Origin of the sequence: Sphingomonas oryzagri (assembly GCF_029906645.1) — a bacterium.
In the GTDB taxonomy this organism is placed as follows: Bacteria; Pseudomonadota; Alphaproteobacteria; order Sphingomonadales; family Sphingomonadaceae; genus Solisphingomonas; species Solisphingomonas oryzagri.
Genome location: NZ_JARYGZ010000002.1, coordinates 1 through 57,083 on the forward strand (window position 1 = coordinate 1; position 57,083 = coordinate 57,083).

The 57,083-nt window shown below is 68.4% G+C and carries 48 protein-coding genes (1 of these 48 running past the window's edge); 30 read left to right on the plus strand and 18 right to left on the minus strand.

Features of this window, described 5'->3' with window-relative positions; all coding sequences use genetic code 11:
- Nucleotides 1-99 precede the first annotated feature (99 nt).
- A complete protein-coding gene (locus QGN17_RS14130) occupies nt 100-753 on the plus strand; it encodes a GNAT family N-acetyltransferase (protein WP_281045232.1) in 654 nt (217 codons plus the stop codon).
- 20 nt (nt 754-773) lie between these two features.
- Here QGN17_RS14130 and QGN17_RS14135 read toward each other — a convergent pair whose 3' ends face one another.
- Both QGN17_RS14135 and QGN17_RS14140 read right to left on the minus strand, forming a co-directional pair.
- Nucleotides 774-1,628, minus strand: a complete 855-nt coding sequence (locus tag QGN17_RS14135; RefSeq protein WP_281045233.1) for a diacylglycerol/lipid kinase family protein — start codon at nt 1,626-1,628, stop codon at nt 774-776.
- Nucleotides 1,629-1,671: 43 nt separating this feature from the next.
- Nucleotides 1,672-3,780: a malate synthase G gene (locus QGN17_RS14140; protein WP_281045234.1), complete on the minus strand. Its 2,109-nt coding sequence runs from the start codon at nt 3,778-3,780 to the stop codon at nt 1,672-1,674.
- Nucleotides 3,781-3,872: 92 nt separating this feature from the next.
- On the opposite strand from QGN17_RS14140, the gene QGN17_RS14145 reads away from it, so the two are divergent.
- The 3 genes from QGN17_RS14145 to QGN17_RS14155 all read left to right on the plus strand — a co-directional run bounded on the left by QGN17_RS14145 (nt 3,873) and on the right by QGN17_RS14155 (nt 8,296).
- Nucleotides 3,873-4,772 carry a LysR family transcriptional regulator gene (locus QGN17_RS14145; protein WP_281045235.1) on the plus strand — a complete coding sequence of 300 codons (900 nt, stop codon included), beginning with the start codon at nt 3,873-3,875 and terminating at the stop codon, nt 4,770-4,772.
- A 114-nt stretch (nt 4,773-4,886) separates the two neighbouring features.
- Nucleotides 4,887-6,236 carry an FAD/NAD(P)-binding protein gene (locus QGN17_RS14150; protein ID WP_281045236.1) on the plus strand — a complete coding sequence of 450 codons (1,350 nt, stop codon included), beginning with the start codon at nt 4,887-4,889 and terminating at the stop codon, nt 6,234-6,236.
- Nucleotides 6,237-6,283: 47 nt separating this feature from the next.
- A complete protein-coding gene (locus QGN17_RS14155) occupies nt 6,284-8,296 on the plus strand; it encodes a transglycosylase domain-containing protein (RefSeq protein WP_390902698.1) in 2,013 nt (670 codons plus the stop codon).
- 166 nt (nt 8,297-8,462) lie between these two features.
- Here the strand turns inward: QGN17_RS14155 and QGN17_RS14160 are convergent, their stop codons facing one another.
- Nucleotides 8,463-8,861: a VOC family protein gene (locus tag QGN17_RS14160; protein WP_056422467.1), complete on the minus strand. Its 399-nt coding sequence runs from the start codon at nt 8,859-8,861 to the stop codon at nt 8,463-8,465.
- A 733-nt stretch (nt 8,862-9,594) separates the two neighbouring features.
- Between QGN17_RS14160 and QGN17_RS14165 the strand changes: the two genes are divergently transcribed.
- The 3 genes from QGN17_RS14165 (at nt 9,595) to QGN17_RS14175 (ending at nt 14,341) form a co-directional block, all read left to right on the plus strand.
- Entirely contained in the window at nt 9,595-12,999 is a 3,405-nt protein-coding gene (locus QGN17_RS14165) for an acyl-[ACP]--phospholipid O-acyltransferase (RefSeq protein ID WP_281045237.1), read from the plus strand.
- Between the two features lie 140 nt (nt 13,000-13,139).
- Nucleotides 13,140-13,805, plus strand: coding sequence for an energy transducer TonB (locus QGN17_RS14170; RefSeq protein WP_281045238.1), 666 nt, complete (start codon nt 13,140-13,142; stop codon nt 13,803-13,805).
- 143 nt (nt 13,806-13,948) lie between these two features.
- Complete coding sequence (locus QGN17_RS14175; RefSeq protein ID WP_281045239.1) at nt 13,949-14,341, plus strand: hypothetical protein; 393 nt, start codon at nt 13,949-13,951, stop codon at nt 14,339-14,341.
- A gap of 101 nt (nt 14,342-14,442) precedes the next feature.
- Here QGN17_RS14175 and QGN17_RS14180 read toward each other — a convergent pair whose 3' ends face one another.
- Entirely contained in the window at nt 14,443-15,675 is a 1,233-nt protein-coding gene (locus QGN17_RS14180; RefSeq protein WP_281045240.1) for an ABC transporter permease, read from the minus strand.
- Nucleotides 15,672-16,601, minus strand: coding sequence for an ABC transporter ATP-binding protein (locus tag QGN17_RS14185; protein WP_281045241.1), 930 nt, complete (start codon nt 16,599-16,601; stop codon nt 15,672-15,674). Before QGN17_RS14185 ends, QGN17_RS14180 begins: the two co-directional genes overlap by 4 nt.
- 137 nt (nt 16,602-16,738) lie before the next feature.
- On the opposite strand from QGN17_RS14185, the gene QGN17_RS14190 reads away from it, so the two are divergent.
- The 5 genes from QGN17_RS14190 to QGN17_RS14210 all read left to right on the plus strand — a co-directional run bounded on the left by QGN17_RS14190 (nt 16,739) and on the right by QGN17_RS14210 (nt 23,986).
- Nucleotides 16,739-17,971, plus strand: a complete 1,233-nt coding sequence (locus QGN17_RS14190) for an NAD(P)/FAD-dependent oxidoreductase (RefSeq protein WP_281045242.1) — start codon at nt 16,739-16,741, stop codon at nt 17,969-17,971.
- Nucleotides 17,972-18,124: 153 nt separating this feature from the next.
- Nucleotides 18,125-19,369, plus strand: coding sequence for an N-acetylmuramoyl-L-alanine amidase (locus QGN17_RS14195; RefSeq protein ID WP_281045243.1), 1,245 nt, complete (start codon nt 18,125-18,127; stop codon nt 19,367-19,369).
- Between the two features lie 81 nt (nt 19,370-19,450).
- Nucleotides 19,451-21,937, plus strand: coding sequence for a penicillin-binding protein 1A (locus QGN17_RS14200; RefSeq protein WP_281045244.1), 2,487 nt, complete (start codon nt 19,451-19,453; stop codon nt 21,935-21,937).
- Between the two features lie 187 nt (nt 21,938-22,124).
- Nucleotides 22,125-23,252, plus strand: a complete 1,128-nt coding sequence (gene prfB, locus QGN17_RS14205; protein ID WP_281045245.1) for a peptide chain release factor 2 — start codon at nt 22,125-22,127, stop codon at nt 23,250-23,252.
- A gap of 23 nt (nt 23,253-23,275) precedes the next feature.
- Nucleotides 23,276-23,986: a class I SAM-dependent methyltransferase gene (locus QGN17_RS14210; RefSeq protein ID WP_281045246.1), complete on the plus strand. Its 711-nt coding sequence runs from the start codon at nt 23,276-23,278 to the stop codon at nt 23,984-23,986.
- On the opposite strand, the gene QGN17_RS14215 is transcribed toward QGN17_RS14210, so the two are convergent.
- Nucleotides 23,983-24,363, minus strand: a complete 381-nt coding sequence (locus QGN17_RS14215; RefSeq protein ID WP_281045247.1) for a JAB domain-containing protein — start codon at nt 24,361-24,363, stop codon at nt 23,983-23,985. The two genes, QGN17_RS14210 and QGN17_RS14215, sit on opposite strands and share 4 nt — an antisense overlap.
- A 120-nt stretch (nt 24,364-24,483) precedes the next feature.
- On the opposite strand from QGN17_RS14215, the gene QGN17_RS14220 reads away from it, so the two are divergent.
- The 6 genes from QGN17_RS14220 to QGN17_RS14245 all read left to right on the plus strand — a co-directional run bounded on the left by QGN17_RS14220 (nt 24,484) and on the right by QGN17_RS14245 (nt 30,714).
- On the plus strand, nt 24,484-25,278 hold the full coding sequence (locus QGN17_RS14220; protein ID WP_281045248.1) for a thymidylate synthase: 795 nt from the start codon (nt 24,484-24,486) through the stop codon (nt 25,276-25,278).
- Complete coding sequence (locus tag QGN17_RS14225) at nt 25,275-25,748, plus strand: dihydrofolate reductase (protein ID WP_281045249.1); 474 nt, start codon at nt 25,275-25,277, stop codon at nt 25,746-25,748. The genes QGN17_RS14220 and QGN17_RS14225 overlap by 4 nt, the downstream gene beginning before the upstream one ends.
- 58 nt (nt 25,749-25,806) lie before the next feature.
- Entirely contained in the window at nt 25,807-26,736 is a 930-nt protein-coding gene (locus QGN17_RS14230) for a bifunctional riboflavin kinase/FAD synthetase (RefSeq protein WP_281045250.1), read from the plus strand.
- A 147-nt stretch (nt 26,737-26,883) separates the two neighbouring features.
- Complete coding sequence (gene ileS / locus QGN17_RS14235; RefSeq protein WP_281045251.1) at nt 26,884-29,793, plus strand: isoleucine--tRNA ligase; 2,910 nt, start codon at nt 26,884-26,886, stop codon at nt 29,791-29,793.
- A complete protein-coding gene (gene lspA, locus QGN17_RS14240) occupies nt 29,786-30,289 on the plus strand; it encodes a signal peptidase II (protein WP_281045252.1) in 504 nt (167 codons plus the stop codon). Before ileS ends, lspA begins: the two co-directional genes overlap by 8 nt.
- Nucleotides 30,289-30,714 carry a DUF3035 domain-containing protein gene (locus QGN17_RS14245; protein WP_281045253.1) on the plus strand — a complete coding sequence of 142 codons (426 nt, stop codon included), beginning with the start codon at nt 30,289-30,291 and terminating at the stop codon, nt 30,712-30,714. Before lspA ends, QGN17_RS14245 begins: the two co-directional genes overlap by 1 nt.
- Before the next feature lie 113 nt (nt 30,715-30,827).
- Here the strand turns inward: QGN17_RS14245 and QGN17_RS14250 are convergent, their stop codons facing one another.
- From QGN17_RS14250 to QGN17_RS14260, 3 genes are all read right to left on the minus strand, one after another.
- Nucleotides 30,828-31,592, minus strand: coding sequence for a TorF family putative porin (locus tag QGN17_RS14250; protein WP_281045254.1), 765 nt, complete (start codon nt 31,590-31,592; stop codon nt 30,828-30,830).
- 235 nt (nt 31,593-31,827) lie between these two features.
- The gene (gene metC / locus QGN17_RS14255) at nt 31,828-33,000 is read right to left on the minus strand and encodes a cystathionine beta-lyase (RefSeq protein WP_281045255.1); all 1,173 of its coding nucleotides are present in this window, start codon (nt 32,998-33,000) and stop codon (nt 31,828-31,830) included.
- Nucleotides 32,997-33,845 carry a sulfurtransferase gene (locus QGN17_RS14260; protein WP_281045256.1) on the minus strand — a complete coding sequence of 283 codons (849 nt, stop codon included), beginning with the start codon at nt 33,843-33,845 and terminating at the stop codon, nt 32,997-32,999. The genes metC and QGN17_RS14260 overlap by 4 nt, the downstream gene beginning before the upstream one ends.
- A gap of 77 nt (nt 33,846-33,922) precedes the next feature.
- On the opposite strand from QGN17_RS14260, the gene queF reads away from it, so the two are divergent.
- Nucleotides 33,923-34,369 carry a preQ(1) synthase gene (gene queF / locus QGN17_RS14265; RefSeq protein ID WP_281045257.1) on the plus strand — a complete coding sequence of 149 codons (447 nt, stop codon included), beginning with the start codon at nt 33,923-33,925 and terminating at the stop codon, nt 34,367-34,369.
- A gap of 26 nt (nt 34,370-34,395) precedes the next feature.
- Here queF and QGN17_RS14270 read toward each other — a convergent pair whose 3' ends face one another.
- From QGN17_RS14270 to hflK, 7 genes are all read right to left on the minus strand, one after another.
- Nucleotides 34,396-35,286 (minus strand): alpha/beta hydrolase family protein, encoded by an 891-nt coding sequence (locus tag QGN17_RS14270; protein WP_281045258.1) that lies wholly within the window; start codon nt 35,284-35,286, stop codon nt 34,396-34,398.
- Nucleotides 35,283-36,245, minus strand: a complete 963-nt coding sequence (locus QGN17_RS14275) for an isopenicillin N synthase family dioxygenase (RefSeq protein ID WP_281045259.1) — start codon at nt 36,243-36,245, stop codon at nt 35,283-35,285. Before QGN17_RS14275 ends, QGN17_RS14270 begins: the two co-directional genes overlap by 4 nt.
- A 39-nt stretch (nt 36,246-36,284) precedes the next feature.
- Complete coding sequence (locus QGN17_RS14280; RefSeq protein ID WP_281045260.1) at nt 36,285-37,484, minus strand: diguanylate cyclase domain-containing protein; 1,200 nt, start codon at nt 37,482-37,484, stop codon at nt 36,285-36,287.
- A gap of 77 nt (nt 37,485-37,561) precedes the next feature.
- On the minus strand, nt 37,562-39,109 hold the full coding sequence (locus QGN17_RS14285; RefSeq protein WP_281045261.1) for a helicase HerA-like domain-containing protein: 1,548 nt from the start codon (nt 39,107-39,109) through the stop codon (nt 37,562-37,564).
- A 95-nt stretch (nt 39,110-39,204) separates the two neighbouring features.
- Complete coding sequence (locus QGN17_RS14290) at nt 39,205-40,797, minus strand: Do family serine endopeptidase (RefSeq protein ID WP_281045262.1); 1,593 nt, start codon at nt 40,795-40,797, stop codon at nt 39,205-39,207.
- Nucleotides 40,798-40,913: 116 nt separating this feature from the next.
- Nucleotides 40,914-41,768 carry an SPFH domain-containing protein gene (locus QGN17_RS14295; protein ID WP_281045263.1) on the minus strand — a complete coding sequence of 285 codons (855 nt, stop codon included), beginning with the start codon at nt 41,766-41,768 and terminating at the stop codon, nt 40,914-40,916.
- Entirely contained in the window at nt 41,765-42,847 is a 1,083-nt protein-coding gene (hflK, locus tag QGN17_RS14300; RefSeq protein WP_281045264.1) for a protease modulator HflK, read from the minus strand. Before hflK ends, QGN17_RS14295 begins: the two co-directional genes overlap by 4 nt.
- A gap of 129 nt (nt 42,848-42,976) precedes the next feature.
- Here hflK and QGN17_RS14305 point away from each other — a divergent pair, with 129 nt between their 5' ends.
- The 8 genes from QGN17_RS14305 (at nt 42,977) to QGN17_RS14340 (ending at nt 52,736) form a co-directional block, all read left to right on the plus strand.
- The gene (locus tag QGN17_RS14305; RefSeq protein WP_281045265.1) at nt 42,977-43,942 is read left to right on the plus strand and encodes an Mrp/NBP35 family ATP-binding protein; all 966 of its coding nucleotides are present in this window, start codon (nt 42,977-42,979) and stop codon (nt 43,940-43,942) included.
- Between the two features lie 144 nt (nt 43,943-44,086).
- On the plus strand, nt 44,087-44,527 hold the full coding sequence (locus QGN17_RS14310) for a CoA-binding protein (protein WP_281045266.1): 441 nt from the start codon (nt 44,087-44,089) through the stop codon (nt 44,525-44,527).
- Nucleotides 44,528-44,576: 49 nt separating this feature from the next.
- Nucleotides 44,577-46,871 (plus strand): phosphoenolpyruvate--protein phosphotransferase, encoded by a 2,295-nt coding sequence (gene ptsP / locus QGN17_RS14315; RefSeq protein WP_281045267.1) that lies wholly within the window; start codon nt 44,577-44,579, stop codon nt 46,869-46,871.
- Nucleotides 46,872-47,018: 147 nt separating this feature from the next.
- Entirely contained in the window at nt 47,019-47,990 is a 972-nt protein-coding gene (locus QGN17_RS14320) for a helix-turn-helix domain-containing protein (RefSeq protein ID WP_281045268.1), read from the plus strand.
- 81 nt (nt 47,991-48,071) lie between these two features.
- Nucleotides 48,072-49,064, plus strand: coding sequence for a tetratricopeptide repeat protein (locus QGN17_RS14325; protein ID WP_281045269.1), 993 nt, complete (start codon nt 48,072-48,074; stop codon nt 49,062-49,064).
- A gap of 76 nt (nt 49,065-49,140) precedes the next feature.
- Complete coding sequence (tilS, locus tag QGN17_RS14330; RefSeq protein WP_281045270.1) at nt 49,141-50,028, plus strand: tRNA lysidine(34) synthetase TilS; 888 nt, start codon at nt 49,141-49,143, stop codon at nt 50,026-50,028.
- Between the two features lie 80 nt (nt 50,029-50,108).
- Nucleotides 50,109-52,085, plus strand: coding sequence for an ATP-dependent zinc metalloprotease FtsH (gene ftsH / locus QGN17_RS14335; protein WP_281045271.1), 1,977 nt, complete (start codon nt 50,109-50,111; stop codon nt 52,083-52,085).
- A gap of 81 nt (nt 52,086-52,166) precedes the next feature.
- Entirely contained in the window at nt 52,167-52,736 is a 570-nt protein-coding gene (locus QGN17_RS14340; protein WP_281045272.1) for a hypothetical protein, read from the plus strand.
- 3 nt (nt 52,737-52,739) lie between these two features.
- On the opposite strand, the gene QGN17_RS14345 is transcribed toward QGN17_RS14340, so the two are convergent.
- On the minus strand, nt 52,740-53,441 hold the full coding sequence (locus QGN17_RS14345; RefSeq protein WP_281045273.1) for an adenine nucleotide alpha hydrolase: 702 nt from the start codon (nt 53,439-53,441) through the stop codon (nt 52,740-52,742).
- Nucleotides 53,442-53,469: 28 nt separating this feature from the next.
- Here QGN17_RS14345 and QGN17_RS14350 point away from each other — a divergent pair, with 28 nt between their 5' ends.
- Nucleotides 53,470-54,039 (plus strand): methyltransferase family protein, encoded by a 570-nt coding sequence (locus QGN17_RS14350; protein WP_281045275.1) that lies wholly within the window; start codon nt 53,470-53,472, stop codon nt 54,037-54,039.
- 1 nt (nt 54,040) lies between these two features.
- On the opposite strand, the gene QGN17_RS14355 is transcribed toward QGN17_RS14350, so the two are convergent.
- Nucleotides 54,041-55,153: a DUF3667 domain-containing protein gene (locus QGN17_RS14355; RefSeq protein WP_281045276.1), complete on the minus strand. Its 1,113-nt coding sequence runs from the start codon at nt 55,151-55,153 to the stop codon at nt 54,041-54,043.
- 99 nt (nt 55,154-55,252) lie between these two features.
- Between QGN17_RS14355 and QGN17_RS14360 the strand changes: the two genes are divergently transcribed.
- Both QGN17_RS14360 and QGN17_RS14365 read left to right on the plus strand, forming a co-directional pair.
- Nucleotides 55,253-56,530 (plus strand): glutamate-5-semialdehyde dehydrogenase, encoded by a 1,278-nt coding sequence (locus QGN17_RS14360; RefSeq protein ID WP_390902700.1) that lies wholly within the window; start codon nt 55,253-55,255, stop codon nt 56,528-56,530.
- On the plus strand, nt 56,527-57,083 hold the 5' portion of the coding sequence (locus tag QGN17_RS14365) for a nicotinate-nucleotide adenylyltransferase (RefSeq protein WP_281045278.1). It continues 115 nt past the right edge of the window; the window shows 557 of its 672 coding nt (coding positions 1-557); the start codon lies at nt 56,527-56,529; the stop codon falls past the right edge of the window. Before QGN17_RS14360 ends, QGN17_RS14365 begins: the two co-directional genes overlap by 4 nt.

Genomic DNA, 57,083 nt, shown 5'->3' on the forward strand with positions numbered 1-57,083 from the left:
CTCCCAACGGCAGTATTCTATGGGAGGCCGGGTGGGGGAGCGGGCTGGTGCGGCAATCCGCCGAACGGCGGATTCCAAACAAACTCCAAGGCTGACGACATGACCGGCGACGATTTCTCCGAAGAGGGCGTGGACACGCGGCTGCTGCACGCCTGGCTGGCGGGCCGGTCGATCGCGCGCGGCCTGCCCGCGCCGGTGCCCGAACATGGCGGCTATCGCGTCGAGACCGGCAGCGAGGCGGAAATCCGGCGCTGGGTGTTCCCGCGCATGGGCGACGGGCTGGTCGCGCTGGGCCGTACGATCCGCGCGCCACGCCAGCCGATCAAGCTGTGCGGGGCGGCGCATCGCCTGCAGGCGGCGCTCCCCGACGGATGGCGGATGCAGACTTCCGCGCACGTCATGCGTTGCGATCCCGCGCCGATCGGGCGGCCCTTGCCCGCCGGCTATGCGATCGAGACGCAGCGGCGCGGCACCGTGGTGGAGGCGCGCATCCTCGCCTCTTCCGGCCAGGTCGCCGCGAGCGGTTATGCGGGCGAGACCGCCGAGGCTTTCGTCTACGATCGCATCGAGACGGCCGAGGCGCATCGCCGCAGGGGGCTGGGCGGCGCGCTGATGACCGCGCTCGGCGCCGAGATGCAGGAGCCGGGCAAGCTCCGCCTGCTCGTCGCCACCGACGCCGGCCGCGCGCTCTACGAGCGGCTGGGATGGCGCACGATCGCGCCTTATTCCACCGCATTCTTCATCGGAGATTGAGCCGCGACCGGCGCGCCGGATCAGGCGAAGCGGAACGGTTCCGGAATCAGCGCGAAACGCGCCGGCAGCGTGGCGGCGATGTCCCCGTCCGCCTGCACCGGCAGCGGCCGGTCGGCCTCCGCCGTGAAGGCGGTGCAGGCGATCTCCTCGACGAAGGGCAGATCGGCGACCGGCCGGTGCAGCGCGAGCCGCATCCAGAAGCGCGCCATGTCCCGCCGCCGCGCCGTCTTCAGGATCACCAGGCGCATCTCCGGCCTGTCCAGCGCGGCATCGGGCGAGACGATCCAGCGGCCGGCGAAATATCGCCCCCTGGCGACGTAGAAGGCCTCGCACGCCACCCGCCGCCCGGCGACATCGATCCGGATCGGGGTGCGCGGCCAGCGACCGAGATGGGGGAGCAATGCGGCGGCATAGGCGAAGCGTCCGATACGGCGCTTGAGCGCGGCCGACACGCCCGCCACCGCCAGCGCCTCCGGCCCGACGCTCGCGCAGGCGAGGAACAGCGTGTCGTTCAGCGTCACGGCGAAGGCCGGCCGCCGATCCTCGCCGAGCAGCCGCGCCGCCAGCGCCTCGGGCGCATGGCCCTTGCCGATCTCGCGGCTGAGCAGGTTGACCGTGCCGCTCGGGAAAATGGCGATCGGCAACGTGCGGCCGGCGCGGTGCAACGCCAGCGCGGCGTGGCGCACGGTGCCGTCGCCGCCCGCGACGCACAGCAGGTCGGCCGCCGGATCGATCACGATCGGTTCGTGGCCGGTCGGGCTGAGCCGGACCCGCGCGCCGCGCGCCTCGAACGCCGCACGCAGCGCCGCGATGTCGGACGGCCGATAGCCGCCCGATGCGGGATTGTAGACGATCTCGACCAGCCGCTCCGCCATCGGCCCCTGCTATCGGCCAGGCGGGGTGATCGCCAGCCGCAACTTACCCCGCCTTCACCTTCTGCCGGAACGCGTGCAACAGCGGCTCGGTATAGCCGCTCGGCTGCTCGACACCCTCGAACACCAGAGCGCGCGCCGCCTGGAAGGCGAGGCTGTCGGCCTCGTTGCCCGCCATCGGACGATAGGCCGGATCGCCCTCGTTCTGGCCGTCCACCTTCGCGGCCATGCGGATTAGCGCCGCCTCCACCTCGTCGGCCTGCGCGACGCCGTGGAGCATCCAGTTGGCCATGTGCTGCGAGGAGATGCGCAGCGTCGCGCGATCCTCCATCAGCCCGATGTCGTGGATGTCGGGCACCTTCGAGCAGCCGACGCCCTGATCGACCCAGCGCACGACATAGCCCAGAATGCCCTGCGCATTGTTGTCCAGCTCGGCGGCGATCTCGTCCGGCGCCCAATTGTGGCCGAGCGCCAGCGGGATGGTCAGCAGCTTGTCGAGGCCAGGGATGGGATCGTTCGCGATCGCCGCCTGCCGCTCCGCGACGTTCACCGCGTGATAGTGCATCGCGTGCAGCGTCGCCGCCGTCGGCGAGGGCACCCACGCCGTGGTGGCGCCGGACTTCGGATGGCCGATCTTCTGTTCCAGCATGTCGGCCATGCGATCGGGCGCGGCCCACATGCCTTTGCCGATCTGCGCCTTGCCGGCGAGCCCGCAGGCGAGGCCGATGGCGACGTTGCGCTTCTCGTAGGCGGTGATCCACTCGGCGCCCTTCATCTCCGCCTTGCGGATCATCGGGCCGGCGCGCATCGAGGTGTGCATCTCGTCGCCGGTGCGATCGAGGAAGCCGGTGTTGATGAACACGATGCGGCCCTTCACCGCTTCGATGCAGGCGGCGAGGTTGGTCGAGGTGCGGCGCTCTTCGTCCATCACGCCGACCTTGATCGTGTGGCGGGGAACGCCCAGCAGATCCTCGATCGCGTCGAACAGGCGATCGGTGAAGGCGCATTCCTCCGGCCCGTGCATCTTCGGCTTGACGATGTAGACCGATCCGGCGCGGCTGTTGCCGATGCCCGATCCGTTCAGGTCGTGCAGCGCGATCAGGCTGGTGACGATGCCGTCGAGGATGCCTTCGGGTGCCTCGCTGCCATCGGGCAGCAGGACGGCCGGGTTGGTCATCAGGTGGCCGACGTTGCGGACGAAGAGGACCGATCGGCCCGGCAGCGTGATCTCGGAGCCGTCGGACGCAGTGTAGGTCCGGTCCGCCTCCAGCGTGCGGGTCAGCGTCTCGCCGCCCTTCTTGAAGCTCGCTTCCAGATCGCCCTTCATCAGCCCGAGCCAGTTGGCATAGGCCGCGACCTTGTCCTCGGCATCAACCGCCGCGACCGAATCCTCGAGATCGCAGATCGTGGTGAGCGCGGATTCGAGGAGGACGTCGGCGATGCCGGCGGGATCGTCCTTGCCGATCGGGTGGTCGCGATCGACGACGACCTCGATATGCAGGCCATTGTGGCGGAACAGCATATTGTCGCCGCTCCGGCCGACCAGTTGCGAGGGATCGGCCAGCGCCGGCTCGCCGCCGGTGAAGTCCGCCCATGAGCCGGAGGCCAGCGGGATCGCCTCATCGAGCAGCTGCTTGGCGCGCGCGATCACCTTGGCGCCGCGTGCGTTGTCGTAGCCGCCGCCCTTGGGCGCCTCTCCCAGCGCGTCGGTGCCGTAGAGCGCGTCGTAGAGGCTGCCCCAGCGTGCATTCGCCGCGTTGAGCAGGAAGCGGGCGTTGAGGATCGGCACGACCAACTGCGGCCCGGCCAAAATCGCGACTTCGGCATCGACCCGATCGGTGTCGATCGCGAACGGCGCCGGTTCCTCGACCAGATAGCCGATCTCCCGCAGGAAGGCCTGATATGCGCGCCCGTCGATCGGCTGGCCTGCACGCTCGACGTGCCAAGCGTCGATCTTCGCCTGCAGATCGTCGCGCTTCGCCAGCAGCGCGGCGTTCTCCGGCGCGAAGCGCGCGAAGATGCCCGCCGCGCCCGCCCAGAAGGCGTCCGCCTCGATGCCGGTGCCGGGCAGCACCCGCTCGTCGATAAACGTCGCCAGTTCGGGCGCGACGGCGAGGCCGGATTTCTGGATGCGCTGATCGGTCTTGGCGGTCATGGCGATTCTCCTTGGCCGGCAATGTAGGGCAAGCGGGATTGCTGCATTAGACGGAAAATGCTCAAATCATTCGATCGTTCAGGGAAAGAATGATGGATCGCGATTACCGCCTTCTCGAACTCGTCGTGGAGATGGGCAGCATCTCCGCCGCCGGCCAGAGGCTCGGCCTGTCGCCCGCCGCCGCCTCCAAACGGCTCGCGGCGCTGGAGGAGCGGCTCGGCGCGCGGCTGGTCAACCGCACGACGCGACGCCTTTCCACCACGCAGGCGGGCCAAGCCTTCTACGAGGAGGTGCGCGCCATCCTCGCCGCCGCCGAGGCGGCCGAGGCGCGGGTGTCCGGGCGGGCGGAGCGCCCCTCCGGACTGCTGCGCGTCTCGGCGCCGACCAGCTTCGGGCGGCTGCACGTCGCGCCGCATCTGCCCGTTTTCCTCGCCCGCTACCCGGATGTCTCCGCCGAACTGCTGCTCGACGACGGCTATACCGACCTGATCGCCGACCGCATCGACGTCGCCATCCGCATCGCGCCCGAGCCGGAAAGCACGGTCCTCGCCGCCCGCCTGCTCGCGCCGAACCGCCGCGTGCTGTGCGCCGCGCCGGCCTATCTGGAGGCGCATGGCGAACCAGCGTCGCTGGACGATCTGGCCGACCACCAGCTGCTCGCCGCGCGGCACCAGTCCCCGTGGCGACTGGAAAGCGGACACATGGTTGACGTGGACAGCATCGTCGCCACCAACAGCAGCGAGGTGGTGCGCGAACTGTGCCTCGCCGGCATGGGGATCGCGCTGCGCTCCACCTGGGATGTCGGCGCCGAACTCGCCTCCGGCGCGCTCCGCCGCGTGCTGCCGGCGTGGCAGGGCGCCACCGACGTCGCGATCTGGGCGGTCCACGCCAGGGCCGAGCCACTGCCCGCCGCCGTCACCGCCTATGTCGATCACATGGCCGCCGCGATCGGCGCGGCGCCGTGGGAAGCCCCTTCGTCATTGCGAGCGTAGCGAAGCAATCCAGTCCCACGGCTGCCGGACTGGATTGCCGCGGCGCTGCGCGCCTCGCAATGACGAGGAACAGCGGGGCTTGATCGCGCCATCACCCGCCCGCAGACAGGCGCCATGAAGAGAGACCATGTGGCGATCGTCGGCGGCGGGTTTTCGGGCACGCTGCTGGCGGTCAACCTGCTACGCCACGACGGCCCGCGCGCGACCCTGATCGAGCGGCGCCAGCATACGGCGCGCGGCGTCGCCTACTCCGCCGCGCATCCCGATCACCTGCTCAACGTCCGCGCCGAGAACATGTCGGCGCTGCCCGACGATCCGGAGCATTTCGTGCGCTGGCTGGAGGAGCATCGCCCCGGCGTCGGCGGCTTCGTGCCGCGCCTCGTCTATGGCGACTATCTCGACGACCTGCTGGCCGAGACCATGCGGGAGTCGCCCGGCCGGCTGGAGGTGCTGTGCGCCGAGGTGGAGGATGTCGTGCCCGGCACGCGCGGGGTGACGCTCTCGCTGGCGAACGGGGAGACGCTCGCCGCCGACAGCGCTGTGCTGGCGCCGGGCAATCTGCCGCCGCACACGCCCGCCGGGCTCGCCCCTGCAGCACTGCCGTCGGGCAGCTACGTTACCGATCCGTGGCATGGCGACATCCTCTCCGGGCTGGGGGCGGACGACACGCTGCTGGTGCTCGGCACCGGCCTTACCATGGTGGACATCGCGCTGCTCGCCGATGCACGGGGGTTTGCGGGCAAGGTGGTGGCGCTCTCCCGCCACGGCCTCGTGCCGCGTGCGCATGTCCGGGGCGTACCCGCGACCAGGCGGAGCGAACGCCCCGCCCCCACCGCCAGCGCGATGATCGCCGCGCTGCGCGAGCGCGCCACCAAGGTCGACTGGCGCGCGGCGGTGGACGAGCTGCGCCCCTACACGCAGGGCCTTTGGCGCGCGATGGACGTCGCCGAGCGCCAACGCTTCCTGCGCCACCTGAGGCCCTGGTGGGACGTGCATCGCCACCGCCTCGCCCCCTCCGTCGCGAAGAAGATCGAGGCGATGCGCGCCGACGGCCGCCTCACAATCCTCGCCGGCAAGGTGACAGGTGCGGAGCCTGACGGCGACGGCATCCGCCTCTCGTACCGCCCCCGCCATGCCGATGCGGAAGAAACGCTCCACGTCCGCCGCATCGTCAACGGCACCGGCCCGCAGGGTGACCTCACCGCCACGCACGAGCCGCTGCTCGCCAATCTTCGCGACCGTGGTCTGCTGCGCGCCGATCCCCTGCGCATCGGCATCGACGTCGATCAGGACGCGCGCGCCATCGCGGCGGACGGCGCCTCGTCCGACCGGCTCACCGTGATCGGCCCGATGACGCGCGGCGCCTTCTGGGAGATCGTCGCGGTGCCGGACATCAGGCGGCAGGCCTGGTCGGTCGCGCGCCGCCTGTCCAACGCGCAATGGGTGGAGGGCGAGGGACTGTGATAGAAGCTCTATCCAGTCCATCCGTATTGCGATACTAACACACCTCCATGCACGACCCCCAGTTCGAGTCCGGTAACACGCCTTCGGTCGAGCCGTTCGCCCCGGTGGCGCCGTCTATGGGCGGCGATCCGTTCGGCCAGCCGACCGCGCCGATGAAGCCGCGCCGCCGCCGCTTCTGGTGGCTGCGCTGGGCGATCTCCGGCGTGCTGCTGCTGTTCATGGCGGCGGTGGCGTGGCTGGCGGTGACCGCCCCGCTCTCCAAGTCGCTCCAGCCGATCGCGCCGCCGAGCATCGCGCTGACCGATTCGAACGGGCGGATGTTCGCGCGGCGGGGCGCGGTCACAGATCGGCCGGTGGACGTGACGAAGCTGCCCCCGCACGTCTGGCAGGCGTTCGTCGCGATCGAGGACCGGCGCTTTTACCATCATTGGGCGATCGATCCCCACGGCATCGCGCGCGCGGCGTGGCATAACCTGCGCGCCGGCCATGTCCGCGAGGGCGGATCGACGATCACCCAGCAGCTTTCGAAGCTGGTCTTCCTCAATTCGGATCGCACGGCGGGGCGCAAGATCCGCGAGGTGATGGTCGCCTTCTGGCTGGAGGCGTGGCTGAGCAAGGACCAGATCCTCTCCCGCTACCTCTCCAACGTCTATTTCGGCGACAACGTGTACGGGCTGCGCGCGGCGGCGCATCATTATTTCGGCAAGCAGCCGGAGGATCTTTCCGTCTCCGAATCGGCGATGCTCGCCGGGCTGATGAAGGCGCCGTCGAAGCTCGCGCCCTCGACCAACCTCGCCGGCGCGCAGGCGCGCGAGATGCTGGTGGTCGCCGCGATGAAGGATGCGGGCTTCATCGATGCCGCGACGGCGGCGAAGGCGCATCCCGCCCGCCTCCACCTCCGCCCGGTCCCGGCGGAGATCGGCGGCTCCTATTTCGCCGACTGGGTGCTGCCCGCCGCGCGCGACCAGGCGGGCGGCGGATACGAGCAGCAGAGCGTGCAGACCACGCTCGACAGCCGCCTCCAGCGCGCCGCCGAGGCCGCCGCCGCGCAGGTCGGCTCACGGGGCCAAGTCGCCATTGTCGCGATGAAGCCAGACGGGCGCGTCGTCGCGATGGTCGGCGGATCGAAGTACGAGGATTCAGGCTTCAACCGAGCGACGCAGGCGCGGCGCCAGCCCGGCTCCACCTTCAAGCTGTTCGTCTATCTGGCGGCGCTGCGGGCGGGGATGACGCCGGACAGCAAGGTGGAGGACAAGCCGATCACCATCAACGGCTGGTCCCCGTCCAACGCCGATCATCGCTATCAGGGGATGATCACGCTCAGGCAGGCGTTCGCGCGATCGAGCAACGTCGCGGCCGTGCGCCTCGCCCAGAAGGTCGGGCCGGACGCGGTGGTGAAGGCGGCGCGCGACCTCGGCATCACCTCCCCGCTCAACGCCGATCCCAGCCTCGCGCTCGGCACGTCGGGGATCACCCTGCTGGAGCTGACCCGCGCCTACGCGGCGGTGGCCGGCAATGCGTACCCTGTGACGCCCCACGGCCTGCCCGATCCGCCGCCCGGCTGGATCGACCGTTTCTGGGACCATAAGAGCCACTTCCCGTCCGACCAGCATGACGAACTGCTCGACCTGCTCTCGGCGACCGTGAAGCAGGGCACCGCCAAGGCGGCGGCGCTCAACACGCAGGTGTTCGGCAAGACCGGCACCACGCAGGACAATCGCGACGCCATCTTCGTGGGCTTCGCCGACGGGCTGGTGACGGCGGTGTGGGTGGGCCGCGACGACAACAAGCCGATCCCCGGCCTCGCGGGCGGCGGCCTGCCGGCGCGCATCTGGCGCAGCTTCATGGCGCAGGCGACCGGCGCGCGGCCGCTCGGACAGAAGCTGCCGGTGGTGGTCGACCCCGACGCGGTGAGCGCCAGCGGCAACTTCACGCTGGGCAACATGGATTTCGGGCTGGACCTCGACGAAGGCGGCCTCCACCTGCGCGCGAAACCGCACGAGGGCGAGGCACCGCCAGCCGAGCCGGAGGATGGCGGCGATGCGGAGGGGAACGAGTAGCGCGCTGGAGAGACGTCATCGCGGGGCGCATGGCGCCGTGGCGATCCACTGCACGGGTAGATTGCTTCGCTACGCTCGCAATGACGGGAAGTGGTGGAAAGCGGACATTCGCGGAACAGCATGATCGAGGTCCGCTAGGGTCAGAAGCGGACTGGTGCCGAACGGATCAGGCAGGAAAATGAATTCCGCACAGTTTGTTACCGTCGGGATCACGAAAATAGGCCAGTTCGATGGTGCCCATGGAGGCAGTTTCGCGCGGTCCGGGCGGAGCTTCGATCGAGGTCCCGCCAGCGGCAACCGCGGTGTCATGAAGCTGCTTCACCTGCTCGGGCGAGTCGCAGGAAAAGGCTACGGTGCTGCCGTTGGCGACGCTTGCTGGTTCGTCGTTGATCGGCTGGCTGACGATGAAGTTGGTCCCGTTGCCGTTATTGTAGATCAGACGTGTATGGCCGCTGTCGGCAATGTTCCTCGTCCCTTCCCCTGCACCCAAGGTGCCGAGCACCGTGTCGTAGAAGCGCTTGGACCGTTCAATGTCGTTTGATCCGACCATGGTGTGAAAAAGCACGCATACTCTCCTGAAGGCTGATCGACTTCCGATCGCCATTAGCGGTCTCACCTAACATGCACATCATCCGCGGTCACTCCCGAGCCCTCCGAATGTCCGCTACTGGGGCGATAGCAGCCGTCGCAAAATCGTAGGCGCACCTGTGGCGTAGAATCAGGACAGGGGGAAGGTCACGGCCGGCGCGTCCTTTGCCAATGGCACCCGGTTGCTGGACGGCTTGGGGTAAGCAAGTGCGGATCGTAACCGGAGCCGCGTCCAGACTTTGAGTTCGGGACCAGAAGCCCCTGCCCACGGTTGGCCTGGCAGGGTGTCACGACAGTCCCGGGGTTACAGTTTTTTCAGCGAAGCTTCGGCTTTTAACCGGATGACTCCGCGCCGGCCGTCCGAGCCTCGGCGCTGACGCGTCGCGGCCCGGTTCCGTCCTTCGCTCCCGTGCGCTTAGGGTTTGAAGAACGCGGCGATGTATAACCTAAATGGTTCAATGTGTCAAGGCCACCCTCTCCATATCGTCACCCCGGACTTGATCCGGCGTCCCGCTGCCTTTCGCAGCGCGGGAGGAAGAAAGCGGAACCCTAGGTCAAGCCAGTGACGACGGCGAGCGAACGAGGTAGAAATATACACCGTTCAGAATTATATTGATCGACGTTCAATTTCTCGCTATCGAGTTGCTCCGTCAGGGGTGTTCGGCATCGGCGTGGTGCCCTAACCTTTGGGCGAGAGGGGTCCCGCGTCCATGTCAGCACCGCAACTGAGCCTGCTCGCCAAGCGTCGCTTCTGGCCATTGTTCGTCACCCAGTTCCTGGGGGCCTTCAACGACAATCTCTATCGATCGGCGATGCTGTTCCTCGTCTCGTTCAGCCTCTATCGGGGCGATGCGGACAAGGCGGCTCTGGTCGCGGTGATCGCGGGCGGGGTGTTCATCCTGCCTTACTTCCTCTTCTCGTCGGTTGCGGGGCAGCTGGCCGACCGCCTCGACAAGGCGCGCGTCGCGCAGGGCGTGAAGATCGCCGAGATCGCGATCATGGGCGTCGGCCTGATCGCCATCGACAGCGGATCGATGCCGCTGCTGATGGGCGTGCTGTTCGCGATGGGCGTACATTCCACCGTGTTCGGGCCGGTCAAATATTCGATGCTGCCCCAGCATCTCAGCGAACATGAACTGATGGGCGGCACCGGGCTGATCGAGGCCGGCACCTTCCTCGCCATCCTCGCGGGCCAGCTGGCGGGCGGGCTGCTGCCGACGGCGGACGCGACCCATGCGATGATCGGCGTGGCGGTGATCGGCCTCCTCACCAGCCTGCTGATCCCGACCGCCCCACCCGCCGCCGATCGGCCGAAGGTGGAGGTCAACCTGATCGCCTCGACCGCGCGGATCGTTGCGCACTCGCGGAGGAACAAGAACCTGTTCCTCGCCATCCTGGGGATCACCTGGTTCTTCTCGCTCGGCGCGGTGCTGACCCAGCAGTTCGTGCCGCTGGTCGGCCACCTCAACGCCACCCAGACGGTCGGCGCGCTGTTCCTCGGGCTGTTCTCGGTGGGCGTTGCGATCGGATCCTTGGTGGTCAGCAAGCTGCTCGGCGGCGAGATTTCGGCACGCTATGTGCCGGTCTCGGCGCTGGTGCTGGCGCTCGCCGTGATCCATCTCGGCATCACCGTATCGGGGCTGGAGCCTTACGCCACCACCGTCGGCGTGAAGGGCTTCCTGCAGGCGCCGGAAAGCTGGTGGCTGGTGATCGACCTGCTGGCGATCGCGATCGCGGGCGGCGTCTATATCGTGCCGCTCTACGCGCTGCTGCAGACGCTGGGCGATCCCGCCAACCGGTCGCGCGACGTCGCCGCCAACAATATCGTCAACGCGGCGGGCATGGTGCTGATCTCCGCTGTCGTCGCCTTCATCCTGTGGACCGGCGCGGGCAGCCCGACTTTGTTCATCGTGCTGGGCATCTTCGGCCTGTTCGTGGCGCTCTACTGCTGCGCGCTGCTGCCCGAGACGGTGTTCAAGGCGACGGTGCGCGCGGCGCTGCGCCTCTTCTACCGCGTCGACCTGATCGGGGCGGAGAACATGCCGCTGCCGGGCGAGCGCGCGGTGGTGGTGGTCAACCACGTCTCCTTCCTCGACGGGCTGCTGCTCGCCGCCTTCCTGCCCGGCAAGCCGACCTTCGCGGTGCATACCCGCGTCGCGCAGGCGTGGTGGATCAAGCCGTTCCTGCGCATGTTCGACGCCTTCCCGGTCGATCCGACCAACCCGATGGCCGCCAAGGCGATGGTGAAGGCAGTGAAGGAAGGCCGCACCCTGGTCATCTTCCCCGAAGGCCGGATCACTGTGACGGGCGCGCTGATGAAGATTTTCGACGGTCCCGGCATGGTCGCCGACAAGTCCGACGCGCCGATCGTGCCGGTCAGGATCGACGGGGCGCAATACAGCCCCTTTTCGCGCCTGAAGGGCAAGGTCAGGACCCGCGCCTTCCCCAAGATCACGCTGACCGTGCTGCCGCCGCGCCGCTTCCGGGTGGAGGGCGAGATGTCGGCGCGCGAGCGGCGCGCCATCGCCGGGCGGCGGCTCTATGACGAGATGTCGGCGATGATCTTCGCGACGTCCAACGCCAGCCGCACACTGTTCGAGGCGCTGCTGGATGCCGCCGCGCTCCACGGCATGAAGGCGCCGGTCGCCGAGGACATCAAGCGCGAGCCTTTGACCTACAGCCGCCTCATCACCGGCACGCAGGCGCTCGGTCGCGCGCTGTCGGACGGCACAAGCCAAGGCGAGGCGGTCGGCGTGCTGCTGCCCAACGTCAACACGGTGGTCGCGACCTTCTTCGCGCTGCAGGCGACCGGCCGCGTACCGGCGATGCTCAACTATACGGCGGGCCTCAACAACCTGCAGGCGGCGTGCACGGCGGCCGATGTGAAGACCATCGTCACCGCCCGCGCCTTCGTCGAGCAGGCGAAGCTCGGCGCGATCGTCGAGGCGCTGGGCGCAACGAAACGGATCGTCTGGCTGGAGGATGTCGCCGCGACGATCGGCACCGGCGCCAAGCTGCGCGCGCTGGTGGCGGGCAAGTTCGCCCGCTCGATCCACAAGCGGCTCAAGATCGATCCGAACACGCCTGCCGTGATCCTCTTCACCTCGGGATCGGAGGGGCTGCCCAAAGGCGTGGCGCTCTCCCACCGCAACCTGTTGTCGAACTGTTCGCAATTGGCTGCGCGCGTTGATTTCAACCCGACCGACATCGTGCTGAACGCTCTGCCCATCTTCCACAGCTTCGGGCTGACCGGGGGCACGCTGCTGCCGATCCTCAACGGCATCAAGACGGTGCTCTATCCCAGCCCGCTCCACTACCGCATCGTGCCGGCGCTGGCCTACGACGCGAACGCGACGATCCTGTTCGGCACCGACACCTTCCTCGCCGGCTATGCGCGGATGGCTAACGCCTACGATTTCTACTCGCTGCGCTACATCTTCGCGGGCGCCGAGAAGGTGCGCGATACCACCCGCGCCACCTATGCCGAGCGTTTCGGTCTGCGCATCATGGAAGGCTATGGCGCCACCGAGGCCGGGCCGGTGATCGCGGTCAACACGCCGATGCACTTCCGCGCCGGCACCGTCGGCCGCCTGCTCCCTGCGATCGAGGCGAACCTGGAAGCCATTCCCGGCATCGACGACGAGAGCGGCTCGGTCGGTCGCCTCGCGATCCGGGGGCCGAACATCATGGCGGGCTATTACAAGGCCGACGCGCCCGGCCTGCTCCAGCCCCCGCATGACGGCTGGCACGACAGCGGCGACATCGTGAAGATCGACGCCGAGGGCTTCGTTTCGATCCGGGGCCGCGCCAAGCGCTTCGCCAAGATCGGCGGCGAGATGATCTCGCTGCCGGCGGTGGAGGGCTATGCCGGGCAGCTCTGGCCGGGCCTCGACCATGCCGTCGTGACTCGCCCCGATCCGCGCAAAGGCGAGCAACTGGTGCTGTTCACGACCAAGCCCGGCGCCACCGCATCCGAGCTGCTCGGCTGGGCGAAGGCCAACGGCGTTGCGGAAATTTCCGTGCCCAAGGATGTCCGCGTGGTGGACGCGCTGCCCGTGCTCGGCACTGGCAAGCTCGATTATCCGCGACTTTCGGAGATGGCGGCGGGCGGCTGATGAATTGCACGGATGCACAACAATATTTGTGCGTCCGCAGTATAGAGCGCCATCCTCAAGTCCAACGCGATCCTTGATTTGATCTATTGCCAATTTTTACGGTGGTGGCATGATACAACATCCCATGGAAGGGAGTTGTCATGGCCTATATCGATCAGGACAGAAGTCGCGAGAAGACGATCTCGGGGGCGGTTTCGCTCGTGGTGATCGGCGTGGTGGGCTACGGGCTGGCCTCCGGGCTGGCGATGAAGATCGTGCGCGCACCGACGTGGATCATCCCCGACAGGGAGTGGAAGCTCCCGCCGCCACCGCCCGAACCGAAACCGCAGCCCAAGACGACGACGCAGCCGAAGTCGACCGCCGATCCGCTGCCCATTCCGATTCCGCTGCCGCCGATCCCCATGCCGAAGGCGGATCCGCTGCCCCTCCCGCCGATCCCGCTGCCCACGGGCGGCGGCGGCGGAATGGGCGATCCTTTGCCCCAACCCCAGCCGCAACCGGTCGATCACACCACGAGAGCGATGCCGCGCGGCGATTCCAGCCGCTGGGTGACGACCGACGACTATCCGCCCTCGGCGGTCCGCGCGGGGATCGAAGGGCGGACCAGCTTCCGCCTCGATATCGGCGTGGACGGCAAGCCCACCGGCTGCTCGGTGCTGGCGAGCAGCGGATCGGACGATCTCGATCGCACCGCGTGCAGCCGGCTGATGAGCCGCGCCCGCTTCAAGCCCGCGCAGGATGGAGCGGGCAACCCGGTCGCCTCCACCTATTCGGGCGGCGTGACCTGGAAGCTGCCGGCGGAATGACGATGCGACCCCGCCGGAGCACATCCGGCGGGGACTCGCCCCACCGCACCACGGACTCGCCTTGTCCCCACGCGGCTTGACGCGAATTCCCGGCGCCTGACAGCGCGTATCCCGCAGGGGTGCGCGTTAGTAAGGATCAAGGGATGACGAGACTCCGCACCGCAATACTGGCCGCCTCACTCAGCATCGGCGCGGCCTCGGCGGCCCAAGCCGGTATCGGCGCGGAGGGCATGGGCGCCCGCGCGGACGGCCATTGGGGCGGCGAGCTCGGCGCCGGCTACAGCTGGGGCCTCGCGGGCTTCTCGATCACGCCGGGCGTGGGCGTGCTGGTCGCCGACGACCACACCCGCCCCTATGGCCGTGTCGAGGCGGCGTACAAGATTCCCGCCTTCGCCAAGATCGGCGCGGGCGTGCGCATCTCGGGCGATCACACCCGCCCCTACGGCACGGTGGCGATGCCGCTGCTGCCGATGGTCAACCTGAAGGGCAATGCCGGACCCAAATATTACGCGATCGGCCTGACGGTGGGCTATTGAGCCAGCCACCAACACTCCGTTCGTCCTGAGCCTGTCGAAGGACGTGCAGCAAGCGCTACGCTTCCGGCACGCACTTCGACGGGCTCAGTGCGAACGGTGGATCAGGGGACACCCAGGTTCGAAACCGCCTCGGCCGTCTTGCTTCGAGACCACCACCGCCACCCGCCGCCGGACTTGAGCACCGCGCGGCGGAACATGGCGGCGGCGACGCGCAGCGCCAGCACCAGCCAGAGGATCTGCCACGCCAGCGCCAGCAGATGCGGCCAGAGCGCCGGCAGCTCGGCGGCGCGCGCGATCATCGCCAGTGGCGAGCTCCACGGGAAGATCGCCGCAGCGATCGACACCCAGCGATCGGGATGCGCCACGCCCGCCGAGGCGAAGCCGTAGAGGACGAGCTGGAGCATCGTCACCGGCAGCGCCATCACCTGCACCTCGCGCGGGCTTCCCGCCTGGCTGCCGATGCCGAGGAACACCGCGCCGAGCAGCAGGTAATTGCCGACGAAATAGGCGATCAGCAGCGCCACAAAGGCCGGCCAGCCGACCGCCGGCACCGGCAGGCCCATCACTATAGCGGGCTTGAAGGCGAGGACGCCGCCCGCGATCACCACGCTCCACGCGCCCACGAAGGTCAACGCGATCGCCAGCATCGAGCAGAGCTTGCCGAGGAAGATCGCGTCCACCGGCACGGCGGCGGCCAGCACCTCGATCACCTTGTTCGATTTCTCCTCGATGAAGGTGGAAAGCGACATGCCCGCCAGCATCACAAGGATGATGAACAGGCCGGTCTGCGCCGCCTTGGCGATGCCGGTGCCATCCTGCTTCCGGTCGCCCGGCGGTGAGGGCGCGCGGGCCGTACCGAGATCGACCGGCGGCGGCGCCCGTTCGCCGAGCGCGGCGTCCGCGCGGGCGGTATCGACGATCAGGCCGACATCGTCCGACAGCGACGCCGGCGCGTGCGCCGCCAGCGTGAAATGCGGATCGCCCGTCACGCCAACCAGCAGCGCGTCATACCGCCGTTCGCCTTCGAGCAGCCATGTCGCCGGCTTTTGGCCCGGCGGCAGGAAGGAGAGCCTGGGCAGCGCATCGGGGCCGAGGCGCCTGACCAACCGGTCGCGCGCGGCCGTCAGATGTTGCGCGTCCCCTGCGTTCGCGACCACCGCGACGACCGGAGCGGACGGACCGGGGCCACTGTCGGTCCCCAGCGATGCGAACACGCCGCCGAAGATCACCGGGAAGACCGGGGTGAGCAGGAAGAGCAAAAAGATTCGCGAGAAAACGGTCGACACATAGTCGCGCCGCGCGATCACCCAGGCGGAGGCGAAGAGCTGCCTCATGGCGCGACCTCCTCCGTTTCCGGCTGGGGCACCGGTTCGCCGACCAGTTCGACGAAGGCTTCATGCAGACTGGGCCGCTCGATCGACAGCGCCTCGATCCCCGCGCCGCTCGCGATCAGCGCCTCGAGCACAGGTTCGATCCCATCTGCGGGCAGCGCGAAGGTGAAGCGGCGATCGTCGGCCAGCGTGTCGGCGGGCAGCGCCGCGCGCCACGGCCCGTCCGGATGTCGGGTGACGAGCGACACGCGCGACGGCAAGCGGCCGCGCGCCTCGGCCACCGTGCCGTCGAAGCGGATGCGCCCCTTGGCGATCACGCTGATCCGCTCGCACAGCCGCTCGGCATGGGCGATGACGTGGGTGGAGAAAAGCACCGTCGCCCCTTCCGCCACCTGCGCGCGGATCAGCCCCTCCAGCCTTTGCTGGTTGATCGCGTCGAGGCCGGAGAACGGCTCGTCCAGCACCAGCAGCTTGGGCCGGTGGACGATCGTGCCGAGCAGCTGGACGGTCTGCGCCATGCCCTTGGAGAGCTGTCGGATCGTCTTGGTCGCCGCCTCGCCGAGACCCGCCTCCTCCAGCAGCTGCATCGCGCGGCGGCGGCCATCGGCCAGCGACATCCCGCGCAGCGCGCCCAGGAAGGCGATCGCCTCCTTCGCCTGCATCGAAGGGTAGAGGCCGCGCTCCTCGGGCAGATAGCCGATCCTCGGCGCGGCGCGCATCGGCTTGTCCTCGCCCAACACCCGGCGCCAGCCCTCGTCCGGCTCGATGATGCCGAGCAGGGTGCGCAAGGTCGTCGTCTTGCCCGCGCCATTGGGGCCGAGCACACCGTAGATCGCGCCCTCCGGCACCGCGAGGTCGATCCCGTCGACCGCGCGCTGCCCCTCGAACCGCTTGACGAGCTTGCTCGCCTCGACCGCCAGTTTCGTCATGCGTCCCCGGAAATGACAACGATGGCGCAATTTTCTGTCCGCTTGGAACCGCCAGACGAACAGGTTATGCGCCGAACCATCGAGAGCATGATGGTAGGCAAACCCGGATTAAGGAAGCCCTGCCGGACGGACGGAGGATGCGGGTGGCGGCGACATACGACGTGGTGATCGTGGGTGCGGGGCATGGCGGGGCGCAGGCCGCGATCGCGCTTCGGCAGCGCAAGTTCGAAGGCACGATCGCGATGATCGGCGAGGAGCCGGAAATCCCCTACGAGCGCCCGCCGCTCTCCAAGGACTATTTCTCGGGCGAGAAGAGCTTCGACCGCATCCTGATCCGCCCCGCCGCCTTCTGGGAGGAGCGGGGCGTCGCGATGCTCACCGGCAAGCGCGTGGTGAAGGTCGATCCGGACGCCCACACCGTCACCACCGAGGATGGCGAGACGATCGGCTATGGCGAGCTCATCTGGGCGACCGGCGGCCATCCGCGCCGCCTCACCTGCTCGGGCCATGACCTGATCGGCGTCCACGGGGTGCGCACCCGCGCGGACGTCGACAGGATGATGAGCGAGCTAGCCACCACCGAAAAGGTCGCGGTGATCGGCGGCGGCTATATCGGGCTGGAGGCGGCCGCCGTGCTCGCCAAGATGGGTAAGCAGGTGACGGTGCTGGAGGCGCTCGACCGCGTCCTCGCCCGCGTCGCCGGCGAGCCGCTGTCGCGCTTCTACGAGGCCGAGCATCGCGCCCACGGCGTCGACGTGCGGCTGGGCGCGATAGTCGAGTGCATCGAGGAGCGGGACGGCCGCGTCGCCGGCGTGCGGCTCTCCGGCGGAGAGATCATCGAGGCGCAGATGGTGATCGTCGGCATCGGCATCATCCCCGCGGTCGAGCCGCTGATGGCGGCCGGCGCGCGCGGCGGCAACGGCGTCGCGGTGGACGAGCATGGCCGCACTTCGCTGCCCCACATCTTCGCGATCGGCGACTGCGCGATGCACGCCAATGCCTATGCCGAAGGGCTGCCGATCCGCCTCGAATCGGTGCAGAACGCCAACGACCTCGCCACCACGGTCGCCCGCGCGATCACCGGTGACGAGGAGCCGTACAATAGCGTGCCATGGTTCTGGTCCAACCAGTACGACCTGCGCCTGCAGACCGTCGGCCTGTCGTCAGGCCACGATTCGACGGTCACGCGCGGCGACATCGCCAGCCGCTCCTTCTCGATCGTCTACCTGAAGCAGGGCCATGTCGTCGCGCTCGACTGCGTCAACGCGGTGAAGGATTACGTGCAGGGCAAGGCGCTCGTGACGGGCCGAGTCGCGGCCGATCCGACGAAGCTCGCGGACCCTGAAATCCCCCTCAAGAGCCTCGCCTGATCCCCCGAAGGAGGGAGACGTCGGGATATTCAGCCCTAGTCGCGCACGTCTGGTCGCTTGGTTACTGACGGATCAACCGTAGGGGTTCACCCTACCGACAGGCGCTCACTCTAATCGGGAGGTGGGGGAGCGCTGTTGGGGACCGACAGGCTCATGCGTTTTGCTTTGTCGGCGTACCGTGGATGTGCGGGCGCCGTTATCAGTCTGGGCCTGCTGGGCGCGCCGCTGGGCGCCGCCCAAGCAAGCACGATCAGCGCGATGTCGGTGAGCGGCAACGCGATCACGATGGCGTTCGATTCGGCGATCGACGGCGCGTCCGGGCTGATACTCGATACGCCGCGCCGGCTCGCCGTGGACATCCAGGGGCTGACGCCGGGCGCGATGACCGCTTCGGGCGGTCCCGTCCTGCAGACCCGCGTGGGCCAGGTGAGGCCGGGTGTCGGCCGCGTCGTGTTCGATCTCGCCGGCCGCAGCGTCGTGCGCCAGGCGAGCCTGTCCGACGATCACCGCACCCTCACTCTCCAGCTCGCCGATGCCTCGCCCCGCGAATTCGCCAATGCGGCGCGCGTCGGCCGCGTGAGCTACGCCTCCTTCTCGCCGTCTCAGGGCAATGGCAGCGTCACCGTGCCGCTCGACGCGCCGACGCCCTATCGCCTGCCGATCCCGGCGGTGGAAGGCCGCGCCAACAAGCCGCTGGTGGTGATCGATGCCGGCCATGGCGGCCACGATCCGGGTTCGCTGTCGATCGACGGCCGCTATCGCGAGAAGGACGCGACGCTGCAGATCGCCAAGGCGATCCGCGACGAACTGCTGAAATCGGGCCGGGTGCGTGTGGCGCTGACCCGTTCGGACGACCGCTTCCTGATCCTGCAGGAACGCCGCGAGATCGCACGACGGCTCCATGCCGACCTGTTCATCTCGGTCCATTGCGACAGCGCACCGGGATCGAACGCGAGCGGCGCCACCGTCTACACGCTGTCCGAAGTCTCGTCGGATCAGGTCGCCGCGCGTCTGGCGGCGAAGGAAAATCGCTCGGACATCATCAACGGCGTCGATCTCGGCGACACCTCGAACGAGGTCGGCAACATCCTGATCGACCTGACGCAACGCGAGACGATGAACGCCTCGTCGCGTTTCGCCGACGTGCTCCAGCGCGAGCTGACCAGCGAGGGCGTCCAGTTCAAGACGACCTATCACCGCTTCGCCGGCCTCGCCGTGCTCAAGGCGCCGGACGTGCCCGCCGTGCTGCTCGAATCGGGCTACATCACTGATCCGGGCGATCTGAAGAAGCTGTTCTCCAAAAGCTACCAGCACGATCTGGCGGTCGGCGTGACGCAGGCGGTGGAGGCCCACTTCGCCCGCCGGCTGGGCCGGACGGATGTGGCGCTGAACGATTGAGCATCACGCGGGGCACAGGGAAGACGGATCGCCGCACCGCCGCTTCCCTTCCCCCGCGTTCCCCTCTAGACCGCGCAGCGCATGGAAGATCAGGCGGATAACGGCGGCGGACGGGCGACGATCAGGCGGGAGGACGATCCCCGCTGGCGGCGTATCCTGCGTTCGCGGTGGAGCAAGGCGTTCGGCGGACTGATCGGCATCGGCCTGGTCGGCATCCTCGCCATCTGGCTGATCTTCGCGCGCGACCTGCCGTCGACCGACAAATTGCTCGCCTACGAACCGCCGCTGCCGACCAACCTGCGCGGGATCGACGGCGCGCCGATCTACACCTTCGCGCGCGAGCGGCGCGTCCAGCTCTCCTATGGCGAGCTGCCGCCGCTGCTGGTCGATGCCTTCGTGTCGGCGGAGGACAAGAATTTCTTCAGCCACCACGGGATCGACGTGACCGGGCTGGCCGGCGCGGTGGTCGATTATGTGCGCAAGGCCGGCACCGGGGATCGCGCGCGCGGTGGCTCCACCATCACCCAGCAGGTCGCCAAGAACCTGCTGACCGGCAACGAATATTCGATCAAGCGCAAGGTTCGCGAGGCGATCCTGGCGGTGAAGATCGAGCAGACGCTGTCCAAGCAGCAGATCATCGAAATCTACCTCAACCAGATCTTTCTCGGCCGGAACGCCTATGGCGTCGAGGCGGCGGCGCAGAGCTATTTCGGCAAGGACGTAAAGGATCTGACGCTGCCGGAGATGGCCTATCTCGCCATCCTGCCCAAGGCGCCCAGCAACTACACGCCCGAACATGACATGGATCGCGCGCTGGCGCGGCGCTCCTACGTGCTGCGCGAAATGGCGAAGAACGGCTACATTACCGAGGCGCAGCGGCAGGAGGCGGACAACGCCCCGCTCGGCGCGATCGAGCGCCAGCCCATCCGGCAGGAGATGCCGCCCGGCTATTTCGCCGAGGAAGTGCGCCGCGAGCTGATCCAGAAGTTCGGCGAGAATGACGAGGACGGCCCCTATTCCGTTTATGGCGGCGGCCTGTGGGTGCGCACCTCGTTCGACGCGACCAAGCAGGCGGCGGCCGAGAAAGCGCTGCGCGACGGCCTCGCCCGTTATGCCAACGGCCATGGCTGGAGCGGGCCGTCCGGCCATATCGAGGTGGGCGAAGGCTGGCAGGGCCGGCTGATCGCCGCCAATGTCGGGCCGGGTTATGCCGACTGGAAGAAGGCGGTCGTGCTGTCCAAATCGGGCGGCGTCGCCGAAATCGGCTTCGAGGACGGCACCAAGGACGAATTGCCCTCTTCCGCGGCCTCCACGCCGAAAACCGGCACCGCGACCGCCGCCTATAACTTCCTCCAGCCCGGCGACCTGATCGTCGTGAAGAAGGACGTCTCCACCTGGACGCTGCGCTCCATCCCGGCGATCTCCGGCGGCATGGTGATCGAGAACCCGCATACCGGGCAGATCCTCGCCATGCAGGGCGGCTGGGATTTCCGCGGGGGCAGCTTCAACCGCGCGACGCAGGCGCTGCGCCAGCCCGGCTCCACCTTCAAGCCGATCGTCTACTCGGCCGCGCTCGACAACGGGATGACCCCGGCCTCGATCGTGGTCGACGGGCCGTTCTGCGTGTTCCAGACGGCGCGGCTCGGCACCAAATGCTTCCGCAACTTCGGCGGCGGCTATGCCGGCCCCAAGACGATGCGCTGGGGCCTCGAACAGTCGCGCAACCTGATGACGGTGCGCATCGCCAGCCAGATCGGCATGGACAAGGTGACGCAGAACGCCCGCAACCTGGGCGTCGGCGATTACCCGAACCAGCTCGCCTACGCGCTGGGCGCGGGCGACACGACCGTGCTCAAGATGGTCAACGCCTATTCGGCGCTCGACAATCTCGGCCGCCAGATGCCGCCGACGCTCATCGACTATGTGCAGGATCGCCACGGCAAGGTGATCTATCGCGCCGACACGCGGCCGTGCGACGGCTGCAACGCGCCCGACTGGAACGGCAAGCCGATGCCGCGGCCGCCGGTCCGCGGCAAGCAGGTGATCGACGCCACCACCGCCACCCAGATCGTCCACATGATGGAAGGCGTCGTCCAGCGCGGCACCGCCACGATCCTGCGCGATCTCGGCCGTCCGATGTTCGGCAAGACCGGCACCACCACGGGGCCGACCAACGTGTGGTTCGTCGGCGGATCGGCCGATCTCGTCGGCGGCCTCTATCTCGGTTACGACCGGCCGCGTCCGCTGGGCGGCTATGCGCAGGGCGGCACGATCGCGGCGCCGGTGTTCAAGCAGTTCGCGCTGGCGACGATGAAGGACGATCCTGTGAAGCCCTTCCCGCTGGCGCCGGGCATCCGCATGGTCCGCGTCGATCGCGCCACCGGCCGGCGCGTCTATGGCGGCTGGCCGAGCAACGACCCGCTCTCCCCGATCATCTGGGAGGCGTTCAAGCCCGAGACCGAGCCGCGCCGCACGATCAAGCGCGAGACCGCGATCAAGGATGCGCCGAAGAGCCAGCCGAAGGCAAGCGACGCGGACTTCTTGCAACAACAGGGCGGGATTTACTAAAGCCGGATCGTCGCCCCGGCGCTCGTCATTGCGAGGAGCGAAGCGACGAAGCAATCCATCAGCGCAGCGCCTGCGGCGTGGATTGCTTCGCTGCGCTCGCAATGACGGCGCGATGTGTGCGATAGGCAGCGCCCCTGTCTTGGAGCCGGTACTCGCCGGCATGACGAATTAGGTTCTGGAGTTTCCGATGCGCGCCGAAGCGCAAGCCCATGTCGAGAAGATCAACGCCGCGATGGCGCTCGTCCGCCGGTTCATCGATTGGGACCGCGCGCTGCGCCGTCTCGACGAACTGAACGCACGCGTCGAGGATCCGTCGCTGTGGAACGATCCCAAGCAGGCGCAGGCGATCATGTCCGAACGCCGCCGGCTCGACGAATCGATCAACGCGGTGAAGACGATCGAAAAGGATCGCGACGGCACGATCGAGCTGATCGAGCTGGCCGAGATGGAGGGCGACACCGCCATCGAGGACGAGGCGGTCGCCAGCCTCGGCGCGCTAGCCGAACGGTCCGAGATCGACAAGATCAAGGCGCTGCTGGCGGGCGAGGCCGACGGCAACAACGCCTTCATCGAGATCAACGCGGGTGCCGGCGGCACCGAGAGCCAAGACTGGGCCGGGATGCTCCAGCGCATGTACACGCGCTGGGCCGAGCGGCGCGGCCTCAAGGTCGAGCTGATCGACTTCCACGACGGCGAACAGGCCGGCATCAAGTCCGCCACCCTGCTGGTGAAGGGCGAAAACGCCTTCGGCTGGGCCAAGACCGAGAGCGGCGTCCACCGCCTCGTCCGCATCTCGCCCTATGATAGCGCCGCGCGCCGCCACACCAGCTTCTCGAGCGTGTGGGTCTATCCGGAGGTCGACGATGACATCGACATCCAGATCGAGGACAAGGATCTGCGCATCGACACCTATCGCGCATCCGGCGCCGGCGGCCAGCACGTCAACCGCACCGATTCGGCCGTCCGCATCGTCCACCTGCCCACCAACATCGTGGTGCAGAGCCAGGACGACCGATCGCAGCACAAGAATCGCGAGACCGCCTTCAAACGCCTGCGCGCCAAGCTCTACGAGCGCGAGCTGCAGATCCGCGAGGCCAAGGCGAACGCCGAGAACGCCACCAAGACCGATATCGGCTGGGGCCACCAGATCCGATCCTACGTACTCCAGCCGTATCAGATGGTGAAGGATCTGCGCACCGGAGTGACATCGACGGCGCCCGACGAGGTGCTCGACGGCGCGCTCGATCCGTTCATGGCCGCCGCGCTGTCGCAGCGCGTAACGGGCGAATCGGCGGACGTGGAGGACGTCGATTGAGGCGAGCGCTTGCGCTCGTACTGATGACGCTGCCGCTCGCCGCCTGCGGGAAGGACAAGCACGACCAGCCGCCGACACCGCAGTTCCAGCGTAACAAGGATGGCTTCCCGCTCCCCGCGCGGCCCGTCGCCAGCATCGTCGAGACCGCCTATTCGACCGAGGCCGCGCGCGACAAGCTCGACGAGGCGCGCGCGGTGATGGACAAGGCCGGGATCAAACGCGGCATGACCGTCGCCGACATCGGCGCGGGCGAAGGCTATTACACCATCCGCCTCGCCGCCCGCGTCGGCGACAACGGCCGCGTGCTGGCCGAGGATATCGTGCCCGATGTGCGCGATGCGCTGGCCGAGCGCGTCAATCGCGAGCGGCTGGACAATGTCAGCGTACGGCTGGGCGACCCGGCCAATCCGCGCCTGCCGCCCAACAGCTTCGACCGCGTGCTGATGGTCCACATGTACCACGAGGTCGCCCAGCCCTACGAATTCCTGTGGAACGTGCGGCCCGCGCTCAAGCCCGGCGGCGAGCTGGTGGTGGTCGATGCCGACCGTCCGACCTTCCGCCACGGCACCCCGCCGCGCCTGCTGGAATGCGAGCTGAAGGCGGTCGGCTTCGAGCGGGTTAACCAACGCGAGATGCCGTCGGCCGGCGGCTACCTCGCCACCTTCGTGGCGAAGGGCGAACGCCCCCTGCCGCAGGCCATCCACCCCTGCGACGCGAACGGCAAGCCGCTCTAGAGCAACCCCAGCAACCGGAAGCTCGCCCATTCGCCGCGCGCGACGAGGACATGATCGAGCAGGTGCAGCCCCAGCGCACCGGCGCCTTCCGCCAGCCGACGGGTCGCGCGGATATCCTGCGGACTGGGCGCCGCATCGCCCGCCGGATGGTTGTGCGCGACGATCAGGCCCCACGCCCCGCAGGCCAGCGCATCCCGCAGCAGCGCGCCCACCGGTAGCGACGCCGAACAGGCATCGCCCGGCCCGCCGCGCCGCATCGCCAGCACCCCGCCCTGCCGATCGAGCGTGGCCGACCAGAGATGCTCGCGCCCGCGCCCGGCCAGTTCGCCGAACAGGGCGAAGGCATCGGCAGGGCTGACGACGCGCGCGCATTGCATGGCGCGAGGAGTGGAACCGCCACGACCGAACGGCAAAGGACGACTTGTCCACAATGGAGTGATCGGTTCGTGATCGGGGCCGCTTGGACTCGCCGCCGCGCTGGTGCACAAGCTGCACCCGTGAAAGCCTATCTCGATCTCATGCAGCGCATCCTCGACGAAGGCGTCGAGCAGCACGACCGCACCGGTGTCGGCACCTTGAGCGTGTTCGGCCACCAGATGCGGTTCGATCTCTCCAAGGGCTTCCCGCTGGTGACGACCAAGAAGCTCCACCTGCGATCGATCATCGTCGAATTGCTGTGGTTCCTGCGCGGCGACACCAACGTGAAGTGGCTGCAGGAACGCCGAGTCAGCATCTGGGACGAATGGGCGGCGTCGGACGGCGAGCTCGGCCCGGTATACGGCAAGCAGTGGCGCCGCTGGGAAGGGCCGGACGGGCAGGTCATCGACCAGATCGCCGAGCTGGTCCGCCAGATCAGGGAACAACCCGCCTCGCGCCGCCAGATCGTCTCCGCCTGGAACCCGGCGGACCTGCCGCAAATGGCGCTGGCGCCGTGCCACTGCCTGTTCCAGACGCGGGTGGCGAACGGCCGGCTCGACCTCCAGCTCTACCAGCGCTCGGCCGACGTGTTCCTCGGCGTGCCGTTCAACATCGCGAGCTATGCGCTGCTGGTTCACATCCTCGCCCAGCAGTGCGATCTGGAGCCAGGCACCTTCGTGTGGACCGGCGGCGACTGCCACCTCTATTCCAACCATCTGGAGCAGGCGCGCCTGCAGCTGACCCGCGATCCCAAGCCGCTGCCGACGCTGAAGATCCTGCGCAAGGCCGACAGCATAGACGGCTACGAGCCGGAAGACTTCGTGATCGAAGGCTATGAGGCGCATCCGCACATCAAGGGCGCGGTGGCGGTATGAGCCGGCCGGAAATCGTCTTCTACGTCGCCCGCGCCGACAATGGCGTGATCGGCAAGGACGGCGCGCTGCCGTGGCGGCTGCCGGAAGACCTCAAGCGCTTCAAGGCGATGACGATGGGCAAGCCGATGGTGATGGGCCGCAAGACCTTCGAGAGCTTCCCCAGCCTTCTGGTCGGCCGCCGCCACATCGTGCTGACCCGCGATGCCGGCTGGTCGAAGCCGGGCGCCGAGGTGGCACACGATGTCGACAGCGCGATCGCGCTGGCCGGCGACGCGGAGGAGATCGCGGTGATCGGCGGGGCGGAGATCTACCGCCTGTTCATGGACCGCGCCCATCGCATCGAGCTGACCGAAGTGCATCGCTCGCCCGACGGCGACACCAAGATGCCGCCGCTTGGGCAGGGTTGGCGCATCGAGAATCGCGTTCTGGGCGGGCCGGACTTCGATTTCGTCACGCTGGTACGCCCGTAACGCCCCCTCCCAGCGAGGGGGCTAGCTCCGCCCCGCCCCTCTGCTATAGCGCGCCTCCATGGAACGGCTCTCCGGGGACCGCCCCGTCCCCGAGCATCTGCGCGGCGGCGTCGTGGCGCTCGGCAATTTCGACGGATTCCACATCGGCCACCAGGCGGTGGTGGGCCGTGCGCTGGAACGCGCCCGCGCCGAAGGGCGCCCCGCGCTGGTCGCCACCTTCGATCCGCATCCCGCCCGCCTGTTCCGGCCCGAAGCCCCGCATTTCCTGCTGACCACCATGGCGCAGCGGCTCGATCTGTTCGAGGCGTTCGGCATGGACGGCGCGATCGTGCTGCCCTTCGATCGCGCGATGGCCGCCGTCAGCCCCGAAGGCTTCGTCGCCGACTGGCTGTTCGACCGGATCGGCGCGGGCGCGGTGGTGACGGGGCACGACTTCACCTTCGGCAAGGATCGCGCCGGCACGACGGATGCGCTGGCATCGCTCGGCCGCACCTACGGCCTCGGCGCCGAGGCGATCGCGCCGGTGGAAGCCGACGGCGCCGTCGCTTCCTCCACCCGCATCCGCGAGCATCTGCGGAGCGGTGCGCCGCAGGCGGCGGCGCGGCTGCTCACCCGGCCCTTCACCATCCGGGGCGCGGTGCAGCACGGCGACAAGCTCGGCCGCACGATCGGCTATCCCACCGCCAACGTCGCGATCGGCGATTACCTCCGCCCCGCTTACGGCGTCTATGCGGTGCGCGGGCGGCTGGCGGACGGGCGCGTGGTGGATGGCGCGGCCAATCTTGGCGTGCGGCCTCAGTTCGATCCGCCCAAGGAATTGCTGGAGCCGTATTTCTTCGATTTCTCGGGCGATCTCTACGGCCAGACGATCGAGGTGGAGCTGATCGAGTTCCTCCGCCCCGAGGCGAAGTTCGACAGCCTCGACGCGCTGGTCGCCCAGATCGGCCGGGATTGCGAAGAGGCGAAGCGCATCCTCTCCCCTCCCTGAAAGGGAGGGGTCGGGGGTGGGTTCGCCTGAGGCCGGCGCGACCCAATCCGGAGACGAACCCACCCCTAACCCCTCCCTTTCAGGGAGGGGGACCGCGCGGGAAAGGGCTTTGGCGGCGCCGAATCCTGCGCTAAAGCCCGCGGCGATATGTCCGACGCCACTTCCAAGCCCGACTACCGCGACACCGTCTTCCTGCCGAAGACCGACTTTCCCATGAAGGCCGGCCTCGCGGCGAAGGAACCCGCGATCCTCGCCAAATGGCAGAGCGAAGACCTCTACGGCACGCTCCGCAAGCAGCGCGCCGGGCGCGAGCGCTGGATCCTCCACGACGGCCCGCCCTACGCCAATGGCGACATCCACATGGGCCACGCCATGAACAAGGTGCTGAAGGACATCATCGTCCGCAGCCAGTCGCTCCTCGGCAAGGATGCGCCCTATGTTCCGGGCTGGGACTGCCACGGCCTGCCGATCGAATGGAAGGTCGAGGAGCAGTATCGCGCCAAGAAGCAGAACAAGGACGACGTGCCCGTCGACCAGTTCCGCGCCGAATGCCGCGCCTACGCCCAGAAATGGGTCGACGTGCAGCGCGACCAGTTCAAGCGGCTCGGCGTGATGGGGGACTGGGACGATCCCTATCTCACCATGAAGTACGAGGCCGAGGCGGCGATCGCCGGCGAGCTGCTCAAGTTCGCCGAGACCGGCCAGCTCTATCGCGGCGCCAAGCCGGTGATGTGGAGCCCGGTCGAGAAGACCGCGCTCGCCGAGGCCGAGGTGGAATATGAGGACATCACGTCCACTCAAATCGACGTGGCGTTCGAGATCGTCGAGGCGCCGCTTGCTCCAGAGTTGGTCGGAACGCGCGCAGTAATCTGGACGACTACGCCGTGGACGATCCCGGTGAATCAGGCTTTGGCTTATGGCCCTGACGTTGAATACGTGCGGGTCGATATGCCGGAATATAAGTCGCTGTTCCTCGTGGCGGCAGACTTGGTCGAAGCGTTCTCACGTCGCACTGGTCTCGCTTGCTACGAGGGAGAAACCTACAAGGGCTCACAGCTTGCGGGAGCCGTCGCGCGGCATCCGATGCACGCGAAGGGCGGCTTCTTCGCGAAGCCCCGCCCCTTCCTGCCCGGCGACTTCGTCACCACCGATGCGGGCACCGGCCTCGTCCACATGGCGCCCGATCACGGCGAGGACGATTTCCTGCTCTGCAAGGCGCACGGCATCGATCCGGTGTTCGCGGTGGAGGATAACGGCTTCTACCGCGCCGACTGGGCGTGGATGGGCGGACAGGGCAGCGTCATCGCCCCCAAGCTCAACGCGCCGGACGGCCCGATCTGCACGGGCCTGCGCGAAGCGGGCGCGCTGCTGGCGGCGGGGAGCATGGTGCACTCCTACCCGCATTCGTGGCGCTCCAAGGCCAAGGTGATCTTCCGCTGCACCCCGCAATGGTTCATCGCGATGGACAAGCCGATCGCGGCGAGCGCTGCGCTTGGGCCACGTGCTTCGACTTCGCTCAGCACGAACGGGTTTAATGAGGCTGGCCAAGAGAACTCCGTTCGTCCTGAGCCTGTCGAAGGACGTGCCGCGAGCGAAGCGCCCGCCACGAACGGCCCCACCCTCCGCGAGCTCGCGCTGGACGCGATCGAGCATACCCGCTTCGTGCCGGACAAGGGCCGCAACCGCATCGGATCGATGGTCGCCGGGCGCCCCGACTGGGTGATCTCGCGCCAGCGCGCCTGGGGCGTGCCGATCGCCATCTATGTCGATCCCAAGACCGGCCGCTATCTGGACGACAAGGGCCTCAACGCCCGCATCGTCGAGGCCTTCAAGGCCGGCGGCGCGGACGTGTGGTACACGATGGACCATGCCGCCCTGCTGGCCGAGTTCGGCCACGACACGACCGTGTGGCAGCCCGTCACCGACATCCTCGACGTGTGGTTCGACAGCGGCTCCACCCATGCCTTCACCGTCGAGGCGCGTTATGGCGAGGGCGTCCGCGCCGATCTCTATCTCGAAGGATCGGACCAGCATCGCGGCTGGTTCCAGTCCTCGCTGCTGGAAAGCTGCGGCACGCGCGGACGCGCGCCCTATGACGCGGTGCTGACCCACGGCTTCGCGCTCGACGGGCAGGGCCGCAAAATGTCCAAGAGCCTCGGCAACGTCGTCGATCCGCTCAAGGTTATCAATGAGAGCGGCGCCGACATCCTGCGCCTGTGGGTGGCCTCGACCGACTATTTCGAGGATGTCCGCATCGGCAAGGAGGTGCTGGCCGGCACGTCCGACGCCTATCGCAAGCTGCGCAACACCTTCCGCTACCTGCTCGGCGCGCTCGACGGGTTCGGCGAGGAGGAGCGCGTCGCGGTCAGCGAGATGCCCGAGCTGGAGCGCTACGTGCTCCACCTGCTCGCCAAGCTCGACGCGGAACTGCGCTCCGCCACCGACGCCTTCGAGTTCAACCGCTACGCCCGTGCGCTCACGGATTTCGCGAATGCCGATCTCTCGGCCTTCTTCTTCGATATCCGCAAGGACTGCCTCTATTGCGACGCGCCGGAGAGCCTGACGCGCCGCTCCTACCGCACCGCGCTCGACATCCTGTTCCAGGCGCTGGTGCGCTATGCCGCGCCGATCCTCTGCTTCACGGCGGAAGAGGTGTGGGGCACGCGCTATCCCGACACCGGCTCCGTGCATCTGCTGGAGTGGCCGGAGGTGGAAGGCCTGTGGATCGACGAGGGACTGGCGCAGAACTGGCAGCAGCTGCGCGACCTTCGCCTCACCGTCTCGGCGGCGATCGAGCCGATGCGCAAGGCGAAGGAACTGGGCTCGTCGCTGCAGGCCAGGGTCGCGATCGGATCGCCCGAGCGCCCCGCCGCGACGCCCTCCGAACTCACCGAGCTGTTCATCGTGTCCGACGTGCAGCTGGAGACGACCGATTCCACGCAGGTGGTGGTCCACGTCACCGACTGGCACAAATGTGGCCGCTGCTGGCGGCACCTCCCCGAAGTGAAGGAAGACGGCGATTTGTGCGACCGTTGCGAAAGCGTCGTTCATGGCTGACCTGAAGATCACCCGCCGCATGGGTTTCGCGGTCGCCCTGCTGGTCTACGCGCTGGACCAGTTCATCAAGGCGATCATCATCCATGGCGTGAACCTGCCGGTGCGCACCGTGATCGAGGTGCTGCCGATCTTCCGCTTCTACTGGGTGGAGAATCACGGCATCTCGATGGGCTTCCTCACCGCCGACGGGCCGGTGGAACGCTGGCTGCTGGTGCTGCTGACCGCCGGCATAGCGGTCGCGGTGGTGTTCTGGCTGTGGCGAGAGCGCAACAAGCTCGATGCCGCGGCGCTGGGCCTGGTGCTCGGCGGCGCGCTCGGCAACATCACGGATCGGGTGCGGCTCGGCTATGTCGCCGACTTCCTCGACCTGCATTTCGGCGGCGTGCACCCTTTCCTGGTTTTCAATGTCGCCGATGCCGCTATTACGGTGGGCGTATTGCTGCTGGTGCTGCGCGCATTGTTGGTGCGCACGCCCGCCGCTTCGGAGAAGAATTGATGCGTAGGACGATCGCGACGGTGGTGGCTCTGGCAGGCGGAGCGGCGGTGCTGGGCGGCTGCGCCCACACCAAGGCGACCGGCTTCGGCAACCGCAACGCGCCCAACGAGTTCGTCGTCACCCGCAACCCGCCGCTGGTGATCCCGCCCGATTTCGCGCTGCGCCCGCCGCGTCCGGGCGAACCCCGCCCGCAGGAGGCCAGCCCCTCGCAGCAGGCGCTCGCCGCGATGTTCGGCGGCCAGGTGCAGCTGTCGCCGGGCCAGCAGGGCCTGATCGACAAGGCCGGCGGCGCCCCGGATGCAGGCATCCGCTCGGACGCCGGGTCGCCCGGCACCAACGTGGTCGACAAGGGTTCGGCGGCGAAGGACATCATCGCCGCACCGGCCGGCAACAGCGACAATTCAACCGTTTCGACGCCGCAGTAAGCGACACGCGCCAGCCCGGCTACGGCCGGGATGACGGCAGAAAGAAAGGGCCGCGACGGACATCTCCGTCGCGGCCCTTCCTGCTTTCAGGCCCGGTGTTCAGGCGTGGCGGATCAGAAGGCGACCGCGACGGCGCCGACGAAACCACCCTTGGAGATGTTGCGGTTCTTACCGCCGCCCAGCGGGTAGCTGTAGAGATCCTTGTTGGTGTCCGTATAGGCCGCCGAGAAGGTCAGCGCCTTCCAGGTATAGGCGGCCGTCAGGCTCCAGTCGGTGTATTTCTGACCGAACGTGATGTAGTTGTGGACGAACGAGCGACCGACATGGCCGGTCAGCGTCACGCCGGTGTTCGGGATCGAGAAGGACGGCTCTACATAGGCGTAGAAGCCGCCGCGGCGATCCTCGGTGCCGTCCGACAGGCCATGCTGCTTCCAGGCGAAGTTGGTGCCGACCTTCACGCCGACCGGGCCGAAGCTGTGCGAGACGTTGGCATACGGCTCGAAGAAGTCGGAATTGATGCCGCCCGAACCCGGATAGTAATAATAGAGCATGCCGACATCGACGGTGGTGCCGTCGAAGGTCTTCTTGTAGCCGCCGTACAGATCGATCTCCTGATCGCCGCCATTGGCGACATAATCGTCGATCGAGCTGCCCCAGGTGCCGACGTAGAAGCCCGATTCGTGGCTGACGCCGATCGTGCCCTGGATGGCGAAGCGCTTGTTGGTCTGCGAGAGGCCACGGAAGCGATAGTCACTGGTCAGCGTGGCGCCGCCCGTGATCGTGAAGGCGCTGGGCGGAGCGGCGTCGTCCGCCAGTGCCGGAACGGCCGCCATCGTGCCGAACGCCAACGCGACACAGGCCTTGGTCAAAGCGCGCATAATCGTGGATCCTCTTTCTTCTTGGACAAAGGAGCATCCACCCGCGAGTGCATCGGTACCGGACTCTCCCACCCCCCGAGGCAGTGGCCGGCTGCGATGCACAGCCAGACTCGTACCGATTTCGCGGCAGCGCACAATTACAATCGCGCAACAGAAGAGCAACAATCGCCAGATGGCGACAGACCGTTGCTTCAGCGCAACAGACAGCGTTATCTTATTTCGCCGACGGGTTTGCTTATGCCGCCTTGATGCGGGCGAAGCCTCGCTCGAGATCGGCGATCAGGTCGTCGGGATGCTCCAGCCCGATATGCAGGCGGATCGCCGGGCCGTCCGCCTCCCAGCGGGTTGCCGAACGGATCGTGCCCGGCTCGATCGGCAGGGCGAGGCTCTCATAGCCGCCCCAGCTGTAGCCGATGCCGAAATGCTCCAGCCCGTCGATGAAGACCGCGCGGGCCGCCGCGTCGCCGCCGTTCAGGATGAAGGTGAACAGGCCGGACGATCCCTTGAAGTCGCGCGCCCACACGTCGTGGCCGGGGCAGGATGGCAACGCGGGATGGAGAACGCGCGCCACCTCCGGCCGCCCCTCCAGCCAGCGCGCGACCTTGAGCGCGCCCTCCTCATGCGCCTTCATCCGGACGGCGAGCGTGCGCAGGCCACGCAGGCCCAGATAGGCATCGTCGGGTGCGACATGCTGGCCGAACAGCTGCGTGGTGCGGCGCAGCTTGGCATGGTGCGCGGCCGTGGCGGTGACCGATCCCAGCATCGCATCCGAATGGCCGACGACATATTTGGTGCAGGCGAGGATGGTGAGGTCGATCCCCGCCGCGATCGCCGGGAACAGCAGGGGCGTCGCCCAGGTGTTGTCGAGCAGGGTGACGATGCCGCGCTCCTTGGCGACCGCGACGATCGCCGGCACGTCCTGCACCTCGAAAGTGAGGCTGCCGGGGCTTTCGAGGAAGATCGCCGCCGTCGTCTCGCCGATGAGGTCGGCGATGCCCGCCCCGATCATCGGATCGTAGAAGCGCGTGGTGATCCCCATCTCGGCCAGCACGGTGCGGCAGAAGACGCGGGTCGGCTCGTAGGTCGAATCGACCATCAGCAGCTCGTCGCCGGCCTTCAGCACCGACAGCAAGGCGATCGAGATCGCCGCGACGCCGGACGGATAGAGCATCGTCCCTTCCGCGCCCGGCTCCAGATCGGTGAGCGCGTCGGCCAAGGCCCATTGGGTCGGCGTGCCGCGCCGGCCGTAATGCCAGTCGCCGTCCGCATTGCGGCCCGCACCGGCCTTCAGCGAGGCGCAATCGTCGAACAGGATGGTGGAGGCGCGGTGGACCGGCGGGTTGACGATCCGCCCGGTCCATTCGGGGCGGCGGCCGCCCTCGACCAATTTGGTTTCGTCGCGGCTCATGACACCGCCTTGGGGGTCGAGGGATCGGCGCCGTACTCGCTCCACGATCCGTCGTAGAGCGCGGTATCTTCGCGCCCCAGCATATGCGCGGCGAAAAACAGGCCGGACGCGGTGATCCCCGATCCGCAGGTGAAGACCAGAGGCCGCGCCGGATCGACGCCCGCCTGATCGAACAGCTCGGCCAGCGCCTCGCCCTTCTTCCAGCGGCCATCCGCATCGAACAGCCGGCTGTAGGGCAGGTTGACCGATCCGGGGATGTGACCGGCCGCGATACCGGGGCGCGGATCGCCCTCGGCGCCCGAAAAGCGGGGCGCGCCGCGCGCGTCGACCAGTTGCTCGGACGGCGCATCGACCAGCGCGCGCACCGCCGCCAGATCGCGGATCAGCGCCTCGTCGCGGGCCGAGAAGCCGGTGCGCTGCTCGGGCAGCGGATCGCAGCGCCCCGTGCCCCGCTCCAGCGGCAGCCCCGCCTCGCGCCAGGCGTCCGCGCCGCCGTCAAGGATCGCCAGCCGGTCGGCGCCGAACAGGCGCAGCACCCACCAGGCGCGCGCCGCCGTGCGATGCGGTGAATCGTCGTAGAGGATGATGCGGTCGTCGCGCCGGACCCCCAGCGCCGCCATCCGCGCGCGGAACTGGGCGAGGTTGGGCGCCATGGTCGGGCGCGGATCGTCGGTGTCGGCGAGCGTCTTCAGATCGAGGAAGCGCGCGCCGGGGATGTGGCCCGCCTGATACTCGGCGTGCGCGTCGCGCTCCGGCTCGAACGGCAGGTAGGTCGCGTCGAGCACGACGATGCCGGGTTCGTCGAGCCGCCGCGAAAGCCATTCGACCGTGACGAGATCGTCCATGCGCATACTCCTTTGCCGGGGAGATAGCATGGCCGCCGCCATTGCGAAGGGGGGCGGCGCACCTTAGTTGGCGCTCCATGAGCATCACCCATCTCGGCCAGCCCAGCCAGCTTCCGGCCAGCCCCGAAGCGGCCGTCCTCGATTACGTGCCCAACCCGCGCCCCGGCCGCCCTTATCTGGTGCGCTTCACCGCGCCCGAATTCACCTCGCTCTGCCCGGTGACCGGTCAGCCCGACTTCGCACATCTGGTGATCGACTATGCGCCCGGCGAGACGATCGTGGAATCGAAGTCGCTCAAGCTGTTCCTCGGCTCGTTCCGCAACCATGCCGCCTTCCATGAGGATTGCACCGTCGGCATCGGCGAGCGCCTGTTCGCCGAGATGAAGCCGCTGTGGCTGCGCATCGGCGGCTACTGGTATCCGCGCGGCGGCATCCCGATCGACGTCTTCTGGTCCTCGGGCGAGCCGCCCGCCGGCCTGTGGCTGCCCGATCAGGGCGTGCCGGGCTATCGCGGGCGGGGCTAGATCAGCCCTGCCTCGTTCCTGCGGCGCTATTTCTTCAAGAGCATGGTTATGGTGTTGACCTGCTCTTGCCACGCGGCCGTAGTCGGCGTGATCAACTCGAAATGACCCGCGCCGGGAACGATGTTGAAACTGCCTGCATCTCCCAACTTGAGATGGACGACATAAGCTTCGGAAAAGCGAGGCGGCGAAATGGGATCCAGCTCGCCCGCCACCAGCGCCTGAAAAACGCCCAGCGGACCCATGACCTTCGGCGAAGTATCCGCGTAGACATCTGGGTGACTGGCTGATTGCGGGCCTACAAGCTTTTCCACCGTGTCCGAGCCGCAGGCCTCTGCCGCCTCCGTTTTCGCCTGAGCCAGATCAGGCAATCCGCCCGCGCTGACCACGCCTGCAATCGACAGCGGATGCTCGCTCCACAGCGTGCTCGTCTTCGCGATCCTGTGCCTGGCCGCCAGCCAAAGCGCGAGGTGACCGCCCGCCGAGTGGCCCATCGCCACCACCCGCTTCGTGTCCAGCCCCAGCTTCGGTCCCTCGCGGCCCAGCATATCGGCCGCCGCCGCGACATCCTCGAACGTGCCGGGATAGCCGCCGCCCGGCACGTCCACGCCGCGATATTCGATGTTCCACACCGCGATGCCGCGCTTCATCAGGTCGGCGGCCAGCGCGTGCATGATGTCGGCCTTGGCGACCGCCGTCTGCCAGCAGCCGCCGTGGATCATCAGCACGACCGGGAACGGCCCCTTGCCCTCGGGCTTCCACAGCTCGACATGCTGGAGCGGGTCCGCCCCGTAGGCGAGGATCGGGCCGGGCGCGGGCGGCTGCACCACGCGTGCCTTGAACTCCGGATAGGTCATCGGTGCGGCCATCGCCGGAGTTCCCATGGAGAGCAGCGCCAGCGCGGCCGCCCAGCGCCTCACAGCAGCTTGATCTCACGCAGCCGCTGCATGAGGTAATCGTGCGCGGTGATCGGCTCCGGATAGCGATCCGGATGCGCCGCATCGACGCAGCCCGGCAGCGTCTCGATCAGATAGTCCGGCCGGAAGTGCAGGAAGAACGGCATCGAATAGCGCGCATGGCCGCGCCGTGCCGACACCGGGTTGGAGACGCGGTGCGTGGTCGATCGCAGGCGGTTGTTGGTGAGCCGCTGGAGCATGTCGCCGACATTGACCGCCAGCTCGCCCTCCTTCGGCGTCACCGACAGCCACTGGCCGTCGCGATCGAGGATCTCCAGGCCCGCCTCCTCGGCGCCGAGCAGCAGCGTGATCGTGTTGATGTCCTCGTGCGCGCCGGCGCGGATCGAGGGGCCGTCGCCGTCCACCGGCGGATAATGGAGCAGGCGCAGGACGGAATTGCCGTCGCGCACGGTGTCCGCGAAGAAATCGGGTTCGAGCTTCAGGTAGCGGGCGATGGCTTCCAGCAGCCGCGCACCGGTCGCATCGAAGGCGGCGAACAGTTCGAGCATCACCGCGCGGAAATCGGCCAGTTCCTTGGGCCAGATGTTCGGCGGCATCCGGTCTTCGTAGGCGTGCCCCGCCGCCAGCTCGCGGCCGACATGCCAGAATTCCTTGAGGTCGACCGCCTTGGCGTCCTTGGCGGTCTCGACCCCGAAGGCGGTGTAGCCGCGCTGGCCGCCGCCGCCGGCCGGGCGATAGGCCATCTTGGCATCGACGGGCAGTGCGAACAGGGCCTTCGAGGCGGCCTCGGCACGCGCGATCAGGTCGCTCGAAATGCCGTGGTTGGAGATGACGGCGAAGCCGTAGCGTTCGAAACTGCCACCCAAAGCCTGGGCGAAGCCGTCGCGATCCTGCGCGAAATCGGCGAGCGAAACGGAAGCCACGTCCGCCGGCGGGGCGGGTCTGTCGAGTACGGTATCCATGGATACCAGATAGGCCGATGCGGCGTGTCTGGAAAGCGCTCAGCGCGCCCCGGCGCGGCGGGGCGTGGTGGCCTGGGCGGCGATCCGCAGGCTGGGGCCGGAGGCGACGACCGCGCGGCAGCGGCCCCGGCCCTTGGCCTCGTACAGCGCCGAATCGGCCGCCGACATCAGCCGGGCGAGATCGTGACCGTGATCCGGCATCCGCGCGATGCCGATGCTGGTGCCGACGGTGACCGAGACGCCGTTGTCGAGATCGTAGGGGCGGTTGGCGATCGCCGCGATCACGCGTTCGGCGCGGCCCAGCGTGCCGCCGCGATCGGCCTCGGGCACGAGTAGTACGAACTCGTCGCCGCCGATCCGCGCGGCGGTGCCGCCCGCCGGCGCCAGCGCCTGCAACCGCCCCGCCACCATGCGCAGCAGCGCGTCGCCCGCCGCGTGGCCGTAGCGGTCGTTCACCGACTTGAAGCCGTCCAGATCGAGATAGAAGAAGGCGAGCGGCCCCTTGCGGTCCTCGCGATGCTGCCACGCGGTGATCGCGCGCTCCAGCCCCGCGCGGTTGACGAGGCCGGTCAGCTGGTCGTGATGCGCGCGGCGATCATTCTCGCGTTCGGCGGTGATGGTGCGCACCAGCATCCCGTGCAGGCTGCGGATCGCCATCCACAGGCTGAACAGATAGATCGGCACCTGCGGCACCAGGATCCACAGCTCCCACCGGCCGGACAAGGCGGCGCCGATCGCGGCTGGGCCGAAGCTGGCGATCACCATCGCGGTGCAAAGGCGCGGCGCGGTGAAGTTGCGGAAGGCGATGCCGCCCGCCATCGCGGCGGCGGAAATGGTGGTGATCCCGCCGATCAGCCAGTCCCGGCTGAGCAGGCCCAGGAAGCTGCCATAGCCGACGCCGATCGCCCACATCAGCGCGAGGATCACATAGGCATCGGTATGCGTCGGGCGGCCGAGCCGCGCGTTATGGCGCGCGTGCCACAGCACGTAGAGCCTCACGGCGCCGAGCATCATCTCGTAGCCCGCCCACAGCAGGAAGGGCGCGGTCGGGTGGCGCCACGAGGCGACGGCCGAGACCGCAATGGTGTTGAACACACCCCCGAAGAAGATGACGAGCGTGCCGAACAGGCTGGCGAGCAGCATCGGGCGGATCTCGTCGGGTACGTCCGCACCCGGCTCGACCAGCCAGCGACCGAGGCGCGTGCGCGGCGCGCTGTAGGTGGCTGCTTGATAGATCACGTCGTCTCCCTTCGACCTTCGTCGAAAGCTAGACGGGCCGGGTTAACGGCCGGCAAAAATCCGGGTGGTTTTTACCCTTACCGCCCCCGGATCAGCGACCCCAGCACGCCGCGTACCAGCGAGCCGACGAGGCCGCCACCGGAGGAAGAACGGCGTCCGCTGCCGAATATCTGCTTGCCGACCTCGTTGGCGACCTGCCGTCCGATCGAGGAAGAGGCCGAACGCGCCGCCGACTGGAGCATCTTGTCCCAAGTCGACGGCGGAGGCGCCTTGCCGGACGCGGCCGGCGCGGCATCCGCCTGCGCCTGCGCAGCCGCCGTCGAGGCCTGCGCCTTGGCGGCGAGCTTCTCGAACGCGCTCTCGCGATTGACGGGCGTGTCGTATTTGCCGCCGACCGGGGACAGCGAGCGGAGCGTCGCCCGCTCCTCCGGCGTGATCGGGCCGACGCGGCTCCTCGGCGGCTTGATCAGGGTGCGCTCGACCGGCTGGGGCGATCCGTCCGCCTGCAGCAGAGAGACCAGCGCCTCGCCGACCTTCAGCTCGGTGATGACGGTGGCGACGTCGACGCCGGGGTTCGCGCGGAACGTCTCGGCCGCCGCCTTCACCGCCTTCTGCTCCTTGGGGCTGAAGGCGCGGATCGCGTGCTGCACGCGGTTGCCGAGCTGGCCGGAGACGGTGTCCGGCACGTCGATCGGATTCTGGGTGATGAAATAGACGCCGACGCCCTTGGACCGGATCAGGCGCACCACCTGCTCCACCTTGGTGAGCAGCGACGGCGGCGCATTGTCGAACAGCAGGTGCGCCTCGTCGAAGAAGAAGACCATCTTCGGCTTGTCCGGATCGCCGACTTCGGGAAGCGTCTCGAACAGTTCGGAGAGCATCCACAGCAGGAAGGTCGCGTAGAGCTTCGGCGAAGCCATCAGCTTGTCGGCGGCGAGGATCGAGATCACGCCCCGGCCCTTGTCGTCGGTCAGCATGAAGTCGTGGATGTCGAGCGCCGGCTCGCCGAAGAAATGCTCACCGCCCTGGCTGCGTAGCTGGAGCAAAGCGCGCTGGATTGCGCCGACGCTGGCCTTGGAGACATTGCCGTAGGTGGTCGCCAGCTCGTCCGCCCGCGCGCTGATCTCGGCCAGCATGGCGCCCAGATCGTCGAGGTCGAGGAGCAGCAGCCCCTCCTTGTCGGCGAGCGTGAAGGCGACCGTCAGCACGCCTTCCTGCACGTCGTTGAGATCGAGCAATTGCGCCAGCAGCAGCGGCCCCATCTCGGACACGGTGGTGCGGATCGGATGGCCCTGCTCGCCCAGCAGATCCCAGAAGATCGCGGGATTGTCCGAGTAGGACCAGTCGTCCTCGCCGATCTCCTTGGCGCGGGCGGCGAAGATGTCGTGGGTCTTGGCCTGCGGCGAACCGGCCATGGCGATGCCGGAGAGATCGCCCTTCACGTCGGCGAGGAAGACGGGGACGCCGAGGCGGGAGAAATCCTCCGCGATGCCCTGCAGCGTGACGGTCTTGCCGGTACCGGTGGCACCCGCGATCAGGCCGTGGCGGTTGGCGCGCTTGAGCACGAGGCTCTGCCTCTGCCCGTCCGCGCTCGCGCCGATGAAGATGCCGTCGCCGTCCGCCATATGTGCCCGCTCCCTTGGATGAGCGACGGTTATGGCGCGTCTCGATGACGGACTAAAGCCCTCTCCCGATTTCGCGGGAGAGGGCTTCGATCAGGTCACTTCTTCTGCAGCTTCACGCCGATGTAGATGGCCTGCTGCGTGCCGCGCTGGACCTGCAGCAGCACCGTGTCGCGGCCGGCCTTCTGGGCGGCGGCGATCACCTGCGCGGCAGCCGCCACGGTGACGACCGGCTGCTGGTTGATCGACAGGATCACGTCGCCGCGCTTGAGACCGTTGGACGCCGCGTCGCTCGACGAATCGACCGAGGCGATGACGACGCCGCGCACGCTCGCCGGCAGGCCGAGCTGCTGGGCGATGCGCGGGCTGATCGCCTGCAGACCGAGGCCGAGCGCCGAGGAGGCCGCCTTGCTCTGCTGCGCGGCCGCGTCGCCGCCACCATTGTCGTCGTCCCCGTCGCCGGTGCCGAGCTGGCCGGTGAGCTGATCCTCGGGCGGACGCTCGCCGACCACGGCGGTGACGGTCAGCTTCTGGCCGCGACGGTAGAGTTCGATCGGCACGCGCGATCCGATCGGCAGGTTGGCGACGATGTAGGACAGGGTGTTGTCCGGCGTCACATCCTGGTTGTTGACCCGTACGATCACGTCGCCTGACTGGATGCCGGCCTTGGCGGCGGCATAGCCCGGCTCGACGCGGCCGACGATCTCGCCGTGATTCTTGGGCAGATTGAGCGCCGAGGCCATCTCGTCGTCGATCTGCTGGATCGCGACGCCGAGGTAGCCGCGCTTCACGCGCTCGCCCTTCATCAGCACCTCGACGACCGGCTTCGCTTCTTCCGCCGGAATCGCGAAGCCGATGCCGACATTGCCGCCCGACGGCGAGTAGATCGCCGAGTTGATGCCGACGACGTTGCCCGCCATGTCGAACATCGGGCCGCCCGAATTGCCGGAATTGATCGCCGCATCGGTCTGGATGTAGCGATCGTAGGGTCCGGAGCCGATGGCGCGATGGATCGCCGAGACGATGCCGGCGGTCACGGTGCCACCCAGCGCGAACGGGTTGCCGATCGCGATCACCCAGTCGCCGACGCGGGTCTTGGTCGAATCGCCGAACTGCACGAAGGGCAGCGGCTTGGGCGCGTCGATCTTGAGCACCGCGAGATCGGCAGCCTGATCGCGGCCGACCACCTTCGCCTTGTATTCGGTGCGGTCGGGAAGCGTGACCGTCACGCTCTCCAGCGTCGCGCCCTTGCTCTGCGGCGAATTCGGGTCGCCGGCGATGACGTGGTTGTTGGTGACGACATAGCCGTCCGCCGAGATGATGAAGCCCGAGCCGAGCGACATCGCCTCGCGCGTCTGCGCCTTGCCGCCCGATCCGCCGCTGCCGCCGCCATTGTCGTTGTCATCATCTCCGCCGCCACCATTGAACTGGCGGAAGAGATCGTCGAACGGCGTGCCGGCGAACGGGTTCTGCTGCTGCGGCACCTTGATCCGCTGCGTGGTCGAGATGTTGACCACCGCGGGCGAGAGGCGCGCGGTCAGATCCGCGAAGCTGGCCGGCCCGCCGAGCGGCCCGTGCGATTGCGAACCCGCATTCTGGGCGACCTGTGCAATGCTCTGGTCGTGCATCGTGAACGTGGCGGCGGCGCCGCCGGCAAGCAGCGCGGCAGTGATGGCATAAGCGTAACGCACGTGAGAAGGCCTCCCCAGCGGAAAATGGGTTCAGAGGGACTGCAGCGGGGCGCCGCGACGACTGCTGCGCAGCCTGCGACGAACCGCATGAACGCGGTTTGAACGGGCGACGGCGGTCACTGTTTCCCGCCGCTGCGGAACTGCCGGAAATATTCGCTGTTGGGCGACAGCACCATCTGCGTCGATCCATCCGCCAGCGTGATCCGGTAGGACAGCATGGCGCGATAGAAATCGAAGAATTCCGGATCCTGCCCGAACGAATCCGCGTAGATCTTGGAAACCTCGTCCTCGCCCGCCCGGCGGATGCCGGCGGCTTCCGCCAAGCCATCCGTGCGGATCGCATCGGCCTGCGCGTCCTGCGCCGCGCGCATCCGGCCGATCGCGGCATCGAGCGGCGCGCCTTCGGGCAAGGCGGTGCGATCGAGCCGCACCTCGGCGACGCGCACGCCGAAACGCTGCGCCGCCTTGTCCATCGCATCCTTCACCGCGCGCATCTGCGGCACCCGGTCGGGCAGCAGCAGCGCGGCGACCGGCAGCTGGCCGAGCTGGGTACGCAGTGCGGTGCCGAGCATCGGCTTCATCGTATCGGCGAACACGCCGGTATCGCCATGCGTCGCGGTGTAGAAGCGCGCGGGATCGACCACGCGGTAGCGCGCATAGGCATCGGCGGCGATCGGCCGGCCGTCCGCCGAGGTGATCGGCTGGCCTTCGAGATCGAGCGTCTGCACGCGCCTGTCGACGTAGAAGACCTGATCGACCAGCGGAACCCGCGCGACCAGGCCCGCGCCCGACGCGCCCAGCGCCTCGCCGGGCACGAAGCGGTTCACGACCGCGCGGGGCACGCCCATGCGGACGATCACCGCCTGCTGGCTCTCGCCCACCGTGGTGAAGATGCTGGCGACGGCGAGTACCACGACGATGAGCAGGATCGCCCAGCCGATCGGATTGCGGAGCAGGCGCGCGGCGTTCACTGGCCGCCTCCCTGCTGCGCCTGCGCCTGCGCCTGCGGCTTCTTGCCCGGCGGCGGCGGCACCTGCACGGTGACGTTGGGGGCATCGACGATCACCCGGCCGCTGCGCGCCAGGATGGCTTCCATCATGTCGTAATACATGCGCGAGCGGGTTACCTGCGGGGCGAGCTTGTAGGCATCATAGGCCTGATCGAACAGCTGAGTCTGCACCTTCGCATCGGCAATGTCCTTGCTGACATCGTCGCGCGCCTTGCCGGTTTCGGCCTGCACTGCGGCCTTGGCATCATCGATGCCCTTGGCCGAATCGGCGAGCTCGGCGGGCAGCCCGGCCTGCCGGATCGACACGCCCTGCACCAGCACGCCGGCATGGTAGCGATCGAGCAGCTGCTGCGTGCGGGCCGCCACGCGGGCGGCGAGATCGCTCTGGTCGCCCGAGACGATCCGGCCGAGGTCCATGCCCGCCACCGCCTCGCGCATCGCCGCCTGCGCGGCATCGCGGAGTACCGGTTCCGGATCGGAGGGCAGGTTGAAAAGATAGACGTCCGGGTCACGCACCGACCAGTTCACCGTGTAGGTGAGGTTCACCAGATCCTGATCGCGGGTCAGCAGCAGGTTGGCGCCGCCGGACGCAGGCTCGTCGAAGCTGCGATGCTTCTCGACATCGACCGGCGTCACCACGTCGATCGGCGCAGGCAGGGTCAGGCCGACGCCGGGCTTGAGCAGGCCGGCATAGCGGCCGAAGCGGGTGATCACCCCGACATCCTGCGGGGCGATGCGGTGCAGGCTGGTCGAGAACAGCCAGAGCGCCACGAAGGCGACGATCGCATAGCCCCAGATCGGCCTGCCACCGCCGGGCAGACCGGCGAAGCGATCTCGGCCGCGCCGGATCAGTTCCTCCAGCGAGGGCTGGCCGCCTTCTTTCGGCGCGCGCGGCTTGCGGCTTGGCGGCTGGAGCCAGGGGTTGCGCCGCTCGCCGCCCTTGCGGTCACCGGGCGTCTTGTCCTCGCCCGGACCCCAGGGGCCTTCCTCGTTCAGCATGGCAGGGGCGTCGCCGGGGCGCGGCCCGATATCCTCGATCATCGGGCCATTATAGGAAGGCCGACACGGAAAAATAGTGCCATCGCTTGCCGAGCCGGCATTGTCTGCCGCGATTTCCGAGCCGCCAGATGATTTCATCTGGCTCGAAATCGCTCTAAGCGCGGCGCCGACATGACCGACTCCGCCCCGATCGCCGCCGCCCTCGCATCCCTGCCCGACGCCCGCCGCATCGCGCCGCCGCGCGTTTCGGCCGACGGAGTCGCCAGCGTGATCCTCGACGTGACCGGCCTCGACGCCGCCGCGCGCGACGCGCTGGAGGCCGAGGTGCGCGGGCGTCTCGCGACCGTGCCGGGGATCTGCGAGGTCCGCCTCGTGCAGACTGCCGAGAAGGCCGAGCGCCGGCTGATCGCGATCGCATCGGGCAAGGGCGGGGTCGGCAAGTCGACGCTGTCGGCCAATCTCGCCATCGCGCTGCGCCGGCTCGGTCATCGCACCGGCCTCGTCGATGCCGACATCTACGGCCCCTCGCAGCCGCGCCTGATGGCGGCCGACGGCGAGCGGGCGACCGCGCACGACAAGCAGCTGCTTCCGATCATGACCCGCTACGGCGTGCCGATGCTCTCGATGGGACAGCTGGTGGCCCCCGAAAAGGCGCTGGCGTGGCGCGGGTCGATGGCGTCCGGCGCGTTCGGCCAGCTGGTCGAGGGGCGCTGGGAGCATGTCGACACCCTGGTGGTGGACCTGCCGCCCGGCACCGGCGACGTCCAGCTGTCGATGATCCAGAAGCATCGCCCGGCCGGCGCGGTGATCGTCTCGACCCCGCAGGACCTGGCCCTGATCGACGCGGCGCGCGCGATCGACCTGTTCAACACCGCCGGCGTGCCGGTGATCGGCATCGTCGAGAACATGGCGGGCTACGTCTGCCCGCATTGCGGCGAGGCCTCCGATCCGTTCGGGCAGGGCGGTGCGGAGGCGGAAGCCGCGCGGCTCGGCATCCCCTTCCTCGGCCGCGTGCCGCTCGACATCGCGATCCGCCGTGCGTCCGATGCCGGCGAGCCACCGGCAGCGGGCGACGACAAGGCCGCCGCGCCGTTCCTCGCGATCGCGCAGAAAGTGGCGAAGAGTCTCGGAAAATAGTCGTCGCTCCTGCGTAGGCAGGAGCCCATCTCGCCACCGTGCCACCCGCACGACAGCCAAGGAGATGGGCCCCTGCCTACGCAGGAGCGACGTGATGGACCATATTAGGCGCATCGACCGTTCCTCTTCGAAAGGAGATCCGTCATGCCCCTCACCTCCGACGCCGACATCGCCCAACTGCTCCGCGACACCCGCACCGTCGCCCTGGTCGGCATTTCCGACCGGCCGACCCGCCCCAGCTACGGCGTGATGCGGACGCTGCAGGAGCACGGCTTCCGCGTCTTCCCGGTCAACCCGCAGATCACCGGCGAGCATGTCCATGGCGAGTTCGTCTGGCGCGAGTTGGCGCAGATCGGCGAGCCGATCGACCTCGTCGACATCTTCCGCAATTCCGAAGCCGCCGGAGACGCGGTTGACGAGGCGATCGCCGCCGGCGCCAAGGCCGTCTGGATGCAGCTCGGCGTGGTCAACGAGGCCGCTGCCGCGCGCGCCGAGGCGGCCGGGCTGAAGGTGGTGATGGACCGCTGCCCCGCGATCGAGATCCCGCGTCTCGGCATCGAACCGATCGAACCGGCGGCGACGTGATCATATCGGCCTTGGCCCGACGCGCGTTCATCTGATAGCGCTGCGGTTCATGGCAGTCCCCGTCCCCTCCCCCGCCGCCACCGCCGCCCGCGAGATCCTCACCCGGCTGCACGACGTGATGGCGGGGCGGACCAACGCCCAGTCCAAGCTCAACAACGTCGTCCAGATCATCGGCGAGGCGCTGACCAGCGAGGTCTGCTCGATATACCTGCTGCGCGAGGGCGTGCTGGAGCTGTTCGCGACGCGCGGGCTGGCGCAGGACGCCGTGCACGTCACCAAGCTGGCCTTCGGCGAGGGTCTGGTCGGCACCATCGCCAAGCATGTCGAGACGCTCAATCTCGACGAGGCGACCAGCCACCCCGAATTCGCCTACAAGCCGGAAACGGGGGAAGACCTGTTCCACAGCTTCGCGGGCGTTCCGATCGTCCGGCGGGAGCGCGCGGTGGGCGTGCTGTGCGTCCAGCACGAGGCCAGCCGCCGCTACGACGATGTCGAGATCGAGGCGCTGCAGACGGTCGCGATGGTGCTCGCCGAGCTGATCGCGGCGGCCGGCCTGATCGACGAGAGCAGCGGCGGGGGCGCCGGCGCGCGCGACAACGGCCCGGCGCAGCTCACCGGCCTGAAGCTCGTCGATGGCATGGCAAGCGGCCACGCCGTCTTCCACCAGCCGCGCGTCGTGGTCGAGCATACCGTCGCCGAGGATGTCGAGGTCGAGCGGCAGCGCGTCTATTCCGCCTTCCGCCAGATGCGCGAGCAAATCGACCGCATGATGGGGCAGGCCGAGTTCGGCACGGCGGGCGAGCATCAGGAGGTGCTCGAGACCTACAAGATGTTCGCCTATGACGAGGGCTGGAGCCGCCGGATCAACGAGGCGATCAGCTCCGGCCTCACCGCCGAGGCCGCGATCGAGCGCGTGCAGCAGCGCCAGCGGATGCGGATGCGCGAGATTTCCGATCCGCTGCTCGCCGACCGGATGCACGATCTGGAGGATCTTTCCAACCGGCTGCTGCGCATCGTCTCGGGCCAGCTCGGCACGGCGGCGCAGATGGGGCTGCGGCAGGATTCGATCCTGATCGCGCGCAATCTCGGCCCCGCCGAACTGCTGGAATATGATCGTCGCCGGCTGAAGGGGGTGGTGCTGGAAGAAGGCTCGCTCACCGCGCACGTCACCATCGTCGCGCGCGCCATGGGCATCCCCGTGCTGGGGCGGACCAAGGACGTGCGCCACATGGTCGCGGAAGGCGATCTGTTGCTTCTGGACACCGGCCAGCAACGTGTCGTCGCCAGACCCACCGCCACCATGGAGGAGGCGTTCGAGGCCAAGCTCGCGGTCACGCAGAAGCGCCGCGCCGAATTCGCCGCGCTGCGCGACCAGCCGGCGCTGTCGAAGGATGGCGTGCGGGTGCAGCTGATGATGAACGCCGGCCTGCGCGACGACGTCGCCGCGCTCGACATCACCGGCGCCGACGGCATCGGTCTGTTCCGCACCGAATTCCAGTTCCTCGTCTCCGCGACGCTCCCCCAGCGCGAGCGCCAGCAGCGGCTCTACAAGGACGTGATGGACGCCGCCGGGGATCGCCCGGTGATCTTCCGCACGGTCGACATCGGCGGCGACAAGGCGCTGCCCTACATGAAGACCGACGGCGAGGATGCGGTCGGCGAGGAAAATCCGGCGATGGGCTGGCGCGCGCTGCGCCTCGCGCTGGAACGCGACGCGCTGATGAAGGCGCAGGCGCGCGCTCTGCTGGAGGCGGCGGCCGGCCGCACTCTACACATCATGTTCCCGATGGTGTCCGAACCGTGGGAATATGAAGCCGCGCGCGAGCTGGTAGAGCAGCAGCGCAAGTGGCTGGCGTCGCGCGGCAAGCTCGGGCCGGGCGCGGTGCGCTACGGCGCGATGCTGGAGGTGCCGGCGCTGGCCGAGATGCTCGACCAGCTGCTGCCGCGCCTCGATTTCCTGTCGATCGGCACCAACGACCTCACCCAGTTTCTTTTCGCCGCCGATCGCGGCAATCCGCGCCTCGCCGAGCGATACGACTGGCTCTCGCCCGCGATCCTGCGCTTCCTTGCGCGCGTGGCGACGACCTGCCGCGAGGCTGGTGTGCCGGTCGGCGTCTGCGGAGAAATGGGCGGGCGGCCGCTGGAGGCACTCGCCCTGCTCGGCCTCGGCATCGATCGCCTGTCGATCACGCCGGCGGCGGTCGGCCCGGTGAAGGCGATGATCCGATCGCTCGACATCGGCGCGCTGCGCGAGGCGATGCCGCCATGGCTCGCCGAGGCGCCGCGCGATCTGCGCCAGCGGATCGAGAGCTGGGCGGAGAACCAGGGCGTACTGCTCGCCTGATTCCGGCCGTCCGTGCGTGCCGCACGACCGGCCGCACGATCGTAACCGACTTCGTGCAGGCATTTGACATTGGTTCGCGCCTGTTGCGTAACAGGACACGAGTTTGATCTGCGTTGTGTTGGGGCATCGCCCCGGCGGGGAGACATGATGGACGAAGCGGGCGAGCGGGCAGCGGACCCGATTGCTGAGGTGCCAACCACGGTGGGCGCGCGGCTGCGCGCGGCCCGCGAGGCGCGCGGGCAATCGCTGGAGGATATCGGCCGGCAGACCCGCGTTCCCGTGCGCCACCTCGTCCAGATCGAGGACGGGCGGCTGGATGGCCTGCCCGCCGCCCCTTACAGCGCCGGCTTCGTCAAATCCTATGCGCGCGCCGTCGATCTCGATCCGATCGAGGCGAGCCAGCAGTTCCGCGCCGAATTCGCCGCCGCCGCGCAGGCATCCCCGCGCGTCGCCTACGAGCCTTATGAACCGGCCGATCCGGTGCGCCTGCCGCCCCGCCTGCTCGCCTTCGTGGCGCTGGCGATCGCGATCCTGCTGGTCGCGGGCTACGGCATCTGGCGCAGCGGCATCCTGACGGGCGAAGGTACCGACGAGCGCGCGCGGCTGGCGGCCAGCGGTGAGCCGATGGGGACGAGCGGCACGCCTGCCCCGGCGGCGGCCCAGCAGGCCGCGCCGAAGCCGGCAGTGCCGGTCGGCGGCGCGGTGCGCCTCACCGCCACGCAGGACACCTGGTTCGAGGTGACCGACAAGGCATCCGGCACGCGCCTCTACACCGGCGTGCTCAAGCAGGGCCAGGGCTGGGACGTACCGCCGTCGGCCGGCGATCCCGTGATCAAGACCGGCCGGCCCGAGGGTCTGACCGTCACGGTCGGCGGCCAACCGGTGGCGCCGCTCGGCCCGCCGGCGAAGACCGTGTCGAACGTCAGCCTCAAGGCCGCCTCGCTCGCCGCGCGCCCGGCGCCCGCTCCCTCGGCCGCCGTGCCGCCCGCGACCGCCAGTACGCCTCAGCCGCGCCGCAGCACACCGGTCGCCGCCACGGCCGCGACGCCGCCGGCCCTGATCCCGCCCGCCGCGATCGGCGAACCCGCCACCAGCTCCACGACCACGCCGCAACCGTAACCACATCCTTGTCGCTTCATCGTGGCGACAGCCGCGATTTCGGATAGGATGCGCGACGGACCACAATCAGGAACCTTGCCCATGCGCCTGGCGATCATCGCCCTCCTCCTCGCCGGCACCGCCGCGCCCGCCTTCGCGCAGGACGGCTCGATCCCCGGCCGCGTCGACAAGCTGGAGCACGAGATGCGCGCGGTGCAGCGCAAGGTCTTCCCCGGCGCCAACCCCGATTATTTCGATCCGCAGATCGCGCCGCAGCAGGCGCCGCCGCCCGAAGTCGGCACGCCCGCCAATTCGGCGGTGAGCGATCTGTCGCAGCGCGTCTCGGCGCTGGAGCAGCAGGTCCAGCAGCTCACCAACCAGACCGAGGTGAACAACCATCGCCTCGATCTGCTGGAGCAGAACTATCAGAAGATGAAGGGCGACACCGATTATCGCCTGAACGCGCTGGAAGGCCATGGCGCGCCGCCCTCCCCGGCGCAGGGCGGCATGGTCGATGGTGGTCCGCCGCCCGGCGCCCCGGCGACCGTCTCCTCGTCCGATCCGAACGCCCCCGCCCCGTTCGGCCCCAAGGGGCGCAAGCCGGTGACGGGCACGCCCGCGCCGACCATGGGTGACGAGGCCGGCAACCAGGCGCCGCCCGCCGCCGGCCCGGCCGCGATGCCGGCGCTGACCAAGACCGGCGATCCGGCCGAGGACCAGTATATGCTGGGCTACACGCTGTGGACGCAGAAGCGCTACGCCGATGCCGAGACGCAGCTGAAGGCGGTCGTCGCCAAATATCCCAAGCACAAGCGCGCGAGCTACGCGCAGAACCTGCTCGGCCGCGCCTATATGGACGACGGCCAGCTTTCGGACGCGGCCAAGGCCTTCTACGCCAGCTACAAGCAGTTCCCGCGCGGCGAGCGCGCGCCGGACAGCCTCTATTATCTCGGCCAGACGCTCCAGCAGCTGAAGAAGACCAGCGACGCCTGCCAGGCCTATGGCGAGTTCGATGACGTCTACGGCGCCACCGCCGCACCGGCGCTCAAGGCGCGCGTCAAGCAGGCGCAAGCGGATGCCAAGTGCGGGGCCTGACCCCGCCCTCGTAGAGCGGTTTCAGCGCGATCTGCGGAAATTGCTGAATTCTCCCCCTGGCGGGGGAGGATTTCGCATGGGCATCGCATTGTCCGGTGGACCGGACAGCCTCGCCCTGCTGATCCTCGCGGCGGCCGCCGGGCCGGCGATGGCGTTGACGGTCGATCACGGGCTGCGTGCGGACAGTGCTGCCGAGGCGGGGACGGCCGGCGCGGTCGCCGCCTCGCTCGGCGTGCCGCACCACATCGCCCGCGTATCCGTGGCCGATGGCGGCGAAGGCCTGCAGGGCGAGGCCCGCCGCGCACGTTATGCAGCACTCGGCGACTGGGCGCGGCGCGAGGGCCTTGCAGCCATCCTCACGGCTCACCACGCCGACGACCAGGCCGAGACCATGTTGATGCGCCTGTCGCGCGGCGCGGGGCTCTCCGGTCTTACCGGTATCCGCCCCGCCCGCCTGCTCGACGAGGACGATCCGGCGGGGCCGTGGCTGCTCCGCCCGCTGCTCGGCTGGCGCAAGGCGGAGCTGGAGGGGATCGTCGCGGCGGCGGGAATCACCCCGGCACGCGACCCGTCGAATCACAGCGACCGATTCGATCGCACCGCGGCCCGCGCGCTGCTCGCCGCCCACCCATGGCTCGACCCGATTCGATTTTCGTCGAGCGCCGACCATCTGCGCGACGCCGATACCGCGCTGGAAGCGACGACCGATCGCCTGCTCGCGGACGCCGTGTCGCTGTCCGGCGACACCGTCCGCCTCACCCCCGGCGATGCCCCGCGCGAGATCGTGCGGCGGGCGTTACGACGGCTGTTTTCCGGGCATTTCGGCGCCCATCCCGACGGCCCCGGCCTCGATCGGTTGATGGCGACGCTGGCCACCGGCGGCACCGCCACGCTCGGCCCGGTGCTGGCCAAAGGTGGCCCGGTCTGGAGCCTCCGCCGCGCCCCGCCCCGTCGATCGACCTGATCGACCCCGATACGCACGTTGTTCCATTGCCATTAACCCCGCCGATCCTACATAATCACGGACCTCTATAGGGATCGGACATGCAGAACGACGACAAGGACCCCCAGAACGGCGGCAACGGCGGCGGGGGCAATGCCTGGATGAAGAACATGCTGGTCGTGTTCGCCATCGTGGGCGCGCTGTTCCTCTTCGTCTCGCTGTTCAACAACGGCATGGGCGACAGTCGCTCCAACCAGACGATCCCCTATTCCGAATTCCTCTCCAAGGTGGATGACGGATCGATCAAGGACGTGACGATCGCGGACAACGTGATCACCGGCAAGATCGGCGCGGACCAGACCTTCCGCACCATCTCGCCCAACGATCCGCAGCTGGTCGATCGCCTGCAGAGCAAGAGCATCAAGTTCAGCGTGAAGCCCGCCGAGCAGGGTTCGATCTGGATGGCGTTGCTGTTCCAGTCGCTGCCCTTCCTGCTGCTGATCGGCATCGCCTTCTTCGTGATGCGTCAGATGCAGAAGAACGCCGGTTCCGGCGCGATGGGCTTCGGCAAGAGCCGCGCCAAGCTGCTGACCGAGAAGCATGGCCGCGTCACCTTCGACGACGTCGCCGGTATCGAGGAGGCGCGCGAGGAGCTGGAGGAGATCGTCGAGTTCCTGAAGGATCCGTCCCGCTTCGCGCGGCTCGGCGGCAAGATCCCGAAGGGCGCTCTGCTGGTCGGCTCGCCCGGCACCGGCAAGACGCTGCTGGCCCGCGCCATCGCGGGTGAGGCGGGCGTGCCCTTCTTCACCATCTCCGGCTCGGACTTCGTGGAGATGTTCGTCGGTGTCGGCGCGTCGCGCGTCCGCGACATGTTCGAGCAGGCCAAGAAGAACGCGCCCTGCATCGTCTTCATCGACGAGATCGACGCGGTCGGCCGCCATCGCGGCGCGGGCCTCGGCAACGGCAATGACGAGCGCGAGCAGACGCTGAACCAGCTGCTCGTCGAGATGGACGGCTTCGAGGCGAACGAGGGAATCATCATCATCGCGGCGACCAACCGCCCCGACGTGCTCGATCCCGCGCTGCTGCGTCCGGGCCGCTTCGACCGGCAGGTCGTCGTGCCGCGCCCGGATATCGAGGGCCGCGTGAAGATCCTCGAAGTCCACATGAAGAAGGTGCCGACCGCGCCGGACGTCGATCCGCGCACCATCGCGCGCGGCACGCCGGGCTTCTCGGGCGCCGATCTCGCCAACCTCGTCAACGAGGCGGCTTTGCTCGCCGCGCGCAAGGCCAAGCGCCTCGTCGCCATGCTCGAGTTCGAGGAGGCGAAGGACAAGGTCTATATGGGCGCCGCCCGCAAATCGATGGTGATGACGGAGGACGAGAAGAAGTCCACCGCCTACCACGAGGCCGGCCATGCCATCGTTTCGCTCGTGGTGCCGGGCTGCGACCCGCTCCACAAGGTCACGATCATCCCGCGCGGTCGTGCGCTGGGCGTAACGTGGAACCTGCCCGAGCGCGACGTGCTCACCCAGACGATGAAGAGCATGAAGGGCAAGCTCGCTCTGTGCTTCGGCGGGCGCATCGCCGAGCAGCTGATCTACGGGCATGACGAGCTCAACACCGGCGCCGCCAACGACATCCAGCAAGCCACCAACGTCGCCCGTGCGATGGTGATGGAATATGGCATGTCGGAAAAGCTCGGCTGGCTGCGCTATCGCGACAATCAGGACGAGGTGTTCCTCGGCCACTCGGTCAGCCGCGCACAGAACATGTCCGAGGAGACCGCGCGCCTGATCGACAGCGAGGTTCGCCGGCTGATCGAGGAAGCCGAGGCCACCGCGCGCAAGGTGCTGACCGACAATCTCGACGCGCTGCACCGCGTGACCGAGGCGCTGCTCGAATATGAGACGCTCACCGGTGAGGAGACGAAGCGGCTGATGAACGGCGAGGATATCGGCCGCGATCTGGCGCCGCGTGGCCCCCAGCCGCGCCCGGCGACCGGATCGTCCATCCCCAAGTCGAAGCGCCCCGGCGGCGGCGGCGCATGGGGCAATCCGGCACCGCAGGGCGCCTGACGCGTTCGCAGATTTCGAGTTGTTCCGGGGGCCGGTGCAGCGATGCGCCGGCCCTCTTCGTTTTCGGGAGAATGCAGCGGGATGGGTAGCTGGGATTGGCGCGCGATGGGTCAGGATCGGCGGGTGCGCTGGCTCGGCGGGCTGCTCGCCGCCGCGATCGTGGTCGGCCTGATCGCGGCCTGGGCTTCGCGCGGCGAGTTCAAGGGCAAATATGCCGTCCCCGTTTTGGGCGCCGAGCATAACGACCTGGTCGCGCAGCAGCAGGCAGCCCCGCCTCCGCTTGTGCAACAGGAGTCACCGCCGGTGATCGCGCAACGTCCGCCGAACGTCCGCCCGATCGATCCTCAGCCGCAATTGGCCGACGAGGACCAGGCAGCGCCGCAGGCCGACGATGGGGACGAGCCGAGCGACGCCGACCGCATGGCCGGCGCGATCGACCGGGCGGCGCGCAAGGCGCTCGATCGGGGCGAGCCGGTCCGCTGGCACAAGGCCGGGCAGCGCGGCTATGTCGTGGTCAGCGACGCGCGCACTTATGGCGACCGCGAATGTCGCAACGTCTCCGCCACGATCAACAGCGACGACGGCCCCACCCAGTCCAGCTCGCATCTGTGGTGCACCACGCCGGACGGCGACTGGGCACCGGCGGAGTAGGGCTCACCCTGCCGGCAGCAGGTCGCGGAAGCAGAAGCGGCCGCGCGTGACCGTCTCGCCCAGTACGACCGGCACCGGATGCGCGAAGCAGGGGCCGTCGAACACGAAGCTGTGAAACTCGCCATTCTCGCCGCACGGATCGACCTCCGGGGGCAGATCGGCGAGCAACGCGCGATCGATCGAACGGCCCGCGAAACTCGCGTCCAGCCGATCCAGATCGACGCAGGAAATCGCCGCGCGGAAACCCGCATCCTCGAACCGCTCGACGAACGCCCGCGTATCTCGCCCCCACACCGGATACAGCGCGGCCATGCCGTTGCGTGCCATCAGGGTATCGCGATAGGCCCGGATGTCGGCGAGGAAGAGATCGCCGAACGCCACCGTCGCGCAGCCCGCGTCGCGATGCCCGGCGAGCGCCTCGCCCATCGCCGCCTCATAGACCTCGTTGGAACACTCGGCCGGGATGAAGACTTCGTGCAGCGGCAACCCGAGCGCCTCCGCCTGCTGCGCCAGAAGGGAGCGGCGGACCCCATGGATGCTGATCCGGTCGTAATCGCGCGTCACGGTGGTGATCAGGCCGACCACCTCATGATCGGGCGATCGCAGCAGTTCATCCAGCGCGACGCAGCTGTCCTTGCCCCCGCTCCACGACATCAGCACCTTGGTCATGCCCGTCCCATCGGGGATCGCACCGGGCTTGTCCATCGGCGGGGTTCGGGCGCACAGTCGGCCGATGAGCATCGATCTGGTCGCGACCCTGCTGTGGTGGCTGTTCCTTCTCGGCTGGTGGGCGGCCGCGCTCTGGGTCGCGAAGGCGACGACCAAGGCACCGGCGGGACGCCGCCTCGCCTATTTCGCGGGCTTCGCGATCGGCTTCAGCCTGCTCTTCGCCGGCAACCACGCCGATGCGCGGACCAGCCCGACGCTCTGGCACGCGCCGCCTGCGCTCGACCTCGCGCTGCTGGCCGCCCAGCTCACCGCGTTGGCGTTCGCCTGGTGGGCGCGTGTCCATCTCGGCAAGCTCTGGTCCGGCATGTTGACACTGCGCGAAGGGCACAGGGTGGTGGACACCGGACCCTATGCGCTCGCCCGCCATCCGATCTACACGGCCTTCATCGCCGGATCGTGGTTCTACGCGCTGATCGAGGCAAAGCCGCTGCCGCTCGCCGGCGCCGCCATCCTCACCCTCGTCATGACGGTAAAGGCGAAGGAGGAGGAAAATTTCCTCCGCCGCGAGCTGGGTGCGACGGACTATGATGCCTATGCGGCACGGGTCAGGATGCTGATCCCGCTGCCCCGATAACTCACTCCGCCTCCAGCCAGAGCAGGAAGACGAAAAAGAGCGAGCAGGTGATCGTCGTCATCGTCAGCAACATGAAGGTGCGCCACGTCGCGCCGAAACGGCCGAGCCCGTAGGCGTACTTCAGATGCTTGTACATGTGGACCGGCGGCACGATCAGCCATGCCAGCCACAGCCAGGCGGACGAGATGCCCACGATGTGCAGCGCGATCAGCCCGACCGCGAGCAGGGTCATGAAGCTCAGCGAATGGATCGCGAAAATGGCGTGGTCGTACATCCCCACGTCGCGCCGCCAGAAGAACATCAGCCAGATGAACGGCATCGAGATCGGGATAAGCGCCCAGCTATATTTGTAGGACGCCATCTTCAGCTTGTAGGCGTAGAGCGCGCCATTCTCGTTGACGCCGCGGATCTGCCGATCGAGCCACGGGATGTCGCTGTGCCACTCCGCGTCGTTGCCATGGAGCAGGCCCTTGCCCGTGTCCGTCTGGATCTTTGCCGGAAGCTGCGCGGCAACGTTGGTCATCGCCTGCACGTCGGCCTGCTCGGCCTTGATCTTCTTGTCGATGTCGGCGGTATTGGCCTTGGGATCGGCGGCGAGCGCGTCGGCACGCTGCTTCTGCAATTTCGTCAGGTTGTCGGCGGATTGCTGAGCCGCCTTGCCCATCTCCACCTTGGCCTTGGCCATGCCGGCGGCCGCGCCCGACACGTCCGGCATGGCGAGCTTGTTCACCGCCGCGAACAGCAGGAAGACCGAGAAGAGGAACATCGCCATCGGCGTCACGAACTTCGCGCGCTCGCCATGGACGTAGCGCCGCGTGAGGTCGCCCGGATGCAGCGCCAGCATCGGCAGCGTGTTCCAGAATTTGCCCTCGAAGTGGAAGACGCCGTGCAGGATGTCGTGGACGAGGCCCATCATGTTGCGATGGAGATGCCCGCTCTGCCCGCACTGCTGGCAGAAGGGGCCGGATCGCGTCGTCCCGCAATTGGGGCAGACGCCGCCCGCGCCGTCATGCGGGTCGTGCCCCGCCTCGCCGGTCGCCACGCCGCCGCGATCAACCTCGCGCGCGATGATGCCGCCGGTCAGGATGTCGCCGATGCCGTCCGCTTCGCCCACGCGCTCAAACCCCTCGTTGCGCTATAGCAAGATAATACACGCAAAGGCGGAACGGTCGAGAGGGTGCCGAAACGCCCGAATCCTGCTACGCGCGGGGCCATGGACATGCCGCTCCCCCTCACCGAGCAGGATGCCGACGCGCTGGTCGGCACGATGGGCCGCCGTGCCCGCGAAGCTGCACGGGTATTGGCGGGGGCGCCGACCACGCGCAAGGCCGATGCGCTCGTCCGCGCCGCCGGGCTGCTGCGCGCGCGATCGGCCGACATCCTCGCCGCCAACGCCGCCGACATGGCGCGCGCCGACACATCGGGCATGGCGGCGGCGATGAAGGATCGGCTGCGGCTCGACGAGGCGCGGCTGGAGGGCATCGCGGCGGCGCTGGAGGCGGTGGCGGGCCTGGACGATCCGGTCGGCGGCATCGTCGATGAGCGCAACCGCCCCAACGGCCTGCTGCTCCGCCGCGTGCGCGTGCCGCTGGGCGTGGTCGGCATCATCTACGAAAGCCGCCCCAACGTGACGGCCGATGCCGGCGCGCTGGCGCTGATGGCGGGCAATGCCGCGATCCTGCGCGGCGGATCCGAAGCGCGCGAGAGCAACGCCGCGATCCACGCCGCGCTCGCCGACGGGATCGAGGCCGCCGGCCTGCCGCGCGACGCCGTGCAGATGATCCCGACCACCGATCGTGCGGCGGTCGGCGCGCTGCTGCGCGCACAGGGGCTGGTCGACATCATCGTACCGCGCGGCGGCAAGGGCCTCGTCGCGCGCGTGCAGGACGAGGCGCGCGTGCCGGTGCTCGCCCATCTCGACGGGATCAACCACAGCTTCGTCCATGCTTCCGCCGACAGGGGCATGGCCGAGGCGATCGTGGTCAACGCCAAGCTGCGCCGCACCGGCGTCTGCGGATCGACCGAGACGCTACTGATCGACCGCGCCTATCCGCATGCCACCGCGCTGGTCGCCGCACTGCTCGATGCCGGCTGCGCGCTGCGGGGTGATCGCGAATCGCAGGCGCTCGATACGCGCATGACAGCCGCGACCGACGAGGACTGGGACACCGAATATCTCGACGCGATCTGCGCGGTGCGTGTCGTCGATGGCGTGGAGGGCGCGATCGCGCACATCGCCGCTCACGCCTCGCACCACACCGATGCGATCATCGCCGAAGATGAGGACACGGCGGCACGCTTCCTCGGCGACGTCGATTCGGCGATCGTGATGTGGAACGCCTCCACCCAGTTCGCCGACGGCGGCGAGTTCGGCCTCGGCGCCGAGATCGGCATTTCCACCGGCCGCCTCCACGCGCGCGGCCCGGTCGCGCTCGAAGGCCTCACCACCTACAAATGGCAGGTGCTGGGGACGGGCCAGATCCGGCCTTGAAACGCATCGGCCTGCTCGGCGGTTCGTTCAATCCGGCGCATGAGGGGCATCGCCGGATCAGCCTGTTCGCGCTCGATGCGCTCGGGCTGGACGAGGTGTGGTGGCTGGTGTCGCCCGGCAATCCGCTCAAGCCTTCCAGGGGCATGGCGCCGCTCTCCGCCCGGCTCGCCTCGGCCGGGCGGATGGCGCGCCACGCACCGATCGTCCCCACCGCGATCGAGGCGACGCTCGGCACCCGCTTCACCGCCGATACGCTGGCGAGGCTGGTCCGCCGCTTTCCGAACGACCGCTTCGTCTGGCTGATGGGAGCGGACAATCTCGCCCAGTTCCACCAGTGGAAACGCTGGCGACAGATTGCGCGAACGCTTCCCATTGCCGTGATCGCCCGGCCGGGATATGATGCGGCTGCCCGATCCGCGGTGGCGATGGGCTGGCTTGGCCGTTTTGGTCATTCCCCCGGCACCGCGAGACGGTGGACGCGATGGAGTTTGCCGGCGCTCGTGCTGTTGCACACGTACCCCGACCCGACTTCAGCCACCGCCCGGCGGGCTGC

What these genes read in the sequence shown, in the direction of transcription:
- QGN17_RS14275 (WP_281045259.1), bottom strand. Translation starts at nt 36,245, where the DNA reads ATGGATACCGTACTCGACAGACCCGCCCCGCCGGCGGACGTGGCTTCC.
- QGN17_RS14230 (WP_281045250.1), top strand. Translation starts at nt 25,807, where the DNA reads ATGGAACGGCTCTCCGGGGACCGCCCCGTCCCCGAGCATCTGCGCGGC.
- QGN17_RS14320 (WP_281045268.1), top strand. Translation starts at nt 47,019, where the DNA reads ATGGACGAAGCGGGCGAGCGGGCAGCGGACCCGATTGCTGAGGTGCCA.
- QGN17_RS14190 (WP_281045242.1), top strand. Translation starts at nt 16,739, where the DNA reads ATGCGGGTGGCGGCGACATACGACGTGGTGATCGTGGGTGCGGGGCAT.
- QGN17_RS14360 (WP_390902700.1), top strand. Translation starts at nt 55,253, where the DNA reads ATGGACATGCCGCTCCCCCTCACCGAGCAGGATGCCGACGCGCTGGTC.
- ftsH (WP_281045271.1), top strand. Translation starts at nt 50,109, where the DNA reads ATGCAGAACGACGACAAGGACCCCCAGAACGGCGGCAACGGCGGCGGG.
- QGN17_RS14305 (WP_281045265.1), top strand. Translation starts at nt 42,977, where the DNA reads ATGACCGACTCCGCCCCGATCGCCGCCGCCCTCGCATCCCTGCCCGAC.
- QGN17_RS14140 (WP_281045234.1), bottom strand. Translation starts at nt 3,780, where the DNA reads ATGACCGCCAAGACCGATCAGCGCATCCAGAAATCCGGCCTCGCCGTC.
- QGN17_RS14325 (WP_281045269.1), top strand. Translation starts at nt 48,072, where the DNA reads ATGCGCCTGGCGATCATCGCCCTCCTCCTCGCCGGCACCGCCGCGCCC.
- QGN17_RS14285 (WP_281045261.1), bottom strand. Translation starts at nt 39,109, where the DNA reads ATGGCGGACGGCGACGGCATCTTCATCGGCGCGAGCGCGGACGGGCAG.
- QGN17_RS14260 (WP_281045256.1), bottom strand. Translation starts at nt 33,845, where the DNA reads ATGGACGATCTCGTCACGGTCGAATGGCTTTCGCGGCGGCTCGACGAA.
- QGN17_RS14250 (WP_281045254.1), bottom strand. Translation starts at nt 31,592, where the DNA reads ATGCGCGCTTTGACCAAGGCCTGTGTCGCGTTGGCGTTCGGCACGATG.
- metC (WP_281045255.1), bottom strand. Translation starts at nt 33,000, where the DNA reads ATGAGCCGCGACGAAACCAAATTGGTCGAGGGCGGCCGCCGCCCCGAA.
- prfB (WP_281045245.1), top strand. Translation starts at nt 22,125, where the DNA reads ATGCGCGCCGAAGCGCAAGCCCATGTCGAGAAGATCAACGCCGCGATG.
- hflK (WP_281045264.1), bottom strand. Translation starts at nt 42,847, where the DNA reads ATGATCGAGGATATCGGGCCGCGCCCCGGCGACGCCCCTGCCATGCTG.
- QGN17_RS14185 (WP_281045241.1), bottom strand. Translation starts at nt 16,601, where the DNA reads ATGACGAAACTGGCGGTCGAGGCGAGCAAGCTCGTCAAGCGGTTCGAG.
- QGN17_RS14150 (WP_281045236.1), top strand. Translation starts at nt 4,887, where the DNA reads ATGAAGAGAGACCATGTGGCGATCGTCGGCGGCGGGTTTTCGGGCACG.
- QGN17_RS14165 (WP_281045237.1), top strand. Translation starts at nt 9,595, where the DNA reads ATGTCAGCACCGCAACTGAGCCTGCTCGCCAAGCGTCGCTTCTGGCCA.
- queF (WP_281045257.1), top strand. Translation starts at nt 33,923, where the DNA reads ATGAGCATCACCCATCTCGGCCAGCCCAGCCAGCTTCCGGCCAGCCCC.
- QGN17_RS14350 (WP_281045275.1), top strand. Translation starts at nt 53,470, where the DNA reads ATGAGCATCGATCTGGTCGCGACCCTGCTGTGGTGGCTGTTCCTTCTC.
- QGN17_RS14145 (WP_281045235.1), top strand. Translation starts at nt 3,873, where the DNA reads ATGGATCGCGATTACCGCCTTCTCGAACTCGTCGTGGAGATGGGCAGC.
- QGN17_RS14180 (WP_281045240.1), bottom strand. Translation starts at nt 15,675, where the DNA reads ATGAGGCAGCTCTTCGCCTCCGCCTGGGTGATCGCGCGGCGCGACTAT.
- QGN17_RS14225 (WP_281045249.1), top strand. Translation starts at nt 25,275, where the DNA reads ATGAGCCGGCCGGAAATCGTCTTCTACGTCGCCCGCGCCGACAATGGC.
- QGN17_RS14155 (WP_390902698.1), top strand. Translation starts at nt 6,284, where the DNA reads ATGCACGACCCCCAGTTCGAGTCCGGTAACACGCCTTCGGTCGAGCCG.
- QGN17_RS14170 (WP_281045238.1), top strand. Translation starts at nt 13,140, where the DNA reads ATGGCCTATATCGATCAGGACAGAAGTCGCGAGAAGACGATCTCGGGG.
- QGN17_RS14135 (WP_281045233.1), bottom strand. Translation starts at nt 1,628, where the DNA reads ATGGCGGAGCGGCTGGTCGAGATCGTCTACAATCCCGCATCGGGCGGC.
- tilS (WP_281045270.1), top strand. Translation starts at nt 49,141, where the DNA reads ATGGGCATCGCATTGTCCGGTGGACCGGACAGCCTCGCCCTGCTGATC.
- QGN17_RS14310 (WP_281045266.1), top strand. Translation starts at nt 44,087, where the DNA reads ATGCCCCTCACCTCCGACGCCGACATCGCCCAACTGCTCCGCGACACC.
- QGN17_RS14245 (WP_281045253.1), top strand. Translation starts at nt 30,289, where the DNA reads ATGCGTAGGACGATCGCGACGGTGGTGGCTCTGGCAGGCGGAGCGGCG.
- QGN17_RS14130 (WP_281045232.1), top strand. Translation starts at nt 100, where the DNA reads ATGACCGGCGACGATTTCTCCGAAGAGGGCGTGGACACGCGGCTGCTG.
- QGN17_RS14195 (WP_281045243.1), top strand. Translation starts at nt 18,125, where the DNA reads ATGCGTTTTGCTTTGTCGGCGTACCGTGGATGTGCGGGCGCCGTTATC.
- QGN17_RS14210 (WP_281045246.1), top strand. Translation starts at nt 23,276, where the DNA reads ATGACGCTGCCGCTCGCCGCCTGCGGGAAGGACAAGCACGACCAGCCG.
- QGN17_RS14175 (WP_281045239.1), top strand. Translation starts at nt 13,949, where the DNA reads ATGACGAGACTCCGCACCGCAATACTGGCCGCCTCACTCAGCATCGGC.
- QGN17_RS14340 (WP_281045272.1), top strand. Translation starts at nt 52,167, where the DNA reads ATGGGTAGCTGGGATTGGCGCGCGATGGGTCAGGATCGGCGGGTGCGC.
- ptsP (WP_281045267.1), top strand. Translation starts at nt 44,577, where the DNA reads ATGGCAGTCCCCGTCCCCTCCCCCGCCGCCACCGCCGCCCGCGAGATC.
- QGN17_RS14200 (WP_281045244.1), top strand. Translation starts at nt 19,451, where the DNA reads ATGGAAGATCAGGCGGATAACGGCGGCGGACGGGCGACGATCAGGCGG.
- QGN17_RS14215 (WP_281045247.1), bottom strand. Translation starts at nt 24,363, where the DNA reads ATGCAATGCGCGCGCGTCGTCAGCCCTGCCGATGCCTTCGCCCTGTTC.
- ileS (WP_281045251.1), top strand. Translation starts at nt 26,884, where the DNA reads ATGTCCGACGCCACTTCCAAGCCCGACTACCGCGACACCGTCTTCCTG.
- lspA (WP_281045252.1), top strand. Translation starts at nt 29,786, where the DNA reads ATGGCTGACCTGAAGATCACCCGCCGCATGGGTTTCGCGGTCGCCCTG.
- QGN17_RS14345 (WP_281045273.1), bottom strand. Translation starts at nt 53,441, where the DNA reads ATGGACAAGCCCGGTGCGATCCCCGATGGGACGGGCATGACCAAGGTG.